Origin of the sequence: Pectobacterium sp. IFB5596, assembly GCF_021432585.1 — a bacterium.
Lineage (GTDB): Bacteria > Pseudomonadota > Gammaproteobacteria > Enterobacterales > Enterobacteriaceae > Pectobacterium > Pectobacterium punjabense.
In genome coordinates this window covers 1-57,671 of record NZ_LXFY01000029.1, presented here as the reverse complement: position 1 = coordinate 57,671, position 57,671 = coordinate 1, and the positions used below count along the sequence as shown (strand labels likewise).

General features: G+C 50.6%; 45 protein-coding genes and 1 tRNA gene (1 of these 46 running past the window's edge). 35 read left to right on the top strand and 11 right to left on the bottom strand.

Annotated features, from left to right (window positions below; genetic code table 11):
- Nucleotides 1-724: the 5' portion of an exodeoxyribonuclease I gene (gene sbcB, locus A6301_RS16445; protein ID WP_234258281.1), read on the bottom strand. Its footprint begins 704 nt before the window's first position; only the first 724 of its 1,428 coding nucleotides appear in the window; it begins with the start codon at nt 722-724; the stop codon falls past the left edge of the window.
- A 264-nt stretch (nt 725-988) separates the two neighbouring features.
- On the opposite strand from sbcB, the gene A6301_RS16440 reads away from it, so the two are divergent.
- From A6301_RS16440 to A6301_RS16385, 12 genes are all read left to right on the top strand, one after another.
- Nucleotides 989-1,939 carry a siderophore ABC transporter substrate-binding protein gene (locus tag A6301_RS16440; protein ID WP_107168263.1) on the top strand — a complete coding sequence of 317 codons (951 nt, stop codon included), beginning with the start codon at nt 989-991 and terminating at the stop codon, nt 1,937-1,939.
- Nucleotides 1,940-1,960: 21 nt separating this feature from the next.
- Nucleotides 1,961-2,920: an ABC transporter permease gene (locus A6301_RS16435; protein WP_107168262.1), complete on the top strand. Its 960-nt coding sequence runs from the start codon at nt 1,961-1,963 to the stop codon at nt 2,918-2,920.
- Nucleotides 2,910-3,917, top strand: coding sequence for an iron chelate uptake ABC transporter family permease subunit (locus A6301_RS16430; protein WP_234258280.1), 1,008 nt, complete (start codon nt 2,910-2,912; stop codon nt 3,915-3,917). Before A6301_RS16435 ends, A6301_RS16430 begins: the two co-directional genes overlap by 11 nt.
- Nucleotides 3,914-4,672: an ABC transporter ATP-binding protein gene (locus A6301_RS16425; protein ID WP_005967624.1), complete on the top strand. Its 759-nt coding sequence runs from the start codon at nt 3,914-3,916 to the stop codon at nt 4,670-4,672. The genes A6301_RS16430 and A6301_RS16425 overlap by 4 nt, the downstream gene beginning before the upstream one ends.
- A 329-nt stretch (nt 4,673-5,001) precedes the next feature.
- A complete protein-coding gene (gene tmaR, locus A6301_RS16420; protein WP_005967626.1) occupies nt 5,002-5,319 on the top strand; it encodes a PTS system regulator TmaR in 318 nt (105 codons plus the stop codon).
- Nucleotides 5,320-5,634: 315 nt separating this feature from the next.
- Nucleotides 5,635-7,908 carry a ComEC family protein gene (locus tag A6301_RS16415; protein WP_234258388.1) on the top strand — a complete coding sequence of 758 codons (2,274 nt, stop codon included), beginning with the start codon at nt 5,635-5,637 and terminating at the stop codon, nt 7,906-7,908.
- A gap of 37 nt (nt 7,909-7,945) precedes the next feature.
- A complete protein-coding gene (msbA, locus tag A6301_RS16410; protein ID WP_205543336.1) occupies nt 7,946-9,694 on the top strand; it encodes a lipid A ABC transporter ATP-binding protein/permease MsbA in 1,749 nt (582 codons plus the stop codon).
- Entirely contained in the window at nt 9,691-10,695 is a 1,005-nt protein-coding gene (lpxK, locus tag A6301_RS16405) for a tetraacyldisaccharide 4'-kinase (protein WP_234258279.1), read from the top strand. Before msbA ends, lpxK begins: the two co-directional genes overlap by 4 nt.
- 107 nt (nt 10,696-10,802) lie before the next feature.
- Complete coding sequence (locus A6301_RS16400; RefSeq protein ID WP_107168257.1) at nt 10,803-10,985, top strand: Trm112 family protein; 183 nt, start codon at nt 10,803-10,805, stop codon at nt 10,983-10,985.
- Nucleotides 10,982-11,734 carry a 3-deoxy-manno-octulosonate cytidylyltransferase gene (gene kdsB / locus A6301_RS16395; protein ID WP_205542228.1) on the top strand — a complete coding sequence of 251 codons (753 nt, stop codon included), beginning with the start codon at nt 10,982-10,984 and terminating at the stop codon, nt 11,732-11,734. The genes A6301_RS16400 and kdsB overlap by 4 nt, the downstream gene beginning before the upstream one ends.
- Before the next feature lie 303 nt (nt 11,735-12,037).
- Entirely contained in the window at nt 12,038-13,351 is a 1,314-nt protein-coding gene (gene pelN / locus A6301_RS16390; protein WP_234258278.1) for a pectate lyase PelN, read from the top strand.
- A gap of 212 nt (nt 13,352-13,563) precedes the next feature.
- Entirely contained in the window at nt 13,564-14,457 is an 894-nt protein-coding gene (locus A6301_RS16385) for a YcbJ family phosphotransferase (RefSeq protein WP_107168254.1), read from the top strand.
- Here A6301_RS16385 and elyC read toward each other — a convergent pair.
- Nucleotides 14,409-15,257 carry an envelope biogenesis factor ElyC gene (gene elyC / locus A6301_RS16380; protein WP_107168253.1) on the bottom strand — a complete coding sequence of 283 codons (849 nt, stop codon included), beginning with the start codon at nt 15,255-15,257 and terminating at the stop codon, nt 14,409-14,411. The two genes, A6301_RS16385 and elyC, sit on opposite strands and share 49 nt — an antisense overlap.
- A gap of 167 nt (nt 15,258-15,424) precedes the next feature.
- Between elyC and cmoM the strand changes: the two genes are divergently transcribed.
- The 7 genes from cmoM to A6301_RS16345 all read left to right on the top strand — a co-directional run bounded on the left by cmoM (nt 15,425) and on the right by A6301_RS16345 (nt 26,303).
- Complete coding sequence (gene cmoM, locus A6301_RS16375; RefSeq protein ID WP_107168252.1) at nt 15,425-16,210, top strand: tRNA uridine 5-oxyacetic acid(34) methyltransferase CmoM; 786 nt, start codon at nt 15,425-15,427, stop codon at nt 16,208-16,210.
- Complete coding sequence (gene mukF / locus A6301_RS16370) at nt 16,207-17,532, top strand: chromosome partition protein MukF (RefSeq protein WP_234258277.1); 1,326 nt, start codon at nt 16,207-16,209, stop codon at nt 17,530-17,532. The genes cmoM and mukF overlap by 4 nt, the downstream gene beginning before the upstream one ends.
- A complete protein-coding gene (gene mukE / locus A6301_RS16365; RefSeq protein WP_010277044.1) occupies nt 17,513-18,235 on the top strand; it encodes a chromosome partition protein MukE in 723 nt (240 codons plus the stop codon). Before mukF ends, mukE begins: the two co-directional genes overlap by 20 nt.
- Before the next feature lie 19 nt (nt 18,236-18,254).
- The gene (gene mukB / locus A6301_RS16360; RefSeq protein ID WP_215482461.1) at nt 18,255-22,694 is read left to right on the top strand and encodes a chromosome partition protein MukB; all 4,440 of its coding nucleotides are present in this window, start codon (nt 18,255-18,257) and stop codon (nt 22,692-22,694) included.
- A gap of 411 nt (nt 22,695-23,105) precedes the next feature.
- Nucleotides 23,106-24,848 (top strand): L,D-transpeptidase, encoded by a 1,743-nt coding sequence (ldtD, locus tag A6301_RS16355; protein ID WP_234258276.1) that lies wholly within the window; start codon nt 23,106-23,108, stop codon nt 24,846-24,848.
- 178 nt (nt 24,849-25,026) lie between these two features.
- A complete protein-coding gene (locus tag A6301_RS16350; RefSeq protein WP_107168247.1) occupies nt 25,027-25,575 on the top strand; it encodes a YcbK family protein in 549 nt (182 codons plus the stop codon).
- Nucleotides 25,576-25,655: 80 nt separating this feature from the next.
- Nucleotides 25,656-26,303, top strand: a complete 648-nt coding sequence (locus tag A6301_RS16345) for an MBL fold metallo-hydrolase (protein WP_234258275.1) — start codon at nt 25,656-25,658, stop codon at nt 26,301-26,303.
- A gap of 72 nt (nt 26,304-26,375) precedes the next feature.
- On the opposite strand, the gene A6301_RS16340 is transcribed toward A6301_RS16345, so the two are convergent.
- From A6301_RS16340 to pncB, 4 genes are all read right to left on the bottom strand, one after another.
- Nucleotides 26,376-27,566: an amino acid aminotransferase gene (locus A6301_RS16340; RefSeq protein ID WP_137742113.1), complete on the bottom strand. Its 1,191-nt coding sequence runs from the start codon at nt 27,564-27,566 to the stop codon at nt 26,376-26,378.
- A gap of 307 nt (nt 27,567-27,873) precedes the next feature.
- Nucleotides 27,874-28,938: a porin gene (locus tag A6301_RS16335; RefSeq protein WP_304622723.1), complete on the bottom strand. Its 1,065-nt coding sequence runs from the start codon at nt 28,936-28,938 to the stop codon at nt 27,874-27,876.
- A gap of 294 nt (nt 28,939-29,232) precedes the next feature.
- Nucleotides 29,233-30,633: an asparagine--tRNA ligase gene (gene asnS / locus A6301_RS16330; RefSeq protein WP_107168243.1), complete on the bottom strand. Its 1,401-nt coding sequence runs from the start codon at nt 30,631-30,633 to the stop codon at nt 29,233-29,235.
- Nucleotides 30,634-30,918: 285 nt separating this feature from the next.
- Nucleotides 30,919-32,124, bottom strand: coding sequence for a nicotinate phosphoribosyltransferase (pncB, locus tag A6301_RS16325; RefSeq protein ID WP_234258274.1), 1,206 nt, complete (start codon nt 32,122-32,124; stop codon nt 30,919-30,921).
- A 223-nt stretch (nt 32,125-32,347) separates the two neighbouring features.
- Between pncB and pepN the strand changes: the two genes are divergently transcribed.
- The 3 genes from pepN to A6301_RS16310 all read left to right on the top strand — a co-directional run bounded on the left by pepN (nt 32,348) and on the right by A6301_RS16310 (nt 36,965).
- Entirely contained in the window at nt 32,348-34,963 is a 2,616-nt protein-coding gene (gene pepN / locus A6301_RS16320) for an aminopeptidase N (RefSeq protein ID WP_234258273.1), read from the top strand.
- A gap of 203 nt (nt 34,964-35,166) precedes the next feature.
- Complete coding sequence (pyrD, locus tag A6301_RS16315; RefSeq protein ID WP_107168240.1) at nt 35,167-36,177, top strand: quinone-dependent dihydroorotate dehydrogenase; 1,011 nt, start codon at nt 35,167-35,169, stop codon at nt 36,175-36,177.
- 200 nt (nt 36,178-36,377) lie between these two features.
- Nucleotides 36,378-36,965, top strand: coding sequence for a cell division protein ZapC (locus A6301_RS16310; protein ID WP_234258272.1), 588 nt, complete (start codon nt 36,378-36,380; stop codon nt 36,963-36,965).
- Between the two features lie 60 nt (nt 36,966-37,025).
- Here the strand turns inward: A6301_RS16310 and A6301_RS16305 are convergent, their stop codons facing one another.
- Nucleotides 37,026-38,129: a YcbX family protein gene (locus A6301_RS16305; RefSeq protein WP_234258271.1), complete on the bottom strand. Its 1,104-nt coding sequence runs from the start codon at nt 38,127-38,129 to the stop codon at nt 37,026-37,028.
- A 113-nt stretch (nt 38,130-38,242) separates the two neighbouring features.
- Between A6301_RS16305 and rlmKL the strand changes: the two genes are divergently transcribed.
- The 7 genes from rlmKL (at nt 38,243) to A6301_RS16270 (ending at nt 48,359) form a co-directional block, all read left to right on the top strand.
- Complete coding sequence (gene rlmKL, locus A6301_RS16300) at nt 38,243-40,360, top strand: bifunctional 23S rRNA (guanine(2069)-N(7))-methyltransferase RlmK/23S rRNA (guanine(2445)-N(2))-methyltransferase RlmL (RefSeq protein ID WP_107168237.1); 2,118 nt, start codon at nt 38,243-38,245, stop codon at nt 40,358-40,360.
- 3 nt (nt 40,361-40,363) lie between these two features.
- Nucleotides 40,364-42,274 carry an ABC transporter ATP-binding protein gene (locus tag A6301_RS16295; RefSeq protein WP_234258270.1) on the top strand — a complete coding sequence of 637 codons (1,911 nt, stop codon included), beginning with the start codon at nt 40,364-40,366 and terminating at the stop codon, nt 42,272-42,274.
- A gap of 101 nt (nt 42,275-42,375) precedes the next feature.
- Nucleotides 42,376-43,722 (top strand): membrane integrity-associated transporter subunit PqiA, encoded by a 1,347-nt coding sequence (pqiA, locus tag A6301_RS16290; RefSeq protein WP_255764589.1) that lies wholly within the window; start codon nt 42,376-42,378, stop codon nt 43,720-43,722.
- Nucleotides 43,682-45,349: an intermembrane transport protein PqiB gene (gene pqiB / locus A6301_RS16285; protein WP_370642245.1), complete on the top strand. Its 1,668-nt coding sequence runs from the start codon at nt 43,682-43,684 to the stop codon at nt 45,347-45,349. The genes pqiA and pqiB overlap by 41 nt, the downstream gene beginning before the upstream one ends.
- Complete coding sequence (pqiC, locus tag A6301_RS16280) at nt 45,349-45,921, top strand: membrane integrity-associated transporter subunit PqiC (protein ID WP_234258269.1); 573 nt, start codon at nt 45,349-45,351, stop codon at nt 45,919-45,921. Before pqiB ends, pqiC begins: the two co-directional genes overlap by 1 nt.
- 316 nt (nt 45,922-46,237) lie before the next feature.
- The gene (gene rmf, locus A6301_RS16275; protein ID WP_010276992.1) at nt 46,238-46,405 is read left to right on the top strand and encodes a ribosome modulation factor; all 168 of its coding nucleotides are present in this window, start codon (nt 46,238-46,240) and stop codon (nt 46,403-46,405) included.
- Between the two features lie 394 nt (nt 46,406-46,799).
- Nucleotides 46,800-48,359 carry a methyl-accepting chemotaxis protein gene (locus tag A6301_RS16270; RefSeq protein WP_234258268.1) on the top strand — a complete coding sequence of 520 codons (1,560 nt, stop codon included), beginning with the start codon at nt 46,800-46,802 and terminating at the stop codon, nt 48,357-48,359.
- A 446-nt stretch (nt 48,360-48,805) separates the two neighbouring features.
- Here the strand turns inward: A6301_RS16270 and A6301_RS16265 are convergent.
- Nucleotides 48,806-48,895, bottom strand: a tRNA-Ser gene (locus A6301_RS16265).
- Nucleotides 48,896-49,173: 278 nt separating this feature from the next.
- Between A6301_RS16265 and A6301_RS16260 the strand changes: the two genes are divergently transcribed.
- The gene (locus tag A6301_RS16260) at nt 49,174-49,911 is read left to right on the top strand and encodes a phosphatase (protein WP_107170684.1); all 738 of its coding nucleotides are present in this window, start codon (nt 49,174-49,176) and stop codon (nt 49,909-49,911) included.
- Nucleotides 49,912-49,972: 61 nt separating this feature from the next.
- Nucleotides 49,973-50,551: a molecular chaperone gene (locus tag A6301_RS16255; protein ID WP_234258267.1), complete on the top strand. Its 579-nt coding sequence runs from the start codon at nt 49,973-49,975 to the stop codon at nt 50,549-50,551.
- 94 nt (nt 50,552-50,645) lie between these two features.
- Here the strand turns inward: A6301_RS16255 and A6301_RS16250 are convergent, their stop codons facing one another.
- The 3 genes from A6301_RS16250 to mdtH form a co-directional block, all read right to left on the bottom strand.
- Entirely contained in the window at nt 50,646-51,212 is a 567-nt protein-coding gene (locus A6301_RS16250; RefSeq protein ID WP_107170682.1) for a lipoprotein, read from the bottom strand.
- 200 nt (nt 51,213-51,412) lie between these two features.
- The gene (gene grxB / locus A6301_RS16245; protein ID WP_205542263.1) at nt 51,413-52,060 is read right to left on the bottom strand and encodes a glutaredoxin 2; all 648 of its coding nucleotides are present in this window, start codon (nt 52,058-52,060) and stop codon (nt 51,413-51,415) included.
- 181 nt (nt 52,061-52,241) lie between these two features.
- Nucleotides 52,242-53,447 (bottom strand): multidrug efflux MFS transporter MdtH, encoded by a 1,206-nt coding sequence (gene mdtH / locus A6301_RS16240; RefSeq protein ID WP_107170680.1) that lies wholly within the window; start codon nt 53,445-53,447, stop codon nt 52,242-52,244.
- A gap of 316 nt (nt 53,448-53,763) precedes the next feature.
- Between mdtH and rimJ the strand changes: the two genes are divergently transcribed.
- The 4 genes from rimJ to murJ all read left to right on the top strand — a co-directional run bounded on the left by rimJ (nt 53,764) and on the right by murJ (nt 57,653).
- A complete protein-coding gene (gene rimJ, locus A6301_RS16235) occupies nt 53,764-54,348 on the top strand; it encodes a ribosomal protein S5-alanine N-acetyltransferase (protein WP_137741380.1) in 585 nt (194 codons plus the stop codon).
- A 9-nt stretch (nt 54,349-54,357) separates the two neighbouring features.
- Nucleotides 54,358-54,996: a YceH family protein gene (locus tag A6301_RS16230; protein WP_107170678.1), complete on the top strand. Its 639-nt coding sequence runs from the start codon at nt 54,358-54,360 to the stop codon at nt 54,994-54,996.
- A 28-nt stretch (nt 54,997-55,024) separates the two neighbouring features.
- Complete coding sequence (locus A6301_RS16225; protein WP_234258266.1) at nt 55,025-55,990, top strand: Gfo/Idh/MocA family protein; 966 nt, start codon at nt 55,025-55,027, stop codon at nt 55,988-55,990.
- Nucleotides 55,991-56,117: 127 nt separating this feature from the next.
- Complete coding sequence (murJ, locus tag A6301_RS16220) at nt 56,118-57,653, top strand: murein biosynthesis integral membrane protein MurJ (protein ID WP_107170676.1); 1,536 nt, start codon at nt 56,118-56,120, stop codon at nt 57,651-57,653.
- Nucleotides 57,654-57,671 lie beyond the last annotated feature (18 nt).

The window sequence follows — 57,671 nt, the reverse complement described above, 5'->3', positions numbered from 1 at the left end:
TGGTGTTGCTTCTCGCTGCACCAAACATGCCGGAAACGTGAACAAGCGGTTTCATTTGCGGAATATCGATCAGCGCGGAAATTTTATTTTTATTACGCAGTGGGAACAGATACTCAAATAGCTTGGGTTGCGCCTGCTTAAATAGTTTCGCCATTGCGATGGTGGCATAAACATCGGACATCGCATCATGCGCCTGCTCGTGCGCAATGCCGTTTGCTTTAGTCAGGTGCTCAAGACGGAAACTGGGCAGACCGTCATCATTTTCTGGCCAGACGATGCCTTCTGGCCGCAAGGCATAGCAGGCGCGTAACGCATCCAGTAAATCCCAGCGAGAATTGCCGTTTTGCCAGCTGTAAGCGTAAGGATCGTAGAAGTTACGATAGAAAATATTGCGGCTGACTTCATCATCAAAGCGAATGTTGTTATAGCCCATAATACAGGTGCCGGGTACGCTGAACGCGTCGTGGATTTGACGGGCGAACTCCGCTTCATTCACGCCTTTGGCCAGCGCGGCCTGCGGGGTAATGCCCGTAATCATTACCGCTTCCGGTTCCGGCAGGTAATCATCGGCCGGACGGCAATAAATAACCAACGGCTCGCCGATAATATTGAAATCCATATCGGTTCGGACACCTGCAAACTGCGCCGGGCGATCGCGCGCGGGATGTTTGCCAAATGTCTCGTAGTCGTGGATGAAAAAAGTGGGTTGTGTTTTATCGGCCATATATGCAGTTAGCTACGTCTACGCGCTGGGCCTGTAGTCGGGCAAAACAGGCTGGAAAATGACAAGGATACCATTGAATCGACTTTTCTGCGGCGCTTTCCTGATTTGCATCACTTCCCTGACTTACATCAATAGGAGGGTAGACATAATCGCTAGGCATGAGTGTGTCCATTCGGTTACAATTTTCGCTCTAATGCGAATGATAATTAAATTCGATGATTAGTGAAATTATCTCAATGCTTAATTCCGATAAAGGAGAAAAGAATGCGGTTTCCCTCGATGATAAAAATGACGCTGCTGGCTTCCGCGTTAGTGGTCGCTGGCTGCGATCAGTCAGATTCAGCACCTACGGCAAGCAACACCGTTACAATCGAACATACAAAAGGTGTGACGCAGGTTCCAGTGAATCCGAAAAAAGTCATCGTGTTTGATACCGCCATTCTGGATACGTTGACCGCGTTGAACATTGATATTGCCGGCGTGCCACAGGGCGATGCAAAAATATTTCCCGATGTCTTAGCCCAATATAAAGATAGCAAGTACCTGAATGCAGGCACGCTGTTTGAACCTAACTATGAAGCGATTAGCAGTGCAGCACCTGATTTAATCATTGGTGGTGGCCGTGCTCGCGACGCGTATGACAAATTGAATGCGATCGCCCCGACGATTGCCTTAGATATCGACGATCATCAATTTATGACCAGCTTTACGCAGCGCGTCGAACAACTGGGTGAAATTTTTAGCAAGCAAGACGAAGCGAAAGCCAAACTGGATGACTTTAAACAGCGTATTGCTCAAACGCATGAAAAAGCCGATAAAGCAGGTACGGCGTTGTTAGTGATGGTGACAGGCGGAAAAATGTCGGCATATGGCCCGAAATCTCGTTTCGGCTTTGTGTTTGATGAATTGGGATTTAAACCGGCAACGGAATTCCCTGATTCGGGTCGCCACGGTAATGTCGTGACGTCCGAACTGCTGTTGAGCGCTAACCCAGATTGGCTATTTGTTTTCGATCGTGACAGCGCCATTGGCAACCAGAAGGAAGGCCAATCAGCAAAACAGGTTCTGGATAACCCATTGGTGAATAAAACCAATGCCTGGCAGAATAACCGCGTGATTTACCTTGACTCCTCTTCGATTTACATCGCGGGTGGGCTGCAAAGCTATCTGCGTCTGATCGACGATGTTAATAAAGCCCTTGATGCCAAACCCTAAAGCAGCGTCGTGACTTCGGTAATGAAAGCGTTTTATTTTTCAACGGGTATCATCTTCATGTTGGGGATGATTACCACCAGCCTGTTTGTTGGGGCAGGGCAAGTCACGTTTGATGCGGTCTGGACCGACCCAATGATGCGTGACATTTTCTTTATCAGCCGTGTTCCACGCACGCTGGCACTGCTCTTGGCTGGGAGTGCCATGAGCGTCGCCGGGTTGATCATGCAATTGCTTACGCAGAACCGCTTTGTCGAACCTTCGCTGGCTGGTACCACCCAGTCTGCGGGGTTTGGCCTACTGGTTGTGATGGTGATTGCGCCCTCGGCTTCCCTGATGGTGAAAATGGTTGTTGCCAGCGTCTTTGCGATGGTTGGCACGTTACTGTTTATGATGCTGTTGCGGCGTATTGTCCTCAAATCAGCGCTGGTTGTACCTCTGGTTGGGATCATGCTGGGGTCGGTAATCGGTGCGGTGACCACATTCGGCGCAATGCATTATGACCTGTTGCAGTCGCTTGGCAGTTGGGAAGCAGGAGATTTTTCTGGCATTTTACAAGGGCGATATGAACTGCTCTGGCTGGTGGGAGGACTCACGTTATTGGCATGTTGGACAGCAGATCGCTTTACCGTTGCTGGGATGGGACGTGAGTTTTCTGTCAATGTCGGCCTGAACTATCGAAAGGTTATGCTGCTGGGGCTGTCCATCATTGCGGTGATTAGCGGCGTCGTTGTCGTTGTCGTGGGCGCATTGCCGTTTCTGGGGCTGATCGTGCCGAACCTCATCAGTATGCTGATGGGCGATAACGTACGAAAAACTATCCCTTGGGTCTGTTTGCTTGGCGGTGGTCTCGTGCTGTTGTGCGATATCATTGGCCGTGTGGTGCGTTATCCGTTTGAGATCCCGGTGAGTGTTATTCTGGGTGTGATTGGTGCCGTCGTGTTCCTTCTCCTGTTGTTGAGTCAGAAACGTCATGTCAGTTAATGAATTCAAAGTTGATACCCACACTGCCGCTGCGCCCGTGGTGCGTAGCACGGTACCTTATCGGCGTTTGTGGTGGTTGAGTGCGCTGGCATTAGCGGCAATCGTGGTGTTCATGACCATTAATCTGGGCGGTAACCTGCGCTACATCCTTATACACCGTAGTTTGATTTTATCCACGATGGTGTTGGTGGCGTTTGCGGCTGGTGTGTCAACGGTACTGTTCCAGACGGTGACCAATAATCGCATTCTCACGCCCTCTATCATGGGGTTTGAGGCGCTGTTTGTCCTGCTGCAAACTGCGGTTCTGTTCTTCTTTGGGGTGCAAGGCATTACGGCGGTCGGTGTCAGCGGTAAGTTTATCCTCGAAGCGTTGCTGCTGGTGCTGTTTTCCTCACTACTCTATCGTGGCCTGTTTACCGGGCGTCACAGTAACCTGCATCTGGTTCTGCTGGTTGGCATCATTTGCGGAACATTGTTTCGCAGCGCCTCCAGCCTGATGCAACGCCTCCTGACACCCAGTGAGTTTGCGGTACTGCAAGGCCGAATGTTTGCCACCTTCACCCGTGCAGCGCCGGAACTGATTGCGCTGTCTGCTGTGATAATACTGATTGTTGCCTTGTACGTGTGGCGTTTGCGTTTCCAACTGGATGTGCTTGCGCTGGGGAAAAACACGGCGATTAATCTGGGCATCGCGTACAAACGTCATGTGACAGTGGTGCTGTTGTTGGTGTCAGTGCTCGTTGCTATTTCGACGGCGCTGGTGGGGCCGTTAACCTTTTTAGGATTTATGGTGGCGAATTTAGCCTATCTGATAGCCGGTTCCAGTCAGCATCGCATTTTGCTGCCTACTGCGTTTTTACTTGGCATTATCGCATTAGTCGGAGGGCAGCTGATTCTGGAACATCTGTTGGGTATGGCAGGGGTGCTATCTGTGGTGCTCGAGTTTATCGGTGGATCGCTGTTTATTGTGTTGCTACTGAAAAAGGTTTCCGTGTGATTGAGATCGGCAATGTAACTAAAACGTATAATAACGTGACGGTATTGAATAATGTCACGGCGACGGTGCCCCGCGGTGGCGTCACGTCGATTATTGGCCCGAATGGCGCGGGAAAGTCGACACTATTGTCCATCATCAGCCGTCTGCTGGATGCGGATCAAGGGCAGGTAAAAGTTAACGGCATGGATGTCATGACAACGCCAAGCGATAAGCTGGCAACATGCTTGTCCGTTCTACGGCAGGAAAATCAGTTTACCAGCCGCCTAACGGTAGCAGAATTGGTAGGCTTCGGACGCTATCCCTACACCAAAGGGCGGCTGAACGCGGATGACCAAGAACGCATTAGTGCCGCGCTGGCTTTCCTCAACTTGACTGAGCTGAAAGATCGTTTTCTAGATGAGCTTTCCGGTGGTCAGCGGCAGCGGGCCTATGTTGCGATGGTGCTGTGTCAGGATACGGAGTATGTGTTACTGGATGAGCCGCTGAATAATCTGGATATGAAACACGCTGTGGCGATGATGAAGCAGATTCGCCGTGCGGCCGATGAGCTAGGTAAAACCATCGTACTGGTTATCCACGATATCAACTTTGCTTCCGCCTATTCGGACTACATTATTGCTATGCGCAAAGGGCAGATTATCTACACGGGAAAACCGAAAGACATCATGGTATCCGACGTGCTGGAAGACATTTTCGATACAGAAGTCGCTATTGAAGAGGTTCATAATCAGCGCATCGCGGTATATTACCGCTAAATACCCGTCATACTTCAAGCCGCATGTACGTTGTCAATACTCGGCTCATATTTGAGCCTCGCCCTAAAGGGCCGCCGCAAGCGACGTTCAAATTGACTAAGTCAATTTGTCCTTACTCGCCCCAGTCGCTTACTTGAGTAAGCGACTGGGGACTCTTGCGGTTGCCGCCTGCATGCAACTCGAATTATTTAGGGTATGGTTTGGTGACAGAGTGTCCGCTTGGTGATGTGTGAGCGCAAAGGGCGTAAGCACTGCTTGAAAGACGTTGGGTAGAACCTGTATGGTGAATGCATAAAGAATTTGTGTATGACTTAAGGTAAGGGCAAAAGATGGATAAGGACACTAAGCCGTGTTTCCAGGATGTGCTGGAATTCGTGCGTATGTTTCGTCGTAAAAACAAGCTTCAGCGTGAAATCGTCGACAACGAAAAGAAAATTCGTGATAACCAGAAGCGTGTTCTGCTGCTGGACAACCTGAGCGAATATCTTAAACCTGGCATGTCCATTGAGGACGTGCAAAATATCATCGCTAACATGCGCGGTGATTATGAAGACCGCGTTGACGACTACATCATCAAAAACGCCGATCTGTCGAAAGAGCGTCGTGAATTGTCTAAAAAGCTGAAAGCGATGGGCGAAGTTAAGTAACCTGACGCCCCGTTTTTTGCGGTAAATAGCCACTGTAAAAGGATCGCTTATGCGGTCCTTTTTCTTTTTGATTTGTACCCGCCTGATCATTGACTTCTTTCTGTTCGACCCATTTTCAGTCAATGGTAATCGTATCGAACGCCGGAAAACTGGAATCCAGTTCGCACGGCGGATGCTATTTTTTGCAACTTAACCGCTTTTTTGCGAGATGTTTCCCCACCCGAATTTTCCGTTCTGTTGCGTTAACCTGAGTTGCTGCAATATCCCAGAACGAACCGCAGGAAGAGAGGGAATGCTGTGTTATGGCAAAGGACGATGTCGGTCAATGGCCTGGCTTGGGCTGGCGTACTAGGTATATTACCGCTACTTTTTTTACCGCAGATTCCAGCGCAAACGCCGCTGTGGTGGGGCGGTGGTCTGTCCCTTTGTGTGATATTGGTAGGGCATCGCTACGCGTGGATATGCTTTGTGGCGATTGTTGCCACAAGTTTTTGCTGGGCCTCGTTGAATGCTCAAACCCTGCTATTGCAAATCGAACGCTTCACACAGGATTCGGTTAGCACCGTCGTCACCATAAGCAGTATACGTTTTAGTGAACATGATGATGCTTGGGTCACGGTGAGGTTGGAAAAAGTGAATCAGCGTTGGGTCTTCCCCCCAGTGTATGCACAACTGATCTTATCACCTGAGATGAAAAACTGGTGCGGTGGACAACGCTGGGTAATCACGGCCAATTTTCGACCCATGCATAGTCGCTTAAATGAAGGCGGTTTTGATAGTCAGCGCTGGGCAGTGGCTAAACGACAACCGCTATCGGGTCGCGTGCTCGCTGCACATGTGGTTGATAGCCATTGTGATCTTCGTCAGCGTACGATCGCAAAGGCAGAACAGCAGGTACAGAGATTACCTTGGCGTTCTATTTTACTGGCGTTGACGTTTGGTGAGATGAAAACGGTGAGCCCTGAGCTCAAAACGCGACTTCAGAATACCGGAACGATGCACCTAATGGCGATTTCCGGCCTTCATATTGTGCTTGCTGGCCTGTTTGGTTGGGTAATCGTGCGAGCGTTACAGTATGGCTTCCCTGTGCGATGGATTGGCTATCGTCTCCCACTATTGACGAGCATCATGGTTGCTTGGGGATATGTCTGGTTGGCAGGGGGAAACCCACCGGCGGTGCGTTCTGCATTAGCACTTAGCGTATGGGTCGGCCTAAAAATGCGGGGTGTTAACTGTTCAGCCTGGCAGGTTTGGCTATGGTGTATCGCATTGATTCTGGTCAGCGATCCACTAAGCGCGCTATCAGACAGTTTTTGGCTATCTTGTCTTGCGGTGGCCTCGCTGATTTTTTGGTTTCAATGGGTGCCACTTTCCCATCGGTTACAGACTCAGCGACGGTGGTTCTGGCTACGATGGCTTCATCTGCAAACGGGGATCACACTGTTATTGATGCCCTTGCAGTTGCATATTTTCCACGGTTTTAGCATTACCTCTCTGCCTGCCAACCTTTGGGCTGTGCCTTTAGTCACCTTTGTTACCACGCCGCTTATTCTACTGGCATTGAGCACGATTACGTTCTCACCACTGAGCGAAAGGCTTTGGCAACTGGCGGATATTTCACTGCAAGTGGTATTTGCACCGTTGATGTATCTACAGACGGGGTGGGTTTATCTTGATGCGTCGCTGCTACTCGTGAGTGTTGCGGGGTGGGGCGCAGTTGTGATTTGGCGCTTTAGCTGGTGGCGACACTATCCCATGAACGTTTGCGCTCTGATTGTTATTTTATTGGTTTTTCGCATAAAAAATGATGAACCGGAGTGGCGTGTGGACATGCTGGATGTTGGCCATGGTTTGGCAGTCGTGATCGAACAACGTGGGAAGGCGGTGTTGTACGATACGGGAAACCGCTGGGAGGGGGGAGATATGGCAACGCGAGAAATTTTACCCTACCTGCGGTGGCGTGGCGTCGATGTGGAAAAAATCATTCTGAGCCACAGCCATATGGATCACATCGGTGGTCTGGAAACGTTACAGGCCGCTTATCCTGACGCCGCGATCTATAGCGCTATCAACACGGTGAATCATCGTTCTTGCCTACGTGGCGAACGTTGGCGCTGGCAAAATCTCACGTTTACCGTGCTGTGGCCACTCGCGCTCGTCGAAAGGGCGGAAAATAATGATTCCTGTGTTATCCGCGTTGATGATGGTAAACACAGTGTTCTACTGACGGGCGATTTGGAGTCGGATGCGGAAAAAGCACTGATGAGAGTAGAACGCAGTGCGTTGCGTGCGAATTTGTTACAAATCCCCCATCATGGCAGTAAAACCTCTTCGTCCCCTCCCTTTATTCGAGCGGTTAGCGCCGACGTTGTGATGGCGTCGGCGGCGCGTTATAACCCGTGGCGACTGCCTTCAGTAAAAATTGTTGAGCGATATCGGCAATATGGCTACTCATGGCTGGATACTGCATCATCTGGTCAACTAAGCGCTCGTTTTTTCAGCGATTCGTGGCGTATTCTGCGGTTCAGGGATCACATATCGCCTCGTTGGTATCATCAGTGGTTTGGCGTCGGACGGTATAATGAGTAAAATGGTCGGCTATTTCTTCCCGATTCAGGTTCACTACATGCTGAATGATAAAGATCTCTCCACCTGGCAGACCTTTCGCCGCCTATGGCCGATGATCTCTCCTTTTAAGGCAGGGCTTGCTGCTGCTGCAATCGCACTCATTATTAATGCAGCTGGCGATACATTAATGCTCTCTCTGCTTAAACCCTTGCTGGATGAAGGATTCGGCAAAACTGATCGTTCGGTATTACTCTGGATGCCACTGGTTGTTATTGGGTTGATGTTAGTGAGGGGGCTATCAGGCTTTGTCTCCAGCTATTGCGTTGCCTGGGTTTCCGGCAAAGTGGTGATGAATATGCGCCGCCGCCTTTTTTCCCACATTATGGGGATGCCGGTCGCGTTTTTCGACCAACAGTCGACAGGGACGCTGTTATCCCGTATCACCTATGATTCTGAGCAGGTTGCGGCTTCGTCATCTGGCGCGTTGATTACCGTCGTCAGAGAAGGCGCGTCAATCATCGGCCTGTTTATTCTGATGTTCTACTACAGCTGGCAATTGTCCATCATCCTGATTGTGATTGCGCCGATTGTGTCGATCGCTATGCGTCTGGTGTCCAAACGGTTCCGTAATATCAGTAAAAACATGCAGGATACAATGGGGCACGTCACCACCAGCACGGAGCAAATGCTTAAAGGGCATAAAGAAGTGCTAATGTTTGGCGGTCAGGAAGTTGAAACCAAACGTTTCGATCAGGTCAGCAACCGGATGCGTCAGCAGGGCATGAAGATGGTATCCGCCTCTTCAATTTCCGATCCTATCATTCAGTTGATCGCGTCGCTGGCGCTGGCGTTTGTCTTGTATGCTGCCAGTTTCCCTAGCGTGATGGAGACATTGACTGCCGGGACGATCACGGTGGTGTTCTCTTCCATGATCGCGCTGATGCGTCCGTTAAAGTCACTAACTAACGTGAATGCCCAGTTCCAGCGCGGGATGGCCGCGTGCCAAACATTGTTCGCTATCCTGGACATGGAGCAGGAGCGTGATACTGGCAAATTGGAAATCGAACGAGCGAAAGGTGACCTCGAATTCCGTCAGGTTAATTTCGCTTACCCGGGAAGAGAAAATCTGGCGCTGAAAAATATCAATCTGCATGTCCCCGTTGGTAAAACGGTGGCATTGGTTGGTCGCTCTGGTTCAGGTAAATCGACAATTGCTAGTTTGATCACACGTTTTTACGATATTCAGTCTGGTGAGATTTTACTTGATGGCCATGACTTGCGCGAATATCGCTTGTCTTCCTTGCGTAATCAGGTGGCGTTGGTTTCTCAGAATGTGCACCTATTTAACGATACGATAGCGAACAATATCGCCTATGCCCGTAATGAACACTATAGCCGTGAGGAAATTGAGCGTGCGGCGAAAATGGCATATGCGACCGATTTCATCAACAAGATGGAAAATGGCCTGGACACGGTTATTGGTGAAAATGGTGTGATGCTCTCAGGCGGTCAACGCCAACGTATCGCTATTGCTCGTGCGCTACTGCGCGATAGCCCGATCCTGATATTGGATGAGGCTACGTCGGCGTTGGACACCGAATCTGAACGCGCGATTCAGGCAGCGTTAGATGAGTTGCAGAAAGATCGTACTGCTCTGGTGATTGCGCACCGTCTTTCCACGATTGAAAAAGCAGATGAAATTCTGGTGGTTGAAGATGGCAGAATCATTGAACGCGGTAACCATGCTGCGTTGTTAGCGACGAACGGCGCCTATGCCCAGTTGCATAGAATGCAGTTTGGCGAATGATTGAGCGTATTTGGTCCGGGCAGTCGCGGCTCTATTGGCTGTTACTGCCGCTTGCGTGGCTATACGGACTCATCACTTTTCTGATCCGCCAGAGCTATCGGCTAGGGTGGCGGAAAAGCTGGCGATCTCCCGTTCCTGTCGTGGTCGTGGGAAATTTGACGGCTGGCGGCAATGGGAAAACACCAGTAGTCATTTGGCTCGTCGAACGACTGCAACACAGAGGTTACCGTGTTGGTGTGGTGTCACGTGGGTACGGTGGAAAAGCAGAGCGCTATCCACTACTGCTAGATGAGTCGGTGACGACGGTACAGGCAGGTGATGAGCCAGTGTTGATTTTCCAACGTACAGGCGCGCCTGTTGCGGTTGCCCCCCAACGCCGGGATGCCGTGAAGGCATTATTGGCTCGCTACACGTTAGATGTGGTGATTACCGACGATGGGTTACAGCACTATGCGTTGGCAAGAGATATCGAACTGGTTGTGATTGACGGGATGCGGCGTTTTGGCAACGGTTGGTGGCTGCCGGCTGGGCCGATGCGGGAACGAGAAAGTCGTCTGGCATCGGTGGATGCCGTCATTGTTAACGGTGGCACTCCGCGAACAAATGAGATAGGAATGATATTAACGGCGCGGATGGCAGTTAACTTATTGTCAGGTGAATCCCGCCCGCTTAGCCTATTGCGTGATGTGGTTGCGATGGCGGGTATCGGACACCCTCCGCGTTTTTTTGCTACGTTGCGTGATGCAGGCGTCAGCATTGTGCGTGAAGTCGCTTTTGCCGATCATCAATCGTACCAGTCAGAACAGCTTGAATCGTTGACTCAAGATGCGCTTCAGCCGCTGTTGATGACGGAAAAAGATGCCGTAAAATGCAGGGCGTTCGCTAAAGATAACTGGTGGTATTTGCCCGTTGATGCGGTGTTAGCTGAGCCTGATGACTCACAATTACTTGATAAAATTGAACGTGTTATTAACCGTAATGCCCGGCAAAAAGTGAATTAATCTGTTGCCACGGCTTTAACTATCCCTGTAGGTAACACACCTCATTAGATCGTTGCTATAGCGATAAAGAAAATGTCGGTCATCGATCGGCCAAAGATGGAGGAAGCATGGATCACCGTTTACTTGAGATTGTTGCCTGTCCTGTTTGTAATGGTCGGCTGTACTTTAATAAAGAGAAACTGGAATTGATATGCAAGGTCGATGGTTTGGCCTACCCAGTTCGTGATGGTATCCCCGTGCTACTGGAAAACGAAGCGCGTAAACTTGGGGCTGACGAGACAGCACAATGACTTTTACTGTGATTATCCCTGCGCGTTTTGCGTCAAGTCGACTGCCTGGGAAACCGCTCGCGGACATCAACGGCAAACCGATGGTCGTCCATGTGATGGAGCGGGCGCTGGAGTCGGGGGCGCAGCGCGTTATCGTGGCTACCGATCATCCCGATGTTGAGATTGCCGTGCGACAAGCTGGTGGTGAAGTCTGTCTGACCCGCGCCGATCATAATTCTGGCACAGAACGTCTGGCTGAAGTCATCGAGCAGTACGGCTTTGCCGATGATGACATCATCGTTAACGTTCAGGGCGATGAGCCACTTATTCCTTCCGTGATTATTCATCAGGTGGCAGAAAATCTCGCAGCAAGTAAAGCGGGAATGGCAACGCTGGCAGTGCCGATTGAAACCAGCGAAGAAGCATTCAATCCAAATGCGGTAAAAGTGGTTACCGACGCTGAGGGATACGCGCTGTATTTTTCTCGTGCGACAATTCCCTGGGACAGAGAGCGTTTTGCTCAGTCTAAAGAAGCGATTGGCGATCATTTCCTGCGTCATATTGGTATCTATGCTTACCGAGCTGGCTTTGTGCGACGCTATGTCACCTGGGCACCAAGCCAGCTAGAGCAAATCGAATTGCTGGAGCAACTGCGTGTGCTGTGGTACGGCGAGAAGATCCATGTGGCTGTCGCAAAAGCCGTTCCCAGCGTCGGTGTGGATACACCAGAAGATCTAGCCCGTGTGCGACAAATTATGGGTGGACAGTAAAACCCGTCACACTAACCAGCGATAAGCACGTCATGGGGAGCCTATCCTTATCGGAATAGACTTTACCCATGACGTTTTTCTTTATGCAATATTTTATCTTTTAAATTATTTAGCAATTATTTAGATAAGTATTCTTAAAAAATCCAAAATCATACAGAGCTGTTTTATTTTTGCAGGTAATTAATTTTCATTTTGAATTTACGTGCTGCGAGTGAAACTTTTATTTTTATATTTAAATGCTACTATCAATTTGCCATGTTTTCGCATGGCATTTTCTTTATTTCAACTAAGGATGGTAATAATATGAATGCTAAACGTTATATCGCAAAAATTTTCCTCGGCGGTATGTTAATGGGGGCTGCGGCTGGCACTAGCGCGGCGGTTTATTACATGGCCCCCAACGGCAATGACGCGAATAATGGTACTAAGAACTCCCCTTGGAAAACGATCGATCGTGCACAGAAGACATTAAACCCTGGTGACCGCTTGTGGATACGCGGTGGTAAGTACGTGTTCACCAAAGGGCTGAACGTCTGTGCTACTCGTACCGATGTAGTTAATGCGATTACGCTGAGTAAGAGCGGTACAGAAGGTAAGCGTATTGAGTACTGGGCGTCTAGCGGAGAAGTCCCGATTTTTGATTTCAGCCAGATGCAAGATGATTGCCGGGTCAAAGGGTTTAACGTTGTTGCCGATTGGGTTTCCGTTAAAGGGCTGGAAATAACTGGCGTACCACAACGTAATAACCTTAACCATGAATCTTGGGGCGTGTGGATTAGAGGCAGTAATAATATATTCGAGCAGTTGAATATCCATCATATTATGGGTACAGGTTTGTTCATCCAGCGTGGGGGAAATAACCTGGTATTAAACAGTGACTCTCACCATAACTATGACCCACTGACATCTAATGGCGCTGGCCAAAGCGGGGACGGTTTTGGTGCGCATATCCCGGCGAATCAGCCTGGTAATATTTTCCGCGGTTGCCGGGCATGGTCAAATTCGGATGATGGTTTTGATTTAATTAATGCCTATTCTCCCGTGCTGATTGAAAACTCCTGGGCCTGGTCGCATGGTTATTTGCCGGGGACCACACAATCACTGGCTGCGGGTAACGGTAATGGTTTTAAAATCGGTGGTTATGGTGGCGTTTATGTGGCAAATGCGGTGAAACATACCGTGCGTAACTCGGTGGCGTTTTTAAATAAGGCGGCTGGTTTTTATGCTAATCACCATCCGGTAGCGAACGATTTCTTCAATAACACTGGCTATAAAAATAATCCTAATTTTAATATCCGCGGCATTGATGCAAATGGAAAAGCCATTGGGTTGGGTACGCTGCGCAACAATGTGTCTCACGGTGGTAAAGACTTGTCGTTCTCCGATGGCGCGAACATGCGCTATAACTCGTGGGATCTGAAGATTGCGGTATCAGATGCTGACTTCGAGAGCGTATCCGTGACCGGATGGGATGCGCCACGTCAGGCGGACGGCAGCTTGCCCGTATTGAAGAGCCTGCGTCTTGCGGCGGGGAGCGCGCTAATCAACAAGGGGGGAGATGTCAAACTGCCTTACAAAGGGTCAGCGCCAGATCTGGGGGCTTTTGAACGCGAATAGTGGTGAAATGTTAATACACTAGCCAGCCATTCACGGTATTCCCTGCTGACAGGCAGGGGATACCGCTGCAATAACGTTGCCAGGGCGTTCTTCCTGCTGTGTCCCCAACATGAAGTATGACGAGTATATTTGATCTGCGTTGAAGTATTTGTCCTCTGCTCGCCGCATCATGGTAAGTGGAGCTATTTGGCTCAACTGAGGTATAGCCGTTTATGGAACAGTTGAAATCAGAACTCAGTACGGTTTTGGGGGAAAGCCTCAGCCGGCTTGAGCGCATAAGCGAACAGCCCTATGCGGATCTGTATGCCTTGTATGATAAAGAAGGCAACGCCATTCCGTTGTTAGCTAAAAGTTATGTTTGTCAGGGTGTTGCGCAACAGGAAGCCTATAAGCTCTCGATGCTGGCACGTGAAGGTGATGCCCGTCTGCCAACCGTCTATGGGTTGGTTCTGACGCAGCAACAACCTTATCGGGAACTGTTGCTGATTGAGCGCTTACGTGGTGTATCGGTGGAAGCACCACCAAGAAACGGCCAGCGTTGGACGCTGCTGATGGATCAAATTGTTGAAAACGTATTGGCCTGGCACCGAATTGACAGTCATGGTTGTGTCGGTTCTGTCGATAGTACGCAGGACAACGATTGGTTCAGTTGGTATCAACAGCGTCTGGAAGTCTTGTGGGCTACGTTGCTCAATGTCAGCGCGCCGCAACTTACGCAGCAGGATCGTACCGTGCTTTATCGTTCTCGTCAGTGCCTGAAAATGTTGTTTGAGGATTTTGACGACAACTGTGTATTGGTGCATGGCAACCTTTCACTACGCAGTATGTTGAAGGATGCGCGTAGCGATCAGCTATTAGCGATGATTAATCCGGGGATGATGCTGTGGGCACCCAGAGAGTATGAGCTTTTCCGACTTTGCGAATCTGGCATGCCAGAGCAACTGCTTTATCACTACCTGAAACAGGCACCCGTTTCTGAATCCTTTGTTTACCGACGCTGGCTGTATGTGATTTGGGAAGCCGTGGCCCGCTATATTCACACGGGCCAATTGGATCGTCAGCTATTTGATGTGGCTTCTCGCGAGCTGTCTCCCTGGCTGGAATGAACCTGTGGTTGTTCGGCGTGATGAGGTACTGCCGTGGTTCCCTTTAGTAATTGCCAGAGACGACCTAGCGTTTCATACCAGGCGCGTTCACTGTGAGATAGGTAGTAAGCGGAAGGGAATACTTTTTCCCAGGGGTTAAGCGCAGACGTGATTGCCATCTGGTTCGCTGGAGCCGGAATGGGTGCTAGCCCTTGGGCTTGGAAAAATCGCATAGCGCGAGGCAGGTGGTTGGCTGAGGTCACCAGCAAGAAAGATCGATCGCCAACAATCTTAGCGGTTGCTGCCGCTTCTTCTTCCGTATCCTTCGGTGTATCCAGAATGACAATATCCTGTTGGGGAATGCCCAAACTTTCTGCGACCAGCGCCGCCGTTTTCGCGCTGCTGACAGGATTACCTTGCGCAGCTCCACCAGTAAAAATCAATTTAGCCCCGGGATTGGCATGGTAAAGACGAACGCCTTCCGTCACGCGCGGAAGGCTATTGCTAATGAGATTGGAGCTGGGTGCCCACTCTGCGTTATAGGTATACCCCCCTCCAAGCACGACAATATACTCGACGTTACCTGCTTGCGGCGTCTGTTGCCAGGTTGGGTAGTGTGATTCCAATGGTAGCAACAGCCGATCGGCAACAGGTTGCAGGCTGAGTAGAATAAGCATTAGCCAACTGACTAATATCATCGTTTTCCCTGTGCGTTGCCGTTGGGTAAACCAGAGCAGCAACAGGCCAACACCCATCAGAAGCAATAGCAATGGCAGGGGTTGCAAAAGGCCACCGACGAACTTTTTGAGTGTGAAAAGCATAGAATTGCATTCCTTTTGAGTGAAAAAACCGCATCCGGGAAGATATCATGCGGTAAGGCCATTTATTCTAAGCCAGCCTGTGCCAAAATGGCAGGCTGGAAAAATCGCATCGCGCAGACACGAGTTGCGCGAGCCATCCCCGTTTATATGATGCGGAACAATGACTGATGCAGGATCGCAATTTTAACGATATCGCGGAAAAATTTGCCCACAATATTTATGGCACAACGAAGGGGAGACTTCGGCTGGCGGTATTGTGGCAAGATCTTGACGGTCTTTTGGCCCAACTTCCGGCACGGCCTTTACGCATCCTTGATGCAGGAGGAGGGGAAGGGCAGATGGCCTGTCGTCTTGCAGCTTTAGGACATCAGGTATTGTTGTGCGATGTTTCCGATGAGATGATTCAGCGCGCTAAAAACGCAGCAGCGGCGCAGGGCGTCGCCCATAATATACGTTTTGTGCAGTGCGCCGCACAGGATGTCGCGCAATATATGGAAAGCCCCGCCGATCTGATATTGTTCCACGCGGTGCTGGAGTGGGTCGAGCAGCCTCAGCAGGCGCTGAAAATATTGTATGATTGCCTGTCGCCGGGTGGTGCGCTGTCGTTGATGTTTTATAACCATCATGGGCTATTGATGCGTAACATGGTGCTAGGCAACTTTGATTATGTTCAGGTTGGCATGCCGAAAAACAAACGGCGTTCGTTATCGCCAAATCACCCGCTGGACCCGCAAGAGGTGTACGGCTGGCTTGATGAGATGGGGATGACCATCAGCGGGAAAACCGGCGTGCGGGTGTTTCATGACTACTTGCAGAATAAGCAGCACCAGATTGATAAATTTGCCGACATTCTGGAGCTTGAGCAGCGGTATTGCCGACAAGAGCCTTTTGTGAGTTTGGGCCGTTATATCCATGTCATGGCGCATAAACCCCATTTGAAGGATGCATTATGAGTGATTTTTCCCAGACTGTACCCGAATTGGTCGCCTGGGCACGAAAAAACGATTTCTCCATTTCCCTCCCCACTGAACGCCTGGCGTTTTTGATGGCAATCGCCACGCTTAATGGCGAACGTATGGATGGTGAAATGAGTGAAGGTGAGCTGATTGATGCCTTCCGTCATGTGAGTCAGGGATTTGATCAGACGAACGAAACCATTACCGTCCGCGCGAATAACGCGATTAACGATCTGGTCCGTCAGCGGTTGCTTAACCGCTTTACCAGTGAACAGGCGGAAGGCAATGCGATTTATCGCCTGACCCCGCTGGGGATCGGCATTACGGATTATTACATCCGCCAGCGTGAGTTCTCGACGCTGAGGCTTTCTATGCAACTTTCTATCGTGGCACAGGAGCTTAGTCGTGCGGCTGATGCAGCGGAAGAAGACGGCGATGAGTTCCACTGGCACCGCAACGTATTTGCGCCGCTGAAATATTCCGTTGCTGAAATTTTTGACAGTATTGATTTGTCGCAGCGCGTGATGGATGAACAGCAGCAGGGCGTTAAAGACGATATCGCGGCGCTGCTAAACCAGGACTGGCGAGCAGCGATTGGTAGCTGTGAACAACTGCTGACGGAAACGTCATCTACGCTGCGTGAATTGCAGGATACGCTTGAAGCTGCTGGCGACAAATTACAGACGAGCCTGTTAAGTATTCAGGATGCGATTATGAATAATCCGCATAATCTGGAGTTTGTCGATAAGCTGGTATTCGACCTGCAAAATAAACTCGACCGCATTGTAAGTTGGGGACAGCAAACGATAGATCTGTGGATTGGGTATGACCGCCACGTACATAAATTTATTCGTACCGCGATCGATATGGATAAAAACCGCGTCTTTGCTCAGCGGTTGCGTCAGTCAGTGCAGAGCTACTTCGACAACCCTTGGGCGCTGACGTTTGCTAACGCGGATCGTCTGCTGGACATGCGTGATGAAGAACTGGCGTTGCGTAGTGAAGAAGTGACCGGCGAACTGCCGCCGGAACTGGAATACGAAGAGTTTAGTGAAATGCGCGAGCAGCTGATCGCGTTGGTCGAGCAGGCGCTGCATAAATATAAAGCGCAACAGATCCCGCTTGATTTAAGTGAAGTGATGCGTGAATACCTCGCGCAGTATCCTCGCTCGCGGCATTTTGATGTTGCCCGAATCGTGGTCGACCAGGCTGTACGTCTGGGCGTAGCCGAAACAGATTTCTCCGGATTGCCAGCACTGTGGCAGGCAATCAATGATTACGGAGCCAAGGTGCAGGCCCATGTCATCGACAAATATTGAACAATTTATGCCAGTAAAGCTGGCAACCGCGCTGTCGAATAACCTTTTTCCCGCGCTGGACAGCCAATTGCGCGCAGGGCGCCATATTGGTATTGAAGAACTGGAAAACCACGTATTTTTGATGGATTTCCAAGAGGTGCTGGAAGAGTTCTACAGCCGTTACAACGTGGAGTTGATCCGCGCGCCGGAAGGTTTTTTCTATCTGCGGCCACGCTCCACCACGCTGATTCCGCGCTCGGTGTTGTCTGAGCTGGATATGATGGTAGGGAAAATTCTCTGTTATCTCTATCTGAGCCCGGAACGTTTGGCGCACGAAGGCATTTTCAGCCAGCAGGAGCTGTATGAAGAACTGCTGAGTCTGGCGGATGAAAGTAAGCTGCTGAAGCTGGTTAACCAACGTTCCACCGGTTCCGATCTGGATCGTCAAAAATTGCAGGAAAAAGTCAGAACCTCGCTTAACCGCTTACGTCGGCTAGGCATGATCTACTTTATGGGTAATGACAGCAGCAAATTCAGAATTACCGAGTCGGTATTCCGCTTCGGGGCGGATGTGCGCAGCGGCGATGATGCCCGTGAAGCACAGCTACGCATGATTCGCGATGGTGAAGCGATGCCTGTTGAAGGTAGTTTGTCGCTGAAAGATGACAGCGACGATAACGATCGCACCGATGATACCGCGCCAGAAACGGGCGAGGATGAATAAGTGTTGAGGATGAACAGGAATGATTGAACGCGGTAAATTTCGCTCACTAACGCTGGTCAACTGGAACGGCTTTTTCGCCCGCACCTTCGATCTTGATGAACTGGTTACCACGCTATCCGGCGGTAACGGCGCAGGGAAATCCACCACGATGGCCGCCTTTATTACGGCGCTGATCCCTGACCTGACGTTACTGCACTTCAGAAATACGACTGAAGCGGGGGCCACCAGCGGTTCACGCGATAAAGGTTTGCACGGTAAATTACGTGCGGGTGTCTGCTACTCGACGCTGGATGTCGTTAACTCGCGCCATCAGCGCGTACTGGTTGGGGTTCGTCTCCAGCAGGTTGCGGGGCGTGACCGTAAAGTCGATATCAAACCTTTCACCATTCAGGGATTGCCGACCGCCATCCAGCCGACACAAATTCTGACGCAGGTCGTCGGCGATCGTCAGGCGCGCGTGCTGTCGTTGCAAGAGCTGAAAGATCGCGTCGAGGAGATGGAAGGCGTTCAGTTCAAGCAGTTTAACTCCATCACCGATTATCACTCGCTGATGTTTGATTTGGGCGTGGTGCCCAGGCGCTTGCGTTCCGCCTCCGATCGCAGCAAGTTTTACCGCCTGATTGAAGCCTCGTTATATGGTGGTATTTCCAGCGCGATTACGCGCTCGCTGCGCGATTACCTGCTGCCGGAAAACAGCGGCGTGCGTAAAGCGTTTCAGGATATGGAAGCGGCGCTGCGTGAAAACCGCATGACGCTGGAAGCGATTCGGGTTACCCAGTCTGACCGCGATCTGTTTAAGCATCTGATCTCTGAAGCGACATCCTATGTTGCCGCTGACTATATGCGGCACGCCAATGAGCGACGCATCCATCTGGATGGGGCGCTGGAGTTGCGTCGTGACCTGTTCTCCAGCCGTAAACAACTGTCGAGTGAGCAATATCGCCATGTGGAAATGGCGAGGGAATTGGCGGAGCAGAGCGGCGCTGAAGGCGATCTGGAAACGGATTATCAGGCAGCGAGCGACCACCTGAATCTGGTGCAGACAGCGATGCGCCAGCAGGAAAAGATCGAGCGCTACAACGCCGATCTGGAAGAATTGAGCTATCGCCTCGAAGAACAGAACGAGGTGGTAGAAGAAGCGCGTGAGCAGCAGGCGGAAAACGAAGAACGTGCCGATGCGGCTGAATTGGAAGTCGATGAGCTAAAAAGTCAGCTTGCCGATTATCAGCAAGCGCTGGACGTTCAGCAAACGCGCGCCATTCAGTACCAACAGGCTCAACAGGCATTGGAACGCGCTCGCACGCTGTGTCAGTTGCCGGATTTAACGGCAGAGAATGCAGATGAATGGCTGGATAGCTACCAGGCGAAAGAGCAGGAAGCGACAGAAATTCTTCTGATGCTGGAACAGAAACTGAGCGTGGCAGATGCGGCGCACGGCCAGTTTGAGCAAGCTTATCAGTTAGTGAGCAAAATTGCCGGTGCGGTCAATCGCAACGAGGCCTGGCAGGTCGCGCGTGATTTGCTGCGCGACAGCTCTTCACAACGCTATCAAGCCGAGCGAGTACAGCCGCTGCGGATGCGGTTGTCTGAGTTGGAACAGCGCCTGCGTGAGCAACAGGATGCTGAACGGCTATTGCAGGATTTCAGCAAACGTAACGGTCAGGATTATCAGCCAGAAGAGCTGGAGTCGCTCCAGCAAGAGCTTGATGCGCGTATCGAAACCCTATCATCGCTGGTGGCGGAAGCGGGTGAACGTCGCATGGCGTTGCGGCAGGAATTGGAGCAAATCCAGCAGCGCATTCAGAAGCTGACGGCGCGTGCGCCAGTCTGGCTGGCTGCACAGGAAATGCTGACGCAACTGAGCGAGCAAAGCGGCGAAACGTTTGAAGAGAGCCGTCAGGTGACCGAGTTCATGCAGCAATTGCTGGAGCGTGAACGTGAAACGACGGTTGAGCGTGATGACATCGCTGCCCGCAAACGTCAAATCGAAGCACAGGTTGAGCGACTAAGCCAGCCCGGTGGTTCAGAAGACCCGCGCCTGAACGCGCTGGCGGAACGTTTTGGTGGCGTGCTGCTGTCTGAAATTTATGATGATGTCACGCTGGATGATGCCCCGTATTTCTCGGCGCTTTATGGCCCCTCTCGCCATGCGATTGTAGTACCCGATCTTTCTCTGGTCCGCGATCAGCTTGCCGGTCTGGAAGACTGCCCGGAAGATCTGTATCTGATCGAGGGTGACCCGCAGTCGTTTGATGACAGCGTGTTTGCCGTTGAAGAACTGGAACGCGCCGTGGTCGTGAAAGTTGCGGAGCGTCAGTGGCGCTATTCTCGCTTCCCGGAAGTGCCGCTGTTTGGCCGCGCTGCGCGGGAAATGCGTCTGGAAAGTCTGCGTGATGAGCGCGAAGCGCTGGCAGAGCAGTATGCGACGCTATCATTTGACGTACAGAAAACGCAGCGCTTGCACCAGTCTTTCAGCCGATTTATCGGTACACATCTGGCTGTTGTTTTCGATGAAGATCCCGAAGCAGAAATTCGCACGCTCAGCTCCCGTCGCGGCGAATTAGATCGTGCGATGGCCAGTTTTGATGGTGAAAATCAGCAACAGCGCCAGCAGTATGAGCAGGCGAAAGAAGCCAGCGCGCAACTGAATAAATTGATTCCGCGTATTAGCCTGTTGTGCGATGAGACGTTGCAGGATCGTGTGGAAGAGATCCGTGCAGAGCTGGATGAAACCGAAGAATCTGCCCGTTTTATTCAACAACACGGAGCGACGCTAGCTAAGCTGGAGCCACTGGTTTCTGTCTTGCAAAGCGATCCGCAGCAACATGAGCAGTTGCAGGAAGATTATGCTCAAGCGCAGAACGCACAGCGGCAGGCGAAACAGCAGGCATTTGCACTGACCGAGGTTGTGCAGCGTCGTGCCCACTTCAGCTATGCCGATTCGGCCGGCATGTTGGGTGAAAACGCCGGTTTGAATGACAAACTTCGCCACCGTCTGGAATTGGCTGAAGCAGAACGGACAAAAGCGCGCGAACAGCTACGCCAGCATCAGGCACAGCTGACGCAATACAGTCAGGTTCAGGCGTCGCTGAAAAGTTCTTATGACGCCAAACAGGACATGCTGAAGGAACTGACGCAGGAACTTCAGGATATCGGCGTGCGTGCGGATGCCGACGCTGAAGCGCGTGCCCGTCAGCGCCGTGATGAACTCCATGCTGCGTTAAGCACCAACCGCTCGCGGCGTAACCAGTTGGAAAAACAGATTACGTTCTGTGAAGCGGAAATGGACAGTTTGCAGAAGAAATTGCGCAAGCTGGAGCGTGATTACCACCAGATGCGTGAGCAGGTTGTCACCGCGAAAGCAGGCTGGTGCGCGGTCATGCGTTTGGTGAAAGACAATGGTGTTGAGCGTCGTTTGCACCGTCGTGAACTGGCGTACATGGAAGGTGATGAACTGCGCTCCATGTCGGATAAGGCGCTGGGGGCGCTGCGTCTGGCGGTCGCGGATAACGAACATCTGCGCGATGTGCTGCGGCTTTCGGAAGATCCGAAGCGACCTGAGCGCAAGATCCAGTTCTACATCGCCGTTTATCAGCATCTGCGCGAGCGTATCCGTCAGGATATTATCCGTACCGACGACCCGGTAGAAGCGATTGAGCAGATGGAGATCGAGCTTAACCGTCTGACTGAAGAGCTGACGGCGCGTGAACAGATGTTGGCAATCAGCTCGCGCAGCGTGGCAAATATCATTCGTAAGACGATCCAGCGTGAGCAGAATCGTATTCGTATGCTGAACCAAGGGCTGCAAGCGGTCGCGTTTGGTCAGGTAAAGAGCGTCCGTTTGAACGTCAACGTACGCGAGACGCATACCACGTTGCTCAATGTGTTATCCGAGCAGCAGGAAATGCATCAAGATCTGTTTAACAGCAATCGGCTGACCTTCTCGGAAGCGCTGGCGAAATTGTATCAACGTCTGAATCCTGAAATTGATATGGGTCAGCGCACACCGCAGACTATCGGCGAAGAGCTGCTGGATTACCGCAACTACCTCGAAATGGAAGTGGAGGTTAACCGTGGTGCGGATGGTTGGCTGCGGGCGGAAAGTGGGGCGCTGTCTACCGGGGAAGCAATTGGTACTGGGATGTCAATTCTGGTCATGGTGGTACAGAGCTGGGAAGAAGAATCTAAGCGTCTGCGTGGAAAAGATGTTATCCCGTGCCGTCTACTTTTCCTCGATGAGGCGGCGCGTCTGGATGCCAAATCGATCGCGACGCTATTCGAGCTCTGTGACCGGCTGGAAATGCAGCTAGTCATCGCGGCACCGGAAAATATCAGCCCCGAAAAGGGAACCACCTATAAGCTGGTGCGTAAAGTTTACCAGAACAATGAGCATGTCCATGTGGTTGGATTACGTGGGTTCGGAACGGAAGCGTCAGAGACGCAAGAGCAAGTTTTGTAGCTGTAAATCCTGCTGCTATTTTCCTCTATAATGATAAAGCCGCTTTTTTAAGCGGCTTTATTTTTTTCGTAAAGAGTGGCTAAAAGAGAATGCTGACGGCGAATAGGTTCATCAAACACTAAGATAATACCCAGAAGAAGAAGCAAAAATATTTTTCTCTTTATATACTGACGATAAAACGATTGCAGGCCGTAGAGGGATTTACGGGCGTATGTTGTAAAGTGGCCTGTGGTAATAATGGCGCTATATAAAAACGATCCTATTTCATTCTTTATCGTTTTCTATAATGGAAAACGAAGAAATGAGCTTATGCCAGTGTGACCGTATGCGAATGAATTCGGTTTGTTATTTCCATGTTCAACGTGGATTGTCGTGAAAGCATAGTGATTAATGAGTACAGGGGATAAATGGATGTTGTTGTTACATAAACGAAAAATGGTCAGGCTGATGTTGCGCGTGGGTTGTATTTGGGTAGGAAGCCTGTCTCCTTCGTTTTCGGTGCTGTCAGCGTCTCCGACGGTGGTGTCTGGGTTATCACAAAGCATGGGCGTGGTTTCTGTCGAAAAGAGTCGGGCAGGGCTTTTGGCTGCGCTGCCACACGGCATGACGGTACATTATCTCTCTGATTTATCATCACTTTATGCTCAGCATCAGATGCAGCCGATGTGGGCAGATAATCGCGCCGTTCAACAGTTTCAACAGCAGCTTGCCGAATTGGCGATAGCGGGTGTGCAGCCACAGTTCACCACGTGGGTGACCTTGCTGACCGATCCTCAATTAACCGGGTTTGCGCGTGATGTCGTGCTATCGGACGCGATGCTGGGTTATTTGCAGTTTATCTCTGGCGTGGAGCGTAATGGCAATGATTGGCTGTACAGCAGCGTGCCTTATCGTCTGCAATCGCCTGCGTTGAATATCGTATCTCAATGGCAACAGGCCGTGAAATCCGGCACCAGTGCGGCCTATGTGGTTTCGCTGGCTCCGCAGCACTCACAGTACGCCAAAATGCATGAGGCGCTGAAGACGATGCTGACTGACACGCGTCCGTGGCCAAATCTCAATCTGGCGGAATCTCTACGCCCGGAACAGCAGAGCCGTGAATTGGTTGTACTGCGTGAGATTTTGCAACGTACTGGCATGTTGTCGTCAACGGAGAGCATCACGCTTTTTAATGAAAATGTCGCCGCAACTACCACGTCGCTAACCGCGCAAACCTCTGTCGTCGATGGCGCTATCAATACAGACGATCTTTACACGGGTGAACTGGTTGAGGCGGTTAAGCGCTTCCAGCACTGGCAAGGGCTGGAGGATGATGGCGTGATTGGTAAACGCACGCGTGATTGGCTTAATGTTTCTCCGCAAATGCGAGCAACGCTGCTGGCGTTGAATATCCAGCGTCTGCGCCTGTTACCGGATAATGTTCATACCGGTATTATGGTGAATATCCCCAATTACTCACTCATTTATTATCAGGATGGTGCTGAACGTTTATCATCGCGCGTCATTGTCGGGCAACCGAAACGTAAGACGCCGCTAATGAGCAGCTCGCTGTATAACGTAGTGGTCAATCCGCCGTGGAATGTCCCTACGACGCTGACCCGACAGGACATTATTCCTAAAGTGGTGCGCGATCCCGGTTATTTGCAGCGCCATGGCTATACGGTGCTGTCCGGCTGGAGCCAGGATGCAGAAGCGATTGATCCCTCCATGATCGATTGGCAGGGCGTGTCGGCAGAGCGCTTCCCCTATCGCCTGCGTCAGGCACCTGGGGCAAACAATTCGCTGGGGCGTTATAAGTTTAATATGCCGAATTCAGAAGCGATTTATCTGCACGATACGCCTAATCATAACCTGTTTCAACGTGATATCCGGGCGCTGAGTTCTGGTTGCGTGCGGGTCAATAAGGCATCGGAACTGGCTAACATGCTACTACAGGATGCTGGTTGGAATAATAGCCGCATTTCTTCTACGCTGGATCAGGGAAATACGACTTTTGTTTCAATGAAGCATCGGATTCCGGTTAATCTCTATTACCTGACGGCGTGGGTCGCGGAAGATGGTAAACCGCAGTTCCGAACAGATATTTACAATTATGATGATACCGCCCGTGCAGGGACGAAAGTGCTATCCAAAGCAGGGCTGTTGCTTCAGTAAGTATTGAAAATACGGGCATTAGCGGTATGGGGGTTGTATCGTTTTGCGGGGGATCGATGCGATCTCCCGCAAAGCTGTAAGCAAAGCGGGTTGACTCACTTTTCTCTGGCAGTTAAGGTTCAAGGCGGTGCGTTTTGTACCGCTTTTATACCGTTCTTTTAGCCAGGATACCCGTTCTATGGATCGCATTGACAATCATCGCCGTAAGTGGCTTGCACTGGGTGGTGCCGCTTTGGGCATCGCACTGCTTCCCGGTCAGGCATTTGCAACGTTATCTACGCCCCGACCACGAATTTTGACGCTGGATAACCTGAATACCGGAGAACGGCTGAAAACGGAATTCTTTGATGGCAAACGGTATAATAAATCAGAACTTTCCCGCCTGAATCATTTTTTCCGCGATTACCGCGCCAATAAAGTCAAAACGATTGACCCGCAACTTTTCGATCAGCTTTATCGTTTACAGGTCATGCTGGGAACCAACAAGCCTGTACAGCTAATTTCTGGTTATCGCGCAATAGATACTAATAACGAATTACGCGCGCATAGTCGGGGTGTGGCAAAGCAGAGCTACCACACGAAAGGGCAAGCGATGGATTTCCATATTCAAGGTGTTCAACTGGCCAATATCCGCAAAGCTGCTACTAAAATGCGTGCCGGTGGGGTTGGCTACTACCCGCGCAGTGATTTCGTTCACATCGATACTGGCCCGGTTCGTACCTGGTAACCTGCTATAGCAGCACGACATTTTTCTGACACGGCTCGCCGCAATATAGCGAGTCGTTGAGTTATTCAACATGGAGTGATATGAAATATCAAATAGTCCCAGTGACGGCATTTAGCCAGAACTGCACATTGTTATGGTGCGAAAAAACCAATGAAGCAGCGATTGTCGATCCCGGTGGCGACGCTGAAAAGATCAAACGTGCCGTCGCGGATGCGGGGATTTTGGTTAAGCAGATTTTGTTGACGCATGGTCATCTAGATCACGTCGGTGCAGCCGCGGAGCTGGCAGAACACTATCAGGTATCAATTATTGGTCCACAGATTGAAGACGCTTTCTGGCTGGAAGGATTACCGGCACAGAGTCGGATGTTTGGTCTGGAAGAGTGCGCGCCGCTGACGCCATCACGCTGGTTGCAGGAAGGTGATCAGGTCAGCGTGGGGGAGACGACACTGGCGGTTTTCCACTGTCCAGGTCATACGCCCGGTCATATTGTTTTCTTTGATGCCGAATCACGTTTAGCACAGGTAGGGGATGTTGTTTTCAATGGTGGTGTAGGGCGCACCGATTTCCCTCAAGGCGATCATCAGGCGTTGATTGCGTCCATCAAGAATAAGCTACTGCCACTAGGCGATGACGTGACCTTTATTCCGGGGCACGGCCCGATGTCGACATTAGGACATGAGCGCAAAACCAATCCTTTCCTGCGTGAAGATGCCGCAATTTGGTAGTGTTTTATTGGCTTGAAAAGCAGAAATAAGAAAGCCGACACAGCGTGTCGGCTTTTTTGATCGGTAAAACGATCAGAGCACGGCAACAATCGCTTCGCAGAGCGGTGCCATGTTTTCTGGCGTCATCCCTGCAACGTTGACACGACCAGAGTTCACTGCGTAAACGCCGAATTCGTCACGCAGACGCAGAACCTGCTCCTTGGTCAAGCCGCTGAATGAGAACATCCCATTCTGGTTGATGATGAAGGAGAAATCCTGCTGCGCGCCTTTTTCCTGCAACGTATTGACGAACAGCTGACGCATACGCTGAATGCGCTCGCGCATCGCCGTCAACTCCTGCTCCCAAATGGCCTTCAGCGCGTCGTTACCCAAGATGGTTGCAACAACGGTCGCACCGTGTGACGGTGGGTTAGAGTAGTTAGCGCGAATAGCGGCTTTCACCTGGCTGAATGCTTTGTCTGCCGTTGCGGCATCTGCTGCAACCAGCGTACAGGCACCGACGCGCTCATTGTACAAACCGAAGTTTTTAGAATACGAGCTGCATACGATCAGCTCATCGTGAAGTGCGGCAAAGATGCGCAGACCTTCCGCATCTTCTTCGAGCCCACGGGCAAAGCCCTGATAGGCGAAGTCAAACAGCGGCAGCCAGCCTTTTGCTACCGACAGTTCAGCCAGTTTAGCCCACTGCTCAGCGGTAGGATCGATACCGGTTGGGTTATGGCAACAGCCGTGGAACAGCACCACGTCACCTGCTTGTGCGGCATTCAAGCTGTTCAGGAGGCCATCAAAATCTAGCGCATGGTTTGCTGCATCGTAGTAGTCATATTGGCAAATTTCTAAGCCAACGGCAGAGAACACATTATTGTGATTTGGCCAGGTTGGGTTGCTGATCCAAATACGTTTTGCTGACGTCTGATTTGCAATGAAATCAGCGGCTACGCGCAACGCACCTGTTCCGCCCGGCGTTTGTGCTGTGCGAGCCCGCTTATCGGCAATGATGGCATTCTGCTTGCCAAACAACAGCTCCTGCGTGCACTGACCGAATGCTGGCAGACCGTCAATGCCCAGATAATTTTTGGTGGTTTCATTTTCCAGCAGATAGTGTTCTGCTTTTTTTACGCTGGTCAGAACCGGAGTTTTGCCGGTTTCATCTTTATAGACACCAATACCCAGATTGATTTTATTCGCGCGGTCATCGGCGCGGAAAAGATCGGTCAGCCCGAGAATAGGATCGGCCGGTGCGGCAGAGATATTTTCAAACATTGCCAGAATGTTCCATAACTGAGATGAAATAAGAATTCTCAGAGTACCGTCAGTAAAAGGCTTTGCCAACCGTTGATGTCAAAAAGAAAGGGAAATAACAGGGAGAAGGAGAGAGACGAAATAAAAGACTGGTTAGGTGAGAATAATTGGCGCAAAGCAGAAACAAAAAACACCATGCGCGTTTTCCAATGTTGCTTATGGCGGCCAGTAAGGGGAGCTATCCAATACGCAATAAAAAAGACAGAGCCGAAGCTCTGTCTTTTCATGCAATACGAACGATTAACTCGTTACGTTATGCTGCAACAACTTAGAACTGGTAAACAACACCAACGTTTACAGTATCGCCGTTGTAAAGGTTATATGCGTTGTTTTTATCAATCAGATTGATGTCATACTCAGCATAAGTGGAGAAGTTTTTATTGAATGCGTAAGTAGCACCGATGCTTGCGTATTTAACGCCGTAATCGTTGCTGTTTACATTGGTATTTTCTTTGTCTTTACGAGAAACGTAGGCCAGGGTTGGAGTCAAACCGAAATCGAAGTTGTATTGTGCAACCACTTCAAAGATTTTACTTTCGTCAGCTAAAGTAGAACCTGTAGTTCTGAAGAAGTTACGGCCTTCACCGTAAGTCGCTGCCAAATAGATGTCGTTAGCATCGTATTTCAGACCAGTAGCCCATACGTCAGCACGCTCACCGCCAGCGTTGGATGTGCGTTGAGCAGAAGTACGCTCCTGAGAACCGTAAGAAGCAACAACACCTACGCCGAAATCAGTGTCATAGGACAGAGAGGTTGCCCATGCATCGCCGTGGCTACGATCGATACGTGTACCGGTTTCGTTTTTAGCAACGTATTGCAGACCAAAACCTAAGTTGTCAACCAGACCAAAGAAGTTAGAGGTGTTGTAAGTTGCGGCACTGCTGACACGACCAGTCAGAGTATCAGTAACGCTGCTGTCGCCGCCGTTTTCTGGCAGTACGTCAGTATAAGCCAGACCGTTATAAGCCACACCGGTGTTACGACCATAGTCGAAAGAGCCGAAGTCACCAAACTTCAGACCGGCAAACGCTTTACGAGTTTTACTTTCACCAGCGCTAGTGCCTTCTTCTTCAACACTGGTACCATCGAACTGGTATTCAAAAGTACCGTAACCAGTCAGATCGCTAGTGATCTGAGTCTGGCCTTTAAAGCCCAGACGTGCATAGGTGCTATCTTCGTTATCTTTTTCTTGGTTATTGAAAGTATAACCAGCGTGTACACGACCAGTCAGATCCAGCTTGTTCGCATCTTTATTATAGATTTCTGCTGCGTTGGCAGCGCCTGCGACTAACAGAGCTGGGATTACTACTGCAAGAATGTTGCGTTTCATCATTATTACCCTCATTGGTGTTATTTAGACACCTGCCACTGCCATAAATAATTCTTTGGGAACTATTCCTGAAAGTTTGGTGTCTTCCTGTGTCTGAACGCAGTTTTCCATTCACTCGCGCGTTAATCCACCCTAAAGATGCTACAAACTTCGCAATCAGGTAACAAATAGAAAAATTGTGTGTCAAAATGTAAAATTCAGGGAACTTTTTGTGACATAACAAAAATTAAAAAAAAAGAGCCGGGAAACCCGACTCTTCTTTTCTACATATTTGTTTTACTTATATTAAATTTTTATTTAGAAACTGGCATTCCGTGGTGTGCGTGGGAAAGGGATTACGTCGCGCACATTTTGTACACCGGTAACATAGGCAATTAGTCGTTCAAAACCTAAACCGAAACCAGAATGGGGAATGGTGCCGTAACGGCGTAAATCACGGTACCACCAGTAATCTTCTTTATTCAGCCCCATCTCTTCCAGACGGCTATCTAGCTGTGCCAGACGCTCTTCACGCTGAGAACCTCCGATGATTTCACCGATGCCGGGTGCCAGAACATCCATCGCGGCAACGGTTTTACCATCGTCATTCATACGCATGTAGAAGGCTTTGATGTCTTTCGGGTAATTTTTAACCACAACGGGTGCTTTGAAGTGCTGCTCAGCCAGATAACGTTCATGTTCGGAGGAGAGGTCAACGCCCCAGTAAACAGGATTCTCGAACTGCTGCCCGCAATTCAACAGGATATCAACCGCATCGGTGTAATCGACCTGGGCGAAATCGGAGCTGACGAATTTTTCCAGTCGCGTGATGGCTTCTTTATCTACGCGCTCGGCAAAGAACGCCATATCATCGGCACGCTCGTTCAGTACGGCCTGGAAAACATATTTCAGCAGGTTTTCGGCCAGACCCGCGACGTCATCCAATGTGGCGAACGCGACTTCCGGTTCGATCATCCAAAACTCAGCCAGATGGCGGCTGGTGTTAGAGTTTTCTGCGCGGAACGTGGGGCCAAAGGTATAGACGTTGGACAGTGCACAGGCGTAGGTTTCGCCGTTCAACTGGCCTGATACGGTTAGGAACGCTTCTTTGCCAAAGAAGTCTTCGCTGAAATCCACTTTACCTTGCTCGGTACGTGGCAGATTTTCCAGATCGAGTGTGGAAACGCGGAACATTTCACCCGCACCTTCGGTATCGGATGCAGTTATCAGCGGGGTAGACACCCAGAAATAACCATTTTCATGGAAGAAGCGATGGATCGCCTGAGCCAGCGTATGACGAACGCGTGCAACGGCACCGATCAGGTTGGTACGTGGACGCAGGTGCGCCACTTCACGCAGGTATTCGATGCTGTGACGCTTTGCCGCCATCGGATAGGTATCGGGATCGTCAACCCAGCCGACAACGTTAACGTTGGTCGCTTGTAGCTCGAAGCTTTGGCCTTCACCTGGAGAAGCAACGACGTTACCGGTGATTTCAACGGAGCAACCCGTGGTCAGGCGCAGTACGTCATCCTGATAATTCGAGAGATTATTATTAACGACAGCCTGTAATGGATTAAAGCAGGAGCCGTCATAAACGGCGATAAAGGAGATACCGGCTTTAGAATCTCTCCGGGTACGTACCCAGCCGCGCACGGTGACTTCGCTGTCAACGGCGACACGGCCTTGCAGTACATCGACTACAGGCACTACGCTCATAAAATTCTCTCTTTAATTAATCGTGTTTAAGAAATAGATCGTGGTTAAAACGCTAAATGGCCCAATCCGAGCCATTTGCTATGTTACTTGCGATGCAACAGGACACAAGCAGAAATCACCGGAATGGCGCGAAGTTTTCGCCCATGTCGGTGAATCTGCTGCAAAGTTGGTCAATACCCGTCATTCTTCACGTTGCCTGTGCGTTTGCTGCGCTGAAATACTCAACCCGTCGTAGACCTCATCCTGAAGGGGCAACGCGAATGATTCAGAGTATGCGGGAAAGCCTTAACTGGCCTTTTTCACGCGAGGTAAGTCAAACGCTTTGCGTAACTCACACACGAAGTTCTGATCCTGGCAGATGGTTTTACCTGGGCTATCAGAGAGTTTTGCCACCGGTTTGCCGTTGCATTCCACCAGCTTGATGACGATATTCAGCGGTTTCACGCCGGGAATGTCACACGTCAGACGTGTACCCATGCCAAATACCAGATTTACGCGTGGGTAAAAATGACGATACAGCGCCAGCGCTTTATCCAGATTCAGGTTGTCGGAGAAGACCAGCGTTTTGCTCATCGGATCGATGTTCAAGCGTTGATAATGCGCAATCGCTTTCTCGCCCCAATCGACTGGATCGCCAGAATCGTGGCGTAGCCCCTGATAGGCTTCGGCGAACGGTAAATCGAAATCGCGTAGGAAAGCATCCATGGTGATGCAATCGGTCAACGCAATGCCCAAATGTGTGGGATATTCATGTAGCCACATCTGGAGCGCCGCGCGCTGGCTGTTGGCCAGCGTCGGACTAATCTGTTGATGCGCTTGAAACCACTCGTGCGCTTGCGTACCGACGGGGGTGATGCCCAAACGGCGTGCCAGATCGTAATTACTGGTGCCGATGAGATAAGGAAAATCGGCTTGCAGCGCCGTAACAATAGTTTGCTGAACATCGTATGAGAAGCGGCGGCGCGTGCCGAAATCCATCAGCTTAAATTGCCTGAGGTCCACATCTACGCTGTGTTGACGGAAGCTCTCCAGCGAAGCTGACAGTTGGACGAGCGCTTGCTCGGCCGTGACATCAGGCGAACGAGACCGATGTACGACTTCGCTGATCACGGCCAGCAGGGGAACTTCCCACAAGATAACTTCACGCCATGGCCCGGTGATGCGGATATCCAGCTTGCCAGCGTTATTCTTAATCGAAACCTGCTGAGGATTGAAACGGAAGTCCCGCAGCCAGTTAAGGTAATCCTGCTGGAAGAACGGCAGAGAAGAAAGATAGGTGAACTCATCGTCACTCAATGACAGGAAACGCATCAGATCAACCTGATGGGCTATCTCGTCGGCATAAATGCCTAATAACTCATCGCCACGGCAGCGGAATTCAGCCGCAACATCGACATGATAATAATGATGATACACCGCCTGTTGCATGTGCAGCTTGTAGGCATCGGTATCCAGCAATGAGCGCAAAATCGGGGAAGTGTGCAAAGTCATAATGCGTTACAGCATCCTTGTAAGATGCCTATCCACCATCGGGACAATCAGCAATGTCCGGTCAGTATACCTTGATTATCTGTTTATTACATTACGACAACATAGCGAGACGTGCGGGGGTGAACCACGATACGATGATTATCCTCATTATTTTGTCGTGGTAACATTAAGATAACAGGCTTAGACTTGATCTTTGATGCTTATGACGAGGTGGAAACTTTAGATGAATCAACAGCCGCAAATAAAATATCGCCATGACTACCGTGCGCCGGATTACACCATTACCGACATCGCATTGGATTTCGATCTCCATGCTGAAAAAACTCGCGTAAAAGCCGTTAGCCAGGTGGTGTTGCAGGGGGACGCTGGCGCGCCGTTGAAGCTGGATGGGGAAGGGCTGACGCTGATTAGTGTGAGCGTTGATGGCCAGCCATGGGCGCATTATCAGCAGCAGGCCGATGGTTTGATTCTGACGCAATTGCCAGCGACGTTTACGCTCAGTATTGAAACGGATATCAATCCTTCCGCCAATAGTGCACTGGAAGGGTTATACCTTTCTGGCGAAGCGCTCTGTACGCAGTGTGAGGCCGAAGGATTCCGCCACATTACCTATTATCTCGACCGCCCGGATGTGCTGGCGAAATTCACGACGCGCATCACCGCAGATAAAGCTCGCTATCCTTATTTACTCTCTAACGGTAACCGTATGGCGCAAGGGGAGTTGGAAGGGGGGCGCCATTGGATTGAGTGGCAGGACCCGTTCCCGAAACCGGCTTATCTGTTTGCACTGGTTGCCGGTGATTTTGATGTTCTTGAGGATCGCTTCACGACGCGTTCCGGTCGCGATGTAGCGTTGGAGCTGTACGTTGACCGTGGCAACCTCGATCGTGCGGATTGGGCGATGACCTCGCTGAAGAATTCGATGAAGTGGGATGAGGACCGTTTCGGTCTGGAATACGATCTCGACATCTATATGATCGTCGCCGTTGATTTCTTCAACATGGGGGCGATGGAGAATAAAGGGCTGAACGTATTTAACTCCAAATACGTGCTGGCCAAAGCGGAAACCGCGACGGATAAAGACTATCTGAACATTGAAGCGGTGATCGGCCATGAATATTTCCACAATTGGACGGGCAACCGTATCACCTGCCGCGACTGGTTCCAGCTTAGCCTGAAAGAAGGGCTGACGGTGTTCCGCGATCAGGAGTTCAGTTCCGATTTGGGATCGCGCCCGGTGAATCGTATCGATAATGTACGTGTGATGCGCGGTGCGCAGTTTGCAGAAGATGCCAGCCCGATGTCGCATCCGATTCGTCCCGATCAGGTGATTGAGATGAATAACTTCTATACGCTGACGGTCTATGAAAAGGGATCGGAAGTGATCCGCATGATGCACACCTTATTAGGTGAAGAAGGCTTCCAGGCCGGTATTCGTCTGTATTTTGAGCGTCACGACGGCAGCGCGGCGACCTGCGATGACTTTGTGCTTGCGATGGAAGAGGCTTCCGGCGTCGATCTCACGCAGTTCCGCCGCTGGTACAGCCAGTCGGGAACGCCGGTATTGACCGTGCGTGATGATTACGATCCGCAGACGCAGCAATATCTGCTGAGCGTGAGCCAGATGACGCCAGTTGGTGCCGACAAGCAGCAGAAGCTGCCGTTGCACATCCCGTTGGATATTGAGCTGTACGATCTGCAAGGGAAGGTGATTCCGCTTCAGAAAGACGGTCAACTGCTGTCGTCAGTACTTAATGTGACTGAATCTGAGCAAACGTTCATTTTCGATCAAGTACCTTGCCGCCCGATTCCTTCTTTATTACGTGAGTTCTCTGCGCCAGTAAAATTGAACTATGCCTGGAGCGATGAACAACTGACGTTCCTGATGCGCCATGCGAGTAATGCGTTCTCGCGTTGGGATGCGGCACAGAGCCTGTTGGCTAACTATATTCGTCTGAACGTTTCCCGCTATCAGCAAAAACAGCCGCTTTCAGTGCCAATGCATGTTGTTGATGCTTTCCGTGGCGTATTGCTGGATGACAAACTGGACCCAATGCTGGCTTCTCAGATTCTGACATTGCCGAGTGAAAACGAGATTGCCGAACTGTTCGATATCATCGATCCCACCGCAATCGCTGCCGTGCGTGACAGCATGACGCACACCATGGCGCAAGAGATGGCGGATGAGTGGTTGGCGGTGTACCACGCGAATCACGCGCCGCAATATCGTATCGAACATGCAGATATGGGCAAGCGTGCGCTGCGCAATACCTGCCTGCATTATCTGGCATTTAGCGATGCGGTTCAGGCGGATAAACTGGTGCAAACACAGTTCCGTCAGGCGGATAACATGACCGACTCGCTGGCGGCGTTGGCGGCGGCAGTTGACGCTCAACTGCCGGTGCGTGATGAGCTGCTGACGCAGTTTGATGACCGCTGGCATCAGGATGGGTTGGTCATGGACAAATGGTTCGCGCTGCAAGCCTCTAGCCCAGCAGATAATGTGCTAACCCGCGTGCGTGAATTGTTGCAACACCGTTCATTCAGCCTGAACAATCCTAACCGTTTACGTTCGCTGGTAGGAGCGTTTGCGGCATCGAATCCATCGGCTTTCCACGCAGAAGACGGCAGCGGTTATCGCTTCCTGACGGAGATTCTAACCGATCTTAATACCCGCAATCCGCAGGTTGCGGCCCGGATGATCGAACCGCTAATCCGCCTGAAACGCTATGATGCTAAACGTCAGACGCAAATGCGTCAGGCGCTGGAGCAACTTAAGGCGTTGGAAAACCTGTCTGGCGATCTGTTCGAGAAAATCAGCAAAGCACTGCAAGACTAATTCCGTCACGGTCATTCCTCTATCACACGCGGTAACCTGCCGCGTGTGATATTTCCCCCCATGCTAATTTCTTACCTCCGCAAACGTTTTACTTTCCGCAGAGATGGCACTACCATCACCGACCGTGAGTTAAACCGTAATCCACTATTGCTTACTTTCTGCGTAAGCAAGATACCTTTGTGATAGGGATCTCAGGAGACAATATGTTCTATCCCGTTATCAAAAAAGCCCTGTTTCAGCTCGATCCAGAGCGTGCACATGAGCTGACCTTCCAACAATTACGCCGTATTACCAACACGCCTTTTGAATTTCTCGTCCGTCAATCCGTTCCGACTAAACCTGTTACCTGCATGGGGCTCTCTTTTAAAAACCCACTGGGTTTGGCGGCGGGATTAGATAAAGATGGCGAATGTATCGATGCTTTAGGCGCAATGGGATTTGGTTTTATTGAAGTGGGTACGGTAACGCCGCGTCCACAAGCCGGTAATGATAAACCAAGATTATTCCGCGTGGTGGAAGCGGAAGGGTTGATCAACCGGATGGGGTTCAATAATAAAGGCGTGGATTACCTTGTCGAGAATGTAAAGAAAACACATTTTGGCGGTGTATTAGGGATCAATATTGGCAAGAATAAAGATACGCCGGTTGAGCAAGGCAAAGACGATTATTTGATCTGTATGGATAAGGTTTATCCTCACGCGGGCTATATCGCGATCAACATTTCGTCACCCAATACGCCAGGATTACGCAGCCTGCAATATGGCGAAGCGCTGGACGATCTTTTGCTGGCGATAAAGAATAAGCAGACAGAATTAAAAGAGAAGCATCAAAAATATGTCCCTGTAGCGGTGAAGATCGCCCCGGATCTTTCTGAAGAGGAATTGATCCAAATTGCTGATAGCCTGGTTCGCCATAACATCGACGGTGTGATTGCCACTAACACGACGCTCGAGAGAAAACTGATTCAGGGGTTAAATCATTGCGGACAAACGGGAGGATTAAGTGGGCGTCCATTGCAGACGAGCAGCACGGAAATTATCCGTCGTTTGTCACAGGAATTAGCGGGACGTTTACCGATTATTGGCGTGGGCGGAATTGATTCTCTGGTCGCCGCGCGTGAAAAAATGGATGCTGGCGCCTCGCTGGTACAGATATATTCAGGCTTTATTTTCCACGGTCCTCGCTTGATTAAAGATATCGTTACACATATTTAATCCGAAAGTCCTTTCATTGCTAGCTGGGGGTTTATTTATTCACCCAGCTAGTCTATATTTTATCCGTTTGCGTAAATAATCTATCAATCGATGTCTGATCTTCTTGCTGCGGCGTTTATTCGCTGAACGATTATTGCGATGTAAGAAAACACAATCAGCCATTTCTGATATTTCTACTGTGAAGGCGAAGGGTAAATAATATGAAGTTAAAACCTGACGATAACTGGCGCTGGTATTTTGATACCGAACACGATCGCCTGATGTTGGATCTGGCTAACGGCATGTTATTCCGTTCTCGCTTTCCGTCTAAAATGCTAACGCCGGATGCATTTAATGAATGTGCATTTTGCGTTGACGATGCCGCATTATTTTTTACCTATAATGACAAATGCCAGAAAGTGGCACTACACCGCGATCTTCAGGGTGAGTTAGTTTTGAATGCGCTGGTGGCAAGCCGATTCCTTAAGCCGCTCATGCCAAAAAGCTGGCATTTTATCCAGCAGCCGGATGCCGTAGCCTATTCACCGCAGGCAGGGGATATTGTGCAGGTACAGCTCACCGAAACGCATGAAACGGCCTGTTTTCTGGTGGCGGAAGCGGGGGATAAAGCTTGTCTTTGCCTGCTGGCGCAAGAGCAACTGCCATTGAATGGGAAAATGATGGGGCTGGGTGATGCCATAAAAATTATGCACGACAGGTTAATGCCTGCCGTTGTTCAGAATAGGGCTGAATGGGAAACCCCGCTGGGTGACGGCACCTCCGCATTTGAGTATGCCAAGGTCGTCTAATCCCCGTCATACTTCAAGCTGCATCGTGTTGGTTTGTCTTCGACTAGTGCAGATGCTTTTTTATTGCAAATGAAGGTCACCCTGTGGAATGCAGCTACAGCTCAGAATCTCACCGTTTGCTCTGATGGCACTTTGTTTTAGTGCAGAAACCTCCCCACTGACTAACGTCAATTTGCAGCAACCGCACAGTCCAGCCCGACAAGAATAGGGGACGCGAATGCCCTGTTGCTCCAATTGCTCCAGTAAAATCTGCTGATTATTCCCTTGCAACAATTTTCCCTGATAGTGGATGGTAACGGCTTGCTTACTTTTTTCGGGAACGGCAAGACTTTCGACGACCTGACCTGCACCATAAGGACGCGGCGGTTTGGTCGCTAGAACTTCCAATGTATCGCCTATGCGAATGATGCCTGTATTTCTGGCGACCAGGTTTTGTCCAAAATCAACGTCGCCGTTGTCGGCAGTGCGGAAAGATTGCAGCGTTGCCAAAGGCTCTGCTGACGGATGTTTGCGCCCGCGCTCGATGCTGACGGTGGTCAAAATGCAGCGACTACAGGGTTTGACAACATCAAAAATAATCTCGCCAATGCGGATGGTCTTCCAGCTATCTTCGGCAAAGGCTTCTGCGCCTGTCACCACCAGATTAGGGCGAAACTGTTCAATTTTAATACCGGCCGAGCAGCGCTGGCGTAGCGCCTGAAATGACGCATCATTGATTAACAGAAACGGATAACCATCGGCAAAAGCCAGAGGAACATCGGGATAATGCTTCACCCGCCGTGACGGCTCATTGCCCACCCAACGCAACTGAACATCGCGCTGAAAATAATGGCTTAGCCAACGATTGATAGCATCGGGTGCAACGCTCGCGGTGAAGTGTGTTCCCCATACTTCAGTGGGTTGAGGTGCCTCGATGAAGTCGGCAAAGCGAATAGTGGCAGTTTGACCATCCGGTGCGGCAATAAACAGCCCATCTGCTAACAGCGCGGGGGTAAATAACACCATTTGTGGATACTGGCGAGCAGTAATAAAGGTGCCATCAGGTTCGGTGATCATGAATGCACGATCGTTCGCCAAACCGCTGACAGATGCCATCGCGTGGGACAGTTGTAGCCCTCGCATCGATTTTACTGGGTGTATATAAAGCCGCGTTACGCCGATCACTGACCTGTTCCTTGCAGAAGTAAAGCGGCAACTTTATGACAAGCGTCTCGGATTAGCTATAATGCGCCTCAATTTCTTTCTTTAATGTATTTCTTTTTGGTGATAGTGACGACATGAATGCTTTGTTTGCCAGCACGGCGCGGGGACTGGAAGAGTTATTAAAAAGCGAACTCGAATCATTGGGTGCGCAGTCTTGTGCGGTTGTGCAGGGCGGTGTCCATTTTGAGGGTGACAACCGCCTGCTGTACCAGAGCCTGCTGTGGAGCCGTCTGGCGTCGCGCATTCTGCTGCCGCTGAATGAATTCAAGGTACACAGCGATCTGGATTTGTATCTGGGCGTGCAGGCGATTGACTGGTCAGCGATCTTTAGCATCGATAAAACTTTTGCTGTGCATTTTACGGGTACTAATGAAGATATCCGCAACAGTCAGTACGGCGCGTTAAAAGTAAAAGATGCGATTGTCGATAGCTTTACGCGCAAAACCGGGCAGCGACCGGACGTGGCTAAACAGCAGCCGGATATTCGCGTTAACGTCTTTTTGCAGCGCGATACCGCTAGCGTTTCGCTGGACTTAAGCGGTGAGGGCTTGCACCAGCGCGGTTACCGCGATCTGGCTGGACTCGCGCCGTTAAAAGAAAATCTGGCGGCGGCGATTGTTTTACGCTCCGGCTGGCAAAACGGCACGCCGATGGTCGATCCGATGTGTGGTTCCGGTACGTTGCTGATCGAAGCGGCAATGATGGCCTCCGATCGTGCACCCGGTTTGCATCGTACCCACTGGGGATTTAACGCCTGGTTAAAACACGATGCTGAACTGTGGCATGAAGTGACCAGTGAAGCACAACAGCGTGCTCGCCAAGGTTTGCAGGCGACCACGTCACGCTTCTTCGGATCGGATAACGACCGCAGAGTGATTGAGATTGCGAAAGCCAATGCGCGTCGTGCAGGCGTTGCCGAGTTGATTTCTTTCGGTGTGAAGGATGCGGCACAGCTACAGAATCCACTACCGGAAGGTCCGAAGGGCACCGTCATCAGCAACCCGCCTTACGGCGAGCGTCTGGAAAGTGAACCTGCGCTGATCGCCTTGCATAATATGCTGGGTCGTAAGATGAAAAGCGATTTTGGCGGTTGGCAGTTGTCGCTGTTCAGTGCGTCGCCGGAGCTGCTCAGCTGCCTGCAACTGCGTGCTGAACGTCAATTCAAGGCAAAAAACGGCCCGCTGGACTGCGTACAGAAGAATTATCAACTGGCAGACACGCAGGGGGAATCTGCGGGGCAAATTGCGGAAGATTTTGCCAACCGTCTGCGTAAGAATCTGCGCAAGCTGGAAAAATGGGCGAAGCAGCAGGGGATTGAATGCTATCGCCTCTATGATGCCGATCTGCCTGAATATAATGTAGCCGTCGATCGCTATGGCAGTTGGGTCGTCGTACAAGAATATGCACCGCCTAAAACCATTGATGCACAAAAAGCCCGTCAGCGATTGTTTGATGTCATTAACGCGACGTTGAGCGTGCTGGAATTACCGTCGAACCGTCTGGTGCTGAAAACGCGTGAACGCCAGAAAGGTAAAAACCAGTATGAGAAACTGGCGCAGAAAGGCGATTTCCTTCTGATGGAAGAGTTTGGCGCCAAACTGTGGGTCAACCTGACCGACTACCTCGATACCGGTTTATTTCTCGATCACCGTATCGCCCGTAAAATGCTGGGTGAAATGAGCCGCGGCAAAGATTTTCTCAACCTGTTTGCCTACACCGGCACGGCGAGTGTTCACGCTGGATTGGGGGGCGCACGTTCAACGACTACCGTTGACATGTCGCGCACCTATCTGGAATGGGCGGAGAAAAACCTGCGGGTGAACGGCCTGACCGGGCGTCAGCACCGTTTGATTCAGGCAGACTGTTTGTCATGGCTGCATAATGGTCATGAACAGTTTGATGTGATCTTCATTGACCCGCCGACCTTCTCTAACTCAAAACGGATGGAAGAGTCGTTTGATGTCCAGCGCGACCATTTGGCGCTGATGAAAGATCTCAAACGCCTGTTGCGTCGTGGCGGCACCATCATGTTCTCGAATAATAAACGTGGCTTCCAGATGGACGTTGCAGGCCTGACCGCGCTGGGGCTGAACGCCAAAGAAATCACCGCGCAAACCCAATCACAAGATTTTGCTCGTAATCGTCAGATTCATAACTGCTGGCTGCTAACGCATGCCGGTGAGGAAAAGTAACCGATGTCTTTAATTAGCGTTTCAGGTGCATGGCTGTCGTTTAGCGATGCGCCGCTGTTGGATAACACCGAACTCCATATCGAAGAGAATGAGCGCGTTTGTCTGGTTGGGCGTAACGGCGCGGGTAAGTCGACGCTACTGAAAATTCTGGCTAAAGACATTCCGCTGGATGATGGTCGCATCATCTATGAACAAGATCTGATTGTCGCCCGTCTGCAACAGGACCCGCCGCGCGATGTTGCCGGTAGCGTGTTCGATTTTGTTGCTGAAGGGGTCGCAGCACAGGCGGGTTACCTGAAGGATTACCATGCCATGCTGCGTTTGGTAGAGAGTGATCCTAGTGAGAAGAACCTGAACCAGTTAGCTAAGCTGCAAGATGTTCTGGAGCATCAGGGGTTGTGGCAACTGGAAAGCCGCATTCATGAAGTATTGGAACAGCTAGGCCTGTCCGCGGATGCACCGCTGGCGTCGCTTTCTGGTGGCTGGTTGCGTAAAGCGGCACTTGGCAGAGCGCTGGTGAGTTCACCGCGCGTGCTGCTGTTGGATGAACCGACTAACCATCTGGATATCGAGACGATCGACTGGCTGGAAACTTTCCTGAAAACGTTCCAGGGCAGCATCGTCTTTATCTCCCATGACCGTTCATTTATTCGCAATATGGCGACCCGTATTGTCGATCTTGACCGTGGCAAACTGGTTTCCTGGCCGGGCAATTACGAGAAATATCTGGAAGGGAAAGAAGAAGCGCTGCGGGTTGAGGATCTGCAAAATGCAGAATTCGATCGCAAACTGGCGCAGGAGGAAGTGTGGATACGTCAGGGGATTAAGGCTCGGCGTACACGTAATGAAGGACGCGTGCGGGCGCTGAAGGCAATGCGTCAGGATCGTGCGCAGCGTCGAGAAGTCATGGGCTCTGCGAAAATGCAGGTTGAAGAGGCTGCCCGCTCTGGCAAAATTGTGTTTGAGTTGGAAGATGTCAGCTATCAGATTGACAATAAGATACTGACACGCAATTTCTCCGCTCAGGTACAGCGCGGTGACAAGATTGCGCTGGTGGGGCCGAATGGCTGCGGTAAAACTACGCTGCTAAAATTGATGCTGGGTGGGTTAGAGCCTGTCAGCGGACGTGTGCACTGTGGCACGAAGCTGGAAGTTGCCTATTTCGATCAACATCGTGCTGAACTCGATCCAGAACGTACGGTGATGGACAATCTGGCGGAAGGCAAGCAGGAAGTGATGGTTAATGGCCGCTCACGTCACGTGCTGGGCTACTTGCAGGACTTCCTGTTCCATCCGAAACGTGCGATGACGCCAGTAAAAGCGCTGTCCGGTGGGGAACGTAACCGCCTGCTGCTGGCACGTTTGTTCCTCAAGCCTAGCAACCTGTTGATTCTTGACGAACCGACCAACGATCTGGACGTGGAAACGCTGGAACTGCTGGAAGAATTAATCGAAAGCTATCAGGGAACCGTTCTGCTGGTCAGCCACGATCGTCAGTTTGTGGATAATTCGGTCACTGAATGCTGGATCTTTGAAGGCGATGGCAAGATTTCCCGTTTTGTCGGCGGTTATTTCGATGCGCAACAGCAGCGTGCCACGACAACACCACTGCGCACGACGACGGCGCCGGCAGTAGCTGCGCCAGTGGCGACCGTAAGCACCGCACCGTCAGCTAAACGAAGTGCCGGAAAATTAAGTTATAACCACCAGCGCGAATTAGAGCAGCTACCGCTGCGTATTGAGCAACTGGAGCAGGAAATCGAGTCGCTACAAGCGCAGATGAACGATGCCAGTTTCTTTAGTCGCCCACATGATGAAACACAGTCGGTACTGAACGCACTGGCGGAAGCGGAAAGCGCTTTGGAAACCTGTTTCGCACGTTGGGAAGAGCTAGAAGCACAGAAAAACGGCTAATCTGCGCTGTTTGTGTTGTGTCATCAATACGGGAGGTTAACTCCCGTATTGATAGAAGATGTTTTCAGTCAGAAGCTGACGAGTTTTGAAGGAGAGGACGTATGTGTTCCCATCACGATCGGCATGACTGTAATCTTCAGCGTGAGCATGGCCTACACGGTGAACATGGCCTTGAACACGAACATCATCACCATGATGACTATATGCTTTGCCCGCAGTGCGACCTGCTGGTGGAGTTACCTGAGCTGTTACACGGCCAGAAAGCGACCTGTCCACGTTGCAAAACCGCGCTAACCAGTCGTCAGGCGGAACCACGTAAACGGCCAGTCGGCTACGCGGTGAGCGCACTATTCATGCTATTGCTGGCAAATCTTTTCCCCTTCGTATCTATGCGTGTGGCGGGAATCACCAGCGAAATTACCCTGATACAGATTCCTAAAGTGATGGTGGCGGAAAACTACGCCAGCGTCGCAACACTATTTATGCTTTTTGTTCAACTCGTCCCTGCTTTCAGTATGGCGACCCTGATTTTGCTTTGCCTGCATGCATCGCTGCCGTTGGCGCTGAAAAAGGGCATGGGCAAGATGCTGTTTCATCTTAAAAGTTGGGGCATGGCGGAGATTTTTCTGGCTGGCGTGTTGGTCAGCTTTGTCAAACTGATGGCCTATGGTGACATTGGCATCGGCACCAGCTTTGTGCCTTTTGTCCTGTTCTGCCTGCTACAGTTGTTGGCCTTCCAGAGCCTCGATCGCCGTTGGTTGTGGAATGACATAGTACCGCCACCCACATTACCCGCTCCCCCGATTTTGGGGAAAAGCGGGCTATCGCAAGGGCTACGCTCGTGCTCATGTTGCACCGCTATTCTGCCAGCCAACCAGTTAATATGTCCACGTTGTCACTCACGTGGACATGCCCGTAAGAAACATAGTCTGCAATGGACGCTGGCATTGCTGATCACCTCGGTAATGCTCTATATCCCCTCGAATCTGATGCCGATCATGGTGACTGAAGCCTTCGGCGATCGAATGGGATCGACGATCATGTCAGGTGTTATCCTGCTGTGGGGGATGGGATCTTATCCTGTCGCCCTCGTGATTTTTATCGCCAGCGTGATGGTGCCGACGCTAAAAATGCTGGCGTTAGGTTGGCTGTGCTGGCAGGCCAACGGCAAAACTAAAAAAACGGAAGACAGCGAGCGAATGCACGTCATCTATGAGATGGTTGAGTTTGTTGGGCGTTGGTCGATGATTGATGTGTTCGTTATTGCTGTACTGTCTGCGATGGTGCGCATTGGTCGTCTGATGAGTATTTATCCCGCCATTGGGGCGGTACTGTTCGCGGCCGTGGTGATTCTGACCATGTTTGCTGCGATGATGTTTGATCCCCGTTTGCTGTGGGATCGTCGCGATGATGTTCTTCATAAGGAGTCTTCCGTTGGCGAAAGATAATCATGCCGTTGCGGATGTAGAAACGATTAAACGCTGGTCGCCGGTCTGGATTGTGCCGATTGTCACGGTGCTAATCGGTGCCTGGATACTGTTTTACCATTTCAGCCACCAAGGGCCGCAAATTACGCTGATTACCAGCAACGCCGAAGGCATTGAAGCAGGTAAAACTGCTATCAAAAGCCGTAGCGTAGACGTTGGTGTGGTAGAGAGCGTAGTGTTGAGCGACGATCTTCACCGCGTGGAGATCAAAGCGCGTCTGCATGATGGTATGGATAAATTATTAAAACAGGACTCCGCTTTTTGGGTGGTGAAGCCGCAAATTGGTCGGGAAGGGGTTTCTGGTCTGGGGACGTTATTATCCGGTGCTTACATTGAGCTACAGCCCGGCGCCCATAAGGATGAGAAGCGCGAATTTACCCTGCTGGATGCGCCGCCGCTGGCCTCGCCGGATGCGAAAGGTATCAGGGTGATACTGGACAGCGATCAATCCGGGCAGTTGAATGCGGGTGACCCGGTCCTGTTCCGTGGTTATCGCGTGGGGTCGGTGGAAACCAGCGAATTCGAGCCGAAAGCGCGCAAGATGCGCTATCAGCTGTTTATTTCGGCTCCGTATGACGGCTTGGTCACCAGCAACGTTCGTTTTTGGAAAGACAGCGGTGTCGCGTTTGATATGTCGGCACAAGGCATGCGTGTCGAAATGGGGTCGCTGGCCACGTTGTTCAGCGGTGGCGTCAGCTTTGATGTCCCGGCGGGATGGGAACTGGGTGATGCGGCCAAGGCAATGGCGCAATATCGGCTCTTTGATAGCCAGCGCAGCATTCAGGACTCGCTGTACACCGAATATAAAGAGTATCTGTTGTTCTTCAGCGAATCGATCCGTGGTTTACAGGCGGGAGCACCGGTTGAATTCCGCGGTATTCGACTGGGTACGGTGGCCGAAGCGCCATTTTTCCCCAAAAATATGAAGCAGGATCTGGATGATGATTATCGCATTCCGGTATTGATTCGTATTGAACCTGATCGCTTCGAGAAGAAGATTGGCGGCTCGTTCGATTTTGAACAGCACCTGAAGCAAGCCCAATCACTTGGGCTACGCGCGTCGATGAAGTCGGCTAACCTCCTGACGGGTGCGCTCTATATTGATTTCGATTTTTATCCAAAAGAGAAAGTGGATAAACAGCTATTCGTTCTGGATGGTTACCCAGTTCTTCCTACCATTGACGGCGGTCTGTCACAGATTCAGCAGAAGCTGATGGCGGTGCTGGATAAAGTGAATAACCTGCCGCTGAACCCGATGGTGAATGAAGCAACGAAGACGTTGACGGAAAGCCAGGCCACGCTGCGCGAAATGCAAAAAACGTTGGCGACGTTGAACAAATTGACGTCCAGCAAAGCGATGCAGGATCTGCCGGAAGATATGCAAAAAACATTGCTTGAACTGAATCGCAGCATGAAAGGCTTCCAGCCCGGCTCACCGGCGTATAATAAGATGGTGGCGGATATGCAGCGATTGGATCAGGTCTTGCGGGAATTACAGCCTGTGCTGCGTACCCTGAACGAGAAAAGCAATGCGTTGGTGTTTGAGGCTTCGGGTAGTCAAGATCCTCAGCCGAAGAGGGCAAAATAATGATGAAAAGCTGGACGCTAGCTCTGGTGCTGGTATTGAGCGCCTGTAGCAGTAGCAATAGCAATACGCAGAAAACGTACTATCAGTTACCGACAGTCGCGGATACCAGCACGGTGCAGACTGCGATGACTCAGGGGCATTCGTTATGGGTTGAACATGTCAGCGTGGCAGATTATCTCGTCAATGCAGGCTTGGTCTACCAGACTAACGATGTGCAGTATGTCATTGCCAGTAATAACCTGTGGGCCAGCCCGTTAGATCAGCAATTGCAGCAGGCGCTGGTGGCTAATCTGGGGCATAAACTGCCTGGTTGGGTCGTGACCACGCAGCCACAGGGAAGCGAGCAGACTGTGCTGAATGTTTCTGTCACAGGCTTTCATGGCCGTTATGATGGCAATGTCGTCGTTCGCGGAGAATGGATGCTGACCCATCAGGGAAAAGTGCTTAAACGCCCCTTTAGCGTGGTGCTGCCACAAATGGAAGATGGCTATGACGCGCTGGTAAGAACGTTGGCACAAGGCTGGCAGCAGGTTTCTCAGTCGATTGCTCAGCAGACTGGTGAACTTAACTAAGCGTTACCGAGGTTTGGCATTATCTGGTCGTTGTTTGAAGCAACGATCGCGCGAAAACCCAAAGTTCTAAAAATCAGACCTCTAAAGGTGTAATGCTGTGATTGCATTGCATTTTTAGAGGTTTTTTATTATTTTCAAATGGTTATGTTTTTTCGTTCTTTAATGGGGAAAATTCCTATTTTGGATCACAAATATGACACTGGCGTGAATTTTGCGCCTTGACGTTTGGCTGTAGAATCGGTATTGATAGTCTGTGGTTGCTTATAAAGTAATCATTGTTTTCTTTCCACCAGATAAATAATGAGGGAAATAAGGCATGAAGAGACAGAAACGCGATCGCCTTGAACGGGCTCATTCACGTGGTTATCAAGCTGGTATTGTCGGTAGACCAAAGGAATTTTGTCCTTATCAATCAATTAATGCCCGGTCTTACTGGTTGGGAGGCTGGCGAAAAGCCATGGAGGACAGGGCTGTTACCGCTTAGCGCGCCTTGTCACTAGAGGGAACGCCTCCGCTTTCGCGGAGGCTTTTGTATTTAAGGGCAACTACCCTGATTTTTTCTCTCTCTGTTCAATCGATACAGAGATCAATCAACAAAAGCGATTTACCGATACATGGGCTTCGGATGGCAATCTGGTGCCTTGTCACCTTTGTAACCTCGCTTACGAATTTATTTCGATTTCGATCATTTTTTTCCCATTTTTTAATCGTTATTGCTCGATTGTGGTTTTTATTTGAGCGAATGGGGTTATTTTTCATTATTTATTGTTAAAAAATCTATCATTACTACCTGAATGGTATGGCTCAAGGCGGCAATGTAGTGTAACTTTTTCTTCGGAATTTTCTGAAAAGAAGTTAGAGATTAGAGAGAAAATAGAGTGAAACTACGAACCAGAATTGCACTGCTATGCGGTACGACCTTGTTAGGGATGCTAATTTTATCTGCAGTGGCGCTGAATACGCTTTATAGCACGATGATGAGCGAGCGCACTGGCCAACTCTCTACGCTGGTGGAACTGGCTCATTCGGCGGCGCAGAAAGCGTATGACCTGGAGAAAAGTGGTCAACTGTCGCGCGACGAAGCAGAGAAAGAAGCCAAACGGGCGATAGCCAGTTTCCATCAAGGGGACCGCTATTTCTTCGTGCGCGATTACACGAACGATGTGAACTATGTTCACCCTAACCCTAAGCGCGTTGGTATCGTCGATGCCAGCGGCGGTAAAGAGGCCGGAGAGCGCTACCGTGCTTCGCTTCAAGGCAAGAGAATTGGCACTGTGATTGCGGAAGGGACGCGCCCAGGACAGCAGAATAAGGTTGAGAAACTCTATGCTGTCATCAAATTCGAGCCTTGGGACTGGACGATTGGCTACGGTGATTACATTGATGATATTCAGCAGACATTCTGGCGTAATGCACTGATTCTGCTTTCTTTAGGGTTGGTTCTGCTGCTAATTATTTCCGCATTTGCATGGAATATGTTGCGCACGCTGATGCGCCAGCTTGGCGGTGAACCACAGTACGCCGTTGACGTGGTACGCGAAATCGCGGAAGGCAACTTACGCGTTGATGTGGAAACGAAGCCGGGCGATCAGACCAGTATTCTTTACGCTATCCGTGCGATGCGCGACAACCTGTCCCATCTGGTGAATCAGGTACGCAGCAGCACAAACTCGATTGCCACGGCGTCGACGCAGATTGCATCGGGTAACGGCGATTTGTCTGCGCGTACCGAATCGCAGGCCAGCGCCTTAGAACAGACGGCTGCAGCCATGGAACAGCTGACTGCAACGGTGAAACAGAACGCGGATAATGCGCGTTATGCGAATGAACTCGCTGTATCGGCATCGGATGTGGCGGTGCGCGGCGGTGACGTTGTCAGCCGGGTTGTCGTAACGATGGATTCGATCAGTCTCTCATCGCGTAAAATCGTAGATATCATCGGTGTGATTGACAGCATTGCTTTCCAAACGAACATTTTGGCGCTGAATGCGGCGGTGGAAGCCGCACGGGCTGGTGAGCAAGGGCGTGGTTTCGCCGTGGTCGCGAGTGAAGTGCGTACGCTGGCACAACGCTCGGCATCCGCAGCAAGAGAAATTAAAGGCTTGATTGATGATTCTGTTGCCAAGGTTGGGGAAGGCACAGATTTCGTGAAGCAGGCAGGCGATACTATGAGTGAGGTGGTTGAAAGTGTGCACCGCGTAACCTCCATGATGGGCGAAATTAGCGTGGCGAGTGCAGAACAGCGTTCGGGCATTGAGCAGGTTAATCTTGCAATATCGCAGATGGATCAGAGCACCGAACAGAATGCGGCGTTAGTTGAAGAAGCATTGGCTGCGGCACACTCTCTGAACGAACAGGCACAAGAGCTGTCACGCACCGTCGAACAATTCCGCGTAGATGAATCCGCAGGTAGCTATTTGGCGCTGGGTGCAAGATGACAGGAATGGCGGAGTTCAGATGTTAATCGAACTCTGCCAACGTTTTTCATCCGTTCCAACGATATAAAAGAAAACGCCCCTGACTTGCGTTAAGGGCAGCTCGGTGTACGTATGTGGGGGATTGACTCGCGGCGTCCTGCCGCTCACCCTGCAGGCCGCCGTTGGCGGTCCAAAACGCCAGTCCTGTCGTTTTGTCGAACCCTGTCAAGGCTTCTCATCCGTTCCAACGATATAAAAGAAAACGCCCTTAACTTGCGTTAAGGGCAGCTCGGTGTACGTATGTGGGGGATTGACTCGCGGCGTCCTGCCGCTCGCCCTGCGGGCCGCCGTTGGCGGTCCAAAACGCCAGTCCTGTCGTTTTGTCGAACCCTGTCAAGGCCTCTCATCCGTTCCAACGATATAAAAGAAAACGCCCTTAACTTGCGTTAAGGGCGTTTTCTTTTATATGGCGGTGAGGAAGGGATTCGAACCCTTGATACGTTTTCACGTATACACACTTTCCAGGCGTGCTCCTTCAGCCTCTCGGACACCTCACCGTGGCCTCGCCGTATGTCATGCTGGCGGACGGCGCTAATGTAGGGAAATTGCTGAACAGCGTCAACAAACTTCTGCACCCAATGTGCGCAATGAGCCAAAGTTAACGCAATTTGTTGCTTTTCTCTCCGTTTTTACGCTTGTACTCATTTATGACCCTGCGTTGTTTCAAAAAACAATGTTTCATTTGTGTTAATCATTCGTTGTAATTCCGCTTGCTGGCTGCGGAATATCCCTGAAAATGGTATGCTAACTTGCACTCGTTGACCCAGGAGAATCTATGTATCCCGTCGATTTACATATGCACACTGTTGCCAGTACGCATGCTTACAGTACTTTGCACGATTACATCGTCGAAGCGCAGCAGAAAAATATTCGTCTGTTTGCCATTACCGATCATGGCCCTGATATGGCGGATGCGCCACATTACTGGCACTTTATGAATATGCGTGTTTGGCCGCGTTTGGTTGATGGCGTAGGTATCTTGCGCGGCATCGAGGCGAATATTAAAAATATCGAAGGCGATATCGACTGTACCGGGCCGATGTTGGAGCAGGTGGATGTGATTATTGCGGGTTTTCATGAACCGGTTTTTCCACCGCAGGATAAAGAAACGCATACCGCTGCAATGATCGCGACCATGGCGCGTGGTGATGCGCATATCATTAGCCATCCCGGCAATCCGAAATTTCCCGTCGATATTCGCGCAATTGCGGAAGCAGCGGCGAAATACAATGTGGCATTGGAGCTGAATAACTCTTCTTTTATGCATTCACGCAAGGGCAGTGAACCAAACTGTCGGGCGATTGCTGAAGCGGTACGTGACGCCGGTGGGTTACTCTCTTTAGGTTCTGATTCCCATATCGCGTTTTCTCTGGGGGACTTTACCCACTGTGAGCGTATTTTGCAGGAGGTGAATTTCCCACAGGATCGGATATTAAATGTCAGCCCTCGTCGCGTGTTGGATTTCCTTGAGCAACGTGGAATGCCGGCAATTGCTGAATTGGCTGATTTGTGACGCCGTCACTTAAAAACCGTCACTTAAAAACAGTGTTACTTAAAAATAAATAGGATTATGAATGAACGAGTTTTCTATTGTGTGCCGTCTGTTGGGCACGCTGTTTTATCGCCAGCCGCAGGATACCTTGCTGACACCGGTATTTGCGTTGATTAAAGAAGGGAAACTGGCACAGCACTGGCCGTTGGATCAGGATGCGTTGTTAGCACGGTTGCAAAAAGGTCTGGATTTGCCTGCAATGGCGGCAGATTATCAGGCATTGTTCGATCAAGAGAACGGATCGGTTTCACCGTTGCGCTTGTCCTATGAAAGCGATGCCGACGATGCGGAAATTCGTACCTTTCTGCAACAGCGCGGCATGCCGTTAAATGACGGCGCAGTGGGTCATTTTGGTAGCTTGCTGCTGGCGGCATCATGGCTGGAAGATCAGGCACAAGAAGATGAAACCGCGGCGCAAATTACGCTGTTTGATGAATATCTATTACCGTGGAGCGATCGTTTCCTCGGCAAAGTAGAAAGTCATGCTACTACCGCATTCTATCGCACATTGGCGATAGTGTGCCGCGAAGCGCTGGAAGCCATGCGGGATGAGCTGGGCGAAAGCGAAGAAGAAGATGACGAATCGGAATCGGAAGAATAACACGGTGGGATGAAACCCCCGCAGTATGAAACCCCGTAGTATGAAACCTGATGCGCCGATAGCAGACATCACGTGTGCTATCGGCAAATGAAGATTAGTCAGTAAACAGGATAACGATCTGGCCCGGCTTAATTTCGATACCTTTCGCCATCTTCTTCGCCAGCGATTCTGTTGTGCTTTTATCCGCATTCAGCACATAGGCCGGTTTTTGATCAAAATAGCTTTTTAGCGATTGATTGAGGTAAGGGCTCAGTGTTTTCATTACCGTCTGCATTTTTTCCGGTTGCACGGTGTAATCAATCAGTTCCATGTCCTTCAGATAAATCGCGCCCTGCGTTTTATCAAATACCGGCTGTGCTTTCAGTGTAAGCTTCATATCTGCAGCCTGATTGCCCAACAGAGAGGATATGTCGACCTTCGCATTACCCGTCAGGGTCACTTTCCCCGGCTCTGCGCGACCGATCTGGCTAGATAGTTCGGTTAACACGATATGTGCATCCACTACGCCAGGTACGCCCAATTGTTTCTGATAATCATTGTGTTTTTGCAGGTACTCATTCACTTCCTGTTCACTGAGCGTGTATTGGGTGAGTTTATTACAGCCGCTGAGTGTAAAGGCAAGCAGCACGGTTGCCGCTGCTATCCATCCTGATTTTTTCATTATTCTGACCTCTTAATGCCATTTATGCGCACGATTTATTCATACGGGCAATTTCTTTACGCGGGCGATCTATTTATCTGAACAATCAGCATAATTCCGCATGGGCAGCGTGCGCCCGATACACAGAGTAAACAATAGGATAGCACTGAAATAGCCGATAATGCCGCTTCGGAACGAAGCGGCGGGGTAAAACTGGGTGATTAGATTGCCAGACTGCTGAGTAACGTTACTTGGGTTTGTTTCGCCATGTTATTGCGATAGTCCGCAACGCGGGAAGGGGGCGTAACCCCCGCAACGATAGACAGTGAACGGAGCAGTGGGAAAAGGTCGATATCATCCGTTGATAACACGCCGTTACAGGCATTCGGCTGGGCAATCAGCGGATCAAGATCCTGTAAATCATGGTTCAGTTTCTTAATCAGTCCCTGAGAATGACCCAGGTGGTCGGCAAAATTGCCTAGCTGGGTTTCCTTCTTATTAACAAAGTACTGCCGAGCGGAAGTGGAGGCAAATTCTTCAAAGGCTGCTTGAGCAAAGCGGGGAATAATCAAACGCGGCGTATATTCCGTAACTTTGCGTAGCCAAGCGGAGATTGCCGGGTTGGTTGAACCTGTCAACAGCGGTTTGTGGTCGTAATTATCGATAAAATGCACGATATCCATACTTTCGGGCATGTAACTGCCGTCATCTTTTTGCAGAATGGGCACCATTTTCTGGCCGATCAGTCGCTCTGGCGTTTCAACGTCATCATTCGCTAATATTTGCAGTTCGACAGGGATATTTTTCAGGCCGAAGATCATGCGTGCTTTAACGCAGTAGGGACAGTGATCGTAAATGTAGAGCTTCATTCGTCGTCTCCTAAATTACAGGGCATAGACAAAGGCCGCAGTGCGGCCACGCGTGTAACCCATCATCAAACAAGGTTAATCGGGTGTGCGAGACGGCTCGCGACGAAACAATTGTTTGAATATATTAGGAAAGTATAGAAGGGCTTTACCGACGAGATCAAACTCGTCAGTAATATTCAAACTAATGACCACCCAACATCGCAGGTTCGATACGACGTTGGTTGAACTGCCAGTACAGAGCGACTAGCGTCAGGAGCCCGATGGTGCCGAGCATGAACCACGGCAGCTCCGGTTGATTCAGCGCGTGCCCGGTATCAAATAGCCAGCCGCCGCCGCTGTAGCCAATCGCGCCACCAAGCGCCAATCCAAGCCGACTGAAACCCATGTAGCTGCCTCTTGCCCTGGCGTCTGCCAGTGAGGCGCTCAAGGTTTCGCGTGCAGGTTCGGCGATAATTGAGCCAATATAAAACAGGCTAATAAGCATCAGCAGTGTTTGAAGCTCTGTCGTCATCCCGATCGGGAACATGCTGACGGACATGATGAAAAGTCCTGCCATTAGGCGCTGTTCCAGCCGGAAGTGTTTCTCGCTCCAGCGGGCGATAGGATAAAGCAGCGTAAGCGACAGCGTTGCTTCAATGGCGTACATCCATTTCACGGCAGACGGCGTTCCGGCGAGTTGGTTGACCATAATAGGGAGCATCAACAGAACCTGCACGGCTAGCATGTAATAGCCCGTCAGCGTTAATACATACATCAGGAAACGGCGGTCGCGAATCACACGCATCAGACCTTCCCCGATCGGTGTTCTTACCGTCGAAATGCGATAGGCTGGCAGCAGCCAGGCATTGAGCGCAGCCGCAAGCACGAAGATGACTGCCCCTGCCCAGCAGACAATTTCGAAATCGTACTGAAGCAACCAACTGCCGATGAGAGCACCGATAACCGCCCCGGCGCTGTCCTGCATCATTAACAGAGAGTAAAAACGACCACGTTCCTGCGGACGAACCAATTTGATAACCAGGGCAGTACGCGGTGGATCGAATAATGTGCCACCAAGGCCGGATAGCGCACAAGACAACCAGAGCAGCCAGGGTTCATCGGCAATTGCCATGAACACAAAACCGGAGGCGCGTAGCAGCATCCCGGTAATGATCATCGGCTTGGCGCCAAAACGATCGGCGATAGCCCCGCCGAAAATACCGAGCCCTTGCTGAATAAACTGGCGTAATCCCAAGGCGATGCCGACTAATAATGCAGCCCAGCCGAGATCGTCGACAAAACGAATGGAAATAAGGGGGAAAACAACGAAGAACCCTAAAACCACCAGCATATTATCTAGTAATAAAAAATATTTACCCAAGCTCCGAGCTTGCGACATCAGAGGCATGTTTCACCACAACGAAAAAAGAAGGAAAATAACAGACGTGACTATTTTGTACTCTAATTCGACTTTGGTATAGCCTATTGTTGGATAATATTTTTTTATCGATTTAACGTTATGCAAGTAGCATTTTGGCGAGAAAAAATGGCTTTCCTGATTCAATTGCGCAATAACTCGGCGATGAGGATTTTACGTCTATGAATTTATGTGGTTATAGTAAGGATTATCGGAAATACCGATATTTTGTGCTTATTGTAGAATAACGATTTTTTCAGCGCCGATGAATTTTACTTATCGACAACATGGAGAGGTAGGGGGAAAAATGTTTGGCTATCGTTCAACACCAGCAAGAGTGCAACTGACAACCGACAGGCTGGTGGTGCGTCTGGCCCATGAACGCGATGCATGGCGTCTGGCTGAATACTATTCTGAAAATCGTGATTTTCTCAAACCGTGGGAGCCCGTAAGGGACGCGAGCCATTGTTACCCATCAGGCTGGCAGGCGCGGCTGAGCGTGATTAACGATATGCATAAACAGGGTAGTGCCTATTACTTCCTCCTGTTAGATCCGAATGAAAACGAAGTGTGTGGCGTGGCTAATTTTAGCAATGTGCTACGGGGCTCGTTCCACGCCTGCTATTTGGGCTATTCCCTAGGTCAGAAATGGCAGGGGCAGGGGCTGATGTATGAAGCGTTGCAGCCAGCGCTGCGTTATATGCAGCGTCAGCAGCATATGCACCGTATCATGGCTAACTATATGCCGCATAACCAGCGCAGTGGGAATTTATTGACGCGTTTGGGGTTTGAACGTGAAGGCTATGCGAAAGACTATCTGCTTATTGATGGGAAATGGCAGGATCATGTATTAACCGCGCTGACCAACGCCGAGTGGAAGTCTCCGCGTTAAGGAATAATGATGAAATACCAATTAGATGCTCGTGAAGCCCGCGTGATCGGCTGTATGTTGGAAAAGCAAATCACTACACCGGATCAATACCCCATGTCGTTAAACGGCATCACCACAGCCTGCAATCAGAAAACCAACCGCGAACCCGTGATGGAGCTAAGCGAAAGTGAAGTGCAGCAAACGTTGGATTTGCTCGTGAAAAAGCACTTCCTGCGTACGCTCAGTGGCTTTGGTAACCGTGTTGTGAAGTACGAACATCGTTTTTGTAATTCTGAATTTGGCGACCTGAAACTCTCTCCTGCGGAAGTGGCGCTGGTAACCACACTTCTTCTCCGTGGCTCACAGACGCCAGGTGAACTGCGTACGCGTGCTGCTCGATTGTACGAATTTTCCGATGTCAGCGAAGCTGAGTCCACCCTTGAGCAACTGCAACGGCGTGATGATGGCCCATTTGTGGTCAGACTCGCACGGGAAGCGGGTAAACGGGAAAGTCGCTATCAGCATCTTTTCAGCGGTGAGGTCAGTGATATAGCGGTTTCAGAGGAAGAACGCGCGAGCGACAATTCTCATCCGCTTACCGAGCGGGTTGAGGCATTGGAAAAAGAGGTCGCTGAACTCAAACGCCAGCTTGCTGCGCTGTTAGCGTAATGAATTTGTACCAGGGAGAATACCAGCCATGAAGCCTCAGTTGTCATCCGTAGAAAGCATCGCAGAACCTATTGTATCCACCCGATGCCCTCGCATCGGTGTCGTCGGCCTAGGGGCCATCGCGCAGAAAGCTTATTTGCCCATTCTCAGCCAGGCAGAGCGCTGGGAGCTGGTCGGTGCCTATTCTCCTGACCAGCAAAAAACGCAACGAATTTGCCAGCACTATCGGATGGCGGGTTTCTCTGCGCTGGATGAGTTAGCGGCACACTGTGATGCCGTTTTCGTTCATAGCAGCACCGCGAGCCATTTCTCTGTCGTGAGCCAACTACTTAAAGCGGGTGTCGATGTTTACGTGGATAAGCCGCTGGCAGAGCGGCTTACGCAGGCAGAAGCGCTCGTCGAATTGGCAGAGCAACAACAAAAAATTCTGATGGTTGGCTTTAATCGCCGTTTTGCACCGTGTTATCAGCAGTTAAAACAGCGGTTGGATCAACCCGCATCTTTGCGTATGGATAAACACCGTATTGATAGTGTCGGGCCACAGGATGTGCGTTTTACCTTACTGGATGACTATCTGCATGTGGTGGATACTGCGTTATGGCTCGCAGGCAGTGATGCTCAGTTGGTTGATGGTGTCCTGCATGCGAATGCGGACGGTCAACTGCTGTATGCCGAACACCATTTCCAGAGCGGCAACTGTCAGGTAACGACCAGCATGCATCGTCAGGCAGGTAGCCAACGGGAATGGGTTCAGGCTGTCGCTAAGGGAGGCTTATATCAGGTGGATGAGATGCGTGCATGGCGTGAAGATCGTGAAGGGATGACGTTCAGCCCAGCCGTGCCATCCTGGCAAACGACGCTGGAACAACGCGGGTTTGTCGGTGCAGTGCATCATTTTATGACGGCGATTGAACAACGGAAACCAGCGGAAACATCAGGTAATCAGGCGTTACTGTCCCAGCGTATGATTGAGAAATTGCTGGGAAAAAGCTGAAAAGTTCAGCGGTTATGGCAATGTTAGGTAGCTATTACACGCGCAATGCGTAGACTAGTCGCACCTCGCAATCAGGATGACCTCAACGGGTCAATAATCACCCCTGAACCGTTCAGAACATAATCGGATGAATTTACTTAAATCACTGGCTGCCGTCAGTTCCATGACCATGTTATCGCGCGTGTTAGGATTTGTGCGCGATGCTATCGTCGCCCGCATTTTTGGTGCAGGTATGGCGACGGATGCCTTCTTTGTGGCGTTCAAACTCCCCAACCTGCTTCGCCGTATTTTCGCGGAAGGCGCATTCTCACAGGCATTCGTGCCTATTCTGGCCGAATATAAAAGTCAGCAGGGCGATGAGGCTACGCGAACGTTTCTCGCTTATGTTTCCGGGATGCTGACGCTGATTTTGGCGTTGGTTACCGTAGCGGGGATGGTCGCCGCCCCTTGGGTCATTATGGTCACGGCTCCTGGCTTTGCCGCGACGCCTGAGCGCTTTGAGCTGACCTCTAATCTACTGAGGGTCACGTTTCCCTATATCCTACTGATCTCACTGACCTCCATGGTAGGTTCGGTGCTGAACACCTGGAACCGTTTCTCGGTACCCGCATTTGCGCCGACGCTGCTTAATGTCAGCATGATTGGTTTCTCACTGTTTGCTGCGCCGTATTTTAATCCTCCCGTTATGGCGCTGGCTTGGGCGGTATTAGTGGGTGGTTTACTGCAACTCGGCTATCAGTTACCGCATCTGAAAAAGATTGGCATGTTGGTTTTGCCGCGCCTGAAATGGCGTGACCCAAGTGTCTGGCGGGTCATGAAGCTGATGGGACCCGCGGTTTTAGGCGTGTCGGTGAGCCAGATTTCGCTGATCATCAACACCATTTTCGCATCCTTCCTCAGCGAGGGAGCGGTGTCATGGATGTATTACGCCGATCGTCTGATGGAATTTCCTTCTGGCGTGCTGGGTGTGGCGTTAGGGACGATCTTACTTCCGTCGCTGGCGAAAAGTTTTGCCAGTGGCAATCACGATGACTACTCCCGCCTAATGGATTGGGGGCTCCGTTTGTGTTTCCTGCTGGCGCTGCCAAGCGCGGTAGCATTAGGTATTTTGGCTAAACCGTTAACCGTGTCGCTGTTTCAGTACGGCAAATTTAGTGCCTTTGACGCGTTGATGACTCAACGTGCGCTGGTTGCTTACTCGATCGGGCTGATGGGGTTGATTGTCGTCAAAGTGTTAGTGCCCGGCTTTTATTCCCGGCAGGATATCAAGACGCCGGTAAAAATTGCGATAGTCACGCTGATCTTGACGCAAGTGATGAACCTGATCTTTATCGGGCCGCTGCAACATGCGGGTCTGGCGTTGTCCATCGGCCTGGCTTCCTGTCTGAATGCAGGGTTGCTGTACTGGCAACTGCGTAAGCAGGATATTTTCCGACCGCTGCCGGGTTGGGGAGGGTTTTTGGTGCGCCTGCTGGTCGCGGTTATCGTGATGTCGGTGGTTTTACTGGGCATGCTGTGGTGGATGCCTGCATGGGATGACGGCAATATGACGATACGCATCCTGCGCCTGCTGCTGGTTGTTGTCGCAGGGGCGGGTTCCTATTTTGCCACGCTGGCGCTGTTGGGATTCCGCCCCCGGGATTTTGCCCGCCGTAGCGTGTAACCACGTAGCGATATTACG

Bases quoted from the DNA above. Each gene is read 5' to 3' on its own strand.
- tmaR (WP_005967626.1), top strand. From the start codon at position 5,002: ATGGATAAGGACACTAAGCCGTGTTTCCAGGATGTGCTGGAATTCGTG.
- A6301_RS16440 (WP_107168263.1), top strand. From the start codon at position 989: ATGCGGTTTCCCTCGATGATAAAAATGACGCTGCTGGCTTCCGCGTTA.
- A6301_RS16345 (WP_234258275.1), top strand. From the start codon at position 25,656: ATGAAATATCAAATAGTCCCAGTGACGGCATTTAGCCAGAACTGCACA.
- pelN (WP_234258278.1), top strand. From the start codon at position 12,038: ATGAATGCTAAACGTTATATCGCAAAAATTTTCCTCGGCGGTATGTTA.
- mukE (WP_010277044.1), top strand. From the start codon at position 17,513: ATGTCATCGACAAATATTGAACAATTTATGCCAGTAAAGCTGGCAACC.
- A6301_RS16230 (WP_107170678.1), top strand. From the start codon at position 54,358: ATGAAATACCAATTAGATGCTCGTGAAGCCCGCGTGATCGGCTGTATG.
- cmoM (WP_107168252.1), top strand. From the start codon at position 15,425: ATGCAGGATCGCAATTTTAACGATATCGCGGAAAAATTTGCCCACAAT.
- pqiC (WP_234258269.1), top strand. From the start codon at position 45,349: ATGATGAAAAGCTGGACGCTAGCTCTGGTGCTGGTATTGAGCGCCTGT.
- pqiB (WP_370642245.1), top strand. From the start codon at position 43,682: ATGATGTTCTTCATAAGGAGTCTTCCGTTGGCGAAAGATAATCATGCC.
- A6301_RS16310 (WP_234258272.1), top strand. From the start codon at position 36,378: ATGAAGTTAAAACCTGACGATAACTGGCGCTGGTATTTTGATACCGAA.
- A6301_RS16225 (WP_234258266.1), top strand. From the start codon at position 55,025: ATGAAGCCTCAGTTGTCATCCGTAGAAAGCATCGCAGAACCTATTGTA.
- A6301_RS16295 (WP_234258270.1), top strand. From the start codon at position 40,364: ATGTCTTTAATTAGCGTTTCAGGTGCATGGCTGTCGTTTAGCGATGCG.
- A6301_RS16350 (WP_107168247.1), top strand. From the start codon at position 25,027: ATGGATCGCATTGACAATCATCGCCGTAAGTGGCTTGCACTGGGTGGT.
- lpxK (WP_234258279.1), top strand. From the start codon at position 9,691: ATGATTGAGCGTATTTGGTCCGGGCAGTCGCGGCTCTATTGGCTGTTA.
- elyC (WP_107168253.1), bottom strand. From the start codon at position 15,257: ATGCTTTTCACACTCAAAAAGTTCGTCGGTGGCCTTTTGCAACCCCTG.
- pqiA (WP_255764589.1), top strand. From the start codon at position 42,376: ATGTGTTCCCATCACGATCGGCATGACTGTAATCTTCAGCGTGAGCAT.
- rmf (WP_010276992.1), top strand. From the start codon at position 46,238: ATGAAGAGACAGAAACGCGATCGCCTTGAACGGGCTCATTCACGTGGT.
- mukB (WP_215482461.1), top strand. From the start codon at position 18,255: ATGATTGAACGCGGTAAATTTCGCTCACTAACGCTGGTCAACTGGAAC.
- A6301_RS16435 (WP_107168262.1), top strand. From the start codon at position 1,961: ATGAAAGCGTTTTATTTTTCAACGGGTATCATCTTCATGTTGGGGATG.
- pncB (WP_234258274.1), bottom strand. From the start codon at position 32,124: ATGACTTTGCACACTTCCCCGATTTTGCGCTCATTGCTGGATACCGAT.
- A6301_RS16385 (WP_107168254.1), top strand. From the start codon at position 13,564: ATGGAACAGTTGAAATCAGAACTCAGTACGGTTTTGGGGGAAAGCCTC.
- grxB (WP_205542263.1), bottom strand. From the start codon at position 52,060: ATGAAGCTCTACATTTACGATCACTGTCCCTACTGCGTTAAAGCACGC.
- A6301_RS16250 (WP_107170682.1), bottom strand. From the start codon at position 51,212: ATGAAAAAATCAGGATGGATAGCAGCGGCAACCGTGCTGCTTGCCTTT.
- rimJ (WP_137741380.1), top strand. From the start codon at position 53,764: ATGTTTGGCTATCGTTCAACACCAGCAAGAGTGCAACTGACAACCGAC.
- A6301_RS16415 (WP_234258388.1), top strand. From the start codon at position 5,635: ATGTCGGTCAATGGCCTGGCTTGGGCTGGCGTACTAGGTATATTACCG.
- msbA (WP_205543336.1), top strand. From the start codon at position 7,946: ATGCTGAATGATAAAGATCTCTCCACCTGGCAGACCTTTCGCCGCCTA.
- mukF (WP_234258277.1), top strand. From the start codon at position 16,207: ATGAGTGATTTTTCCCAGACTGTACCCGAATTGGTCGCCTGGGCACGA.
- pyrD (WP_107168240.1), top strand. From the start codon at position 35,167: ATGTTCTATCCCGTTATCAAAAAAGCCCTGTTTCAGCTCGATCCAGAG.
- rlmKL (WP_107168237.1), top strand. From the start codon at position 38,243: ATGAATGCTTTGTTTGCCAGCACGGCGCGGGGACTGGAAGAGTTATTA.
- A6301_RS16400 (WP_107168257.1), top strand. From the start codon at position 10,803: ATGGATCACCGTTTACTTGAGATTGTTGCCTGTCCTGTTTGTAATGGT.
- A6301_RS16340 (WP_137742113.1), bottom strand. From the start codon at position 27,566: ATGTTTGAAAATATCTCTGCCGCACCGGCCGATCCTATTCTCGGGCTG.
- mdtH (WP_107170680.1), bottom strand. From the start codon at position 53,447: ATGCCTCTGATGTCGCAAGCTCGGAGCTTGGGTAAATATTTTTTATTA.
- kdsB (WP_205542228.1), top strand. From the start codon at position 10,982: ATGACTTTTACTGTGATTATCCCTGCGCGTTTTGCGTCAAGTCGACTG.
- pepN (WP_234258273.1), top strand. From the start codon at position 32,348: ATGAATCAACAGCCGCAAATAAAATATCGCCATGACTACCGTGCGCCG.
- A6301_RS16335 (WP_304622723.1), bottom strand. From the start codon at position 28,938: ATGATGAAACGCAACATTCTTGCAGTAGTAATCCCAGCTCTGTTAGTC.
- A6301_RS16430 (WP_234258280.1), top strand. From the start codon at position 2,910: ATGTCAGTTAATGAATTCAAAGTTGATACCCACACTGCCGCTGCGCCC.
- murJ (WP_107170676.1), top strand. From the start codon at position 56,118: ATGAATTTACTTAAATCACTGGCTGCCGTCAGTTCCATGACCATGTTA.
- asnS (WP_107168243.1), bottom strand. From the start codon at position 30,633: ATGAGCGTAGTGCCTGTAGTCGATGTACTGCAAGGCCGTGTCGCCGTT.
- A6301_RS16260 (WP_107170684.1), top strand. From the start codon at position 49,174: ATGTATCCCGTCGATTTACATATGCACACTGTTGCCAGTACGCATGCT.
- ldtD (WP_234258276.1), top strand. From the start codon at position 23,106: ATGTTGTTGTTACATAAACGAAAAATGGTCAGGCTGATGTTGCGCGTG.
- A6301_RS16255 (WP_234258267.1), top strand. From the start codon at position 49,973: ATGAACGAGTTTTCTATTGTGTGCCGTCTGTTGGGCACGCTGTTTTAT.